The 56,318-nt window shown below is 70.2% G+C and carries 52 protein-coding genes and 4 tRNA genes (2 of these 56 only partly in view); 17 read left to right on the top strand and 39 right to left on the bottom strand.

The features are described from left to right. The 8 genes from aroC to M3667_RS08370 form a co-directional block, all read right to left on the bottom strand. A protein-coding gene (gene aroC / locus M3667_RS08405) for a chorismate synthase (RefSeq protein ID WP_251507265.1) crosses the window boundary here: on the bottom strand, positions 1–963 show its 5' portion. The gene continues 264 nt to the left of window position 1, outside the view; only the first 963 of its 1,227 coding nucleotides appear in the window; its start codon is at positions 961–963; its stop codon lies off the left edge, out of view. A gap of 4 nt (positions 964–967) precedes the next feature. Continuing rightward, positions 968–1,804 (bottom strand): shikimate dehydrogenase, encoded by an 837-nt coding sequence (locus M3667_RS08400; RefSeq protein ID WP_251507262.1) that lies wholly within the window; start codon positions 1,802–1,804, stop codon positions 968–970. Next, positions 1,798–3,618 (bottom strand): endolytic transglycosylase MltG, encoded by a 1,821-nt coding sequence (gene mltG, locus M3667_RS08395; RefSeq protein WP_251507259.1) that lies wholly within the window; start codon positions 3,616–3,618, stop codon positions 1,798–1,800. Before mltG ends, M3667_RS08400 begins: the two co-directional genes overlap by 7 nt. Before the next feature lie 2 nt (positions 3,619–3,620). Next, positions 3,621–4,094 (bottom strand): Holliday junction resolvase RuvX, encoded by a 474-nt coding sequence (gene ruvX, locus M3667_RS08390; RefSeq protein ID WP_251507254.1) that lies wholly within the window; start codon positions 4,092–4,094, stop codon positions 3,621–3,623. Further along, positions 4,091–6,760, bottom strand: coding sequence for an alanine--tRNA ligase (alaS, locus tag M3667_RS08385; RefSeq protein ID WP_251507251.1), 2,670 nt, complete (start codon positions 6,758–6,760; stop codon positions 4,091–4,093). The genes ruvX and alaS overlap by 4 nt, the downstream gene beginning before the upstream one ends. 63 nt (positions 6,761–6,823) lie before the next feature. Further along, on the bottom strand, positions 6,824–7,111 hold the full coding sequence (locus M3667_RS08380; RefSeq protein WP_230704630.1) for an ATPase: 288 nt from the start codon (positions 7,109–7,111) through the stop codon (positions 6,824–6,826). 749 nt (positions 7,112–7,860) lie between these two features. Next, positions 7,861–8,490, bottom strand: coding sequence for a 30S ribosomal protein S4 (gene rpsD, locus M3667_RS08375; RefSeq protein ID WP_144833486.1), 630 nt, complete (start codon positions 8,488–8,490; stop codon positions 7,861–7,863). A 188-nt stretch (positions 8,491–8,678) separates the two neighbouring features. Beyond that, the gene (locus tag M3667_RS08370) at positions 8,679–10,094 is read right to left on the bottom strand and encodes a replication-associated recombination protein A (RefSeq protein WP_251507248.1); all 1,416 of its coding nucleotides are present in this window, start codon (positions 10,092–10,094) and stop codon (positions 8,679–8,681) included. A gap of 129 nt (positions 10,095–10,223) precedes the next feature. Between M3667_RS08370 and M3667_RS08365 the strand changes: the two genes are divergently transcribed. The 3 genes from M3667_RS08365 (at position 10,224) to M3667_RS08355 (ending at position 12,941) form a co-directional block, all read left to right on the top strand. Beyond that, positions 10,224–10,514 carry a dioxygenase gene (locus M3667_RS08365; RefSeq protein ID WP_251507244.1) on the top strand — a complete coding sequence of 97 codons (291 nt, stop codon included), beginning with the start codon at positions 10,224–10,226 and terminating at the stop codon, positions 10,512–10,514. A 519-nt stretch (positions 10,515–11,033) separates the two neighbouring features. Beyond that, on the top strand, positions 11,034–12,299 hold the full coding sequence (locus M3667_RS08360; protein WP_251507525.1) for a DUF349 domain-containing protein: 1,266 nt from the start codon (positions 11,034–11,036) through the stop codon (positions 12,297–12,299). 78 nt (positions 12,300–12,377) lie between these two features. Continuing rightward, complete coding sequence (locus tag M3667_RS08355; protein ID WP_251507240.1) at positions 12,378–12,941, top strand: hypothetical protein; 564 nt, start codon at positions 12,378–12,380, stop codon at positions 12,939–12,941. A 96-nt stretch (positions 12,942–13,037) separates the two neighbouring features. On the opposite strand, the gene M3667_RS08350 is transcribed toward M3667_RS08355, so the two are convergent. The 10 genes from M3667_RS08350 to pdxS form a co-directional block, all read right to left on the bottom strand. Continuing rightward, entirely contained in the window at positions 13,038–15,287 is a 2,250-nt protein-coding gene (locus M3667_RS08350) for a bifunctional (p)ppGpp synthetase/guanosine-3',5'-bis(diphosphate) 3'-pyrophosphohydrolase (protein WP_251507237.1), read from the bottom strand. Between the two features lie 76 nt (positions 15,288–15,363). Further along, entirely contained in the window at positions 15,364–16,350 is a 987-nt protein-coding gene (secF, locus tag M3667_RS08345; RefSeq protein ID WP_144833497.1) for a protein translocase subunit SecF, read from the bottom strand. Beyond that, positions 16,350–18,059 (bottom strand): protein translocase subunit SecD, encoded by a 1,710-nt coding sequence (secD, locus tag M3667_RS08340; RefSeq protein ID WP_251507233.1) that lies wholly within the window; start codon positions 18,057–18,059, stop codon positions 16,350–16,352. Before secD ends, secF begins: the two co-directional genes overlap by 1 nt. A 47-nt stretch (positions 18,060–18,106) precedes the next feature. Continuing rightward, positions 18,107–18,562 (bottom strand): preprotein translocase subunit YajC, encoded by a 456-nt coding sequence (gene yajC / locus M3667_RS08335; protein WP_251507228.1) that lies wholly within the window; start codon positions 18,560–18,562, stop codon positions 18,107–18,109. 92 nt (positions 18,563–18,654) lie between these two features. Continuing rightward, positions 18,655–19,701 carry a Holliday junction branch migration DNA helicase RuvB gene (gene ruvB / locus M3667_RS08330; protein ID WP_144833502.1) on the bottom strand — a complete coding sequence of 349 codons (1,047 nt, stop codon included), beginning with the start codon at positions 19,699–19,701 and terminating at the stop codon, positions 18,655–18,657. Continuing rightward, entirely contained in the window at positions 19,694–20,314 is a 621-nt protein-coding gene (ruvA, locus tag M3667_RS08325) for a Holliday junction branch migration protein RuvA (protein ID WP_251507226.1), read from the bottom strand. The genes ruvB and ruvA overlap by 8 nt, the downstream gene beginning before the upstream one ends. Positions 20,315–20,323: 9 nt before the next feature. Next, positions 20,324–20,926, bottom strand: coding sequence for a crossover junction endodeoxyribonuclease RuvC (gene ruvC, locus M3667_RS08320; RefSeq protein ID WP_251507223.1), 603 nt, complete (start codon positions 20,924–20,926; stop codon positions 20,324–20,326). Between the two features lie 48 nt (positions 20,927–20,974). Beyond that, complete coding sequence (locus tag M3667_RS08315; RefSeq protein ID WP_144833508.1) at positions 20,975–21,733, bottom strand: YebC/PmpR family DNA-binding transcriptional regulator; 759 nt, start codon at positions 21,731–21,733, stop codon at positions 20,975–20,977. A gap of 10 nt (positions 21,734–21,743) precedes the next feature. After that, entirely contained in the window at positions 21,744–22,364 is a 621-nt protein-coding gene (gene pdxT, locus M3667_RS08310; protein ID WP_251507220.1) for a pyridoxal 5'-phosphate synthase glutaminase subunit PdxT, read from the bottom strand. Next, positions 22,354–23,238: a pyridoxal 5'-phosphate synthase lyase subunit PdxS gene (gene pdxS, locus M3667_RS08305; protein ID WP_251507217.1), complete on the bottom strand. Its 885-nt coding sequence runs from the start codon at positions 23,236–23,238 to the stop codon at positions 22,354–22,356. The genes pdxT and pdxS overlap by 11 nt, the downstream gene beginning before the upstream one ends. Positions 23,239–23,357: 119 nt before the next feature. Between pdxS and M3667_RS08300 the strand changes: the two genes are divergently transcribed. Both M3667_RS08300 and pdxY read left to right on the top strand, forming a co-directional pair. Next, complete coding sequence (locus tag M3667_RS08300; RefSeq protein WP_251507213.1) at positions 23,358–24,698, top strand: aminotransferase class I/II-fold pyridoxal phosphate-dependent enzyme; 1,341 nt, start codon at positions 23,358–23,360, stop codon at positions 24,696–24,698. Then, positions 24,695–25,546 carry a pyridoxal kinase PdxY gene (pdxY, locus tag M3667_RS08295; RefSeq protein ID WP_251507210.1) on the top strand — a complete coding sequence of 284 codons (852 nt, stop codon included), beginning with the start codon at positions 24,695–24,697 and terminating at the stop codon, positions 25,544–25,546. The genes M3667_RS08300 and pdxY overlap by 4 nt, the downstream gene beginning before the upstream one ends. Before the next feature lie 157 nt (positions 25,547–25,703). Here the strand turns inward: pdxY and M3667_RS08290 are convergent, their stop codons facing one another. Genes M3667_RS08290 through thrS form a run of 3 tightly spaced genes read right to left on the bottom strand, consistent with a single transcriptional unit; the run spans position 25,704 to position 28,963 of the window. After that, positions 25,704–26,300, bottom strand: coding sequence for a hypothetical protein (locus M3667_RS08290; protein WP_251507208.1), 597 nt, complete (start codon positions 26,298–26,300; stop codon positions 25,704–25,706). Between the two features lie 57 nt (positions 26,301–26,357). Beyond that, entirely contained in the window at positions 26,358–26,978 is a 621-nt protein-coding gene (locus M3667_RS08285) for an HIT domain-containing protein (RefSeq protein WP_251507205.1), read from the bottom strand. Beyond that, positions 26,978–28,963, bottom strand: coding sequence for a threonine--tRNA ligase (gene thrS / locus M3667_RS08280; protein ID WP_251507202.1), 1,986 nt, complete (start codon positions 28,961–28,963; stop codon positions 26,978–26,980). Before thrS ends, M3667_RS08285 begins: the two co-directional genes overlap by 1 nt. 82 nt (positions 28,964–29,045) lie before the next feature. Between thrS and M3667_RS08275 the strand changes: the two genes are divergently transcribed. Next, a complete protein-coding gene (locus tag M3667_RS08275; RefSeq protein ID WP_144833522.1) occupies positions 29,046–30,197 on the top strand; it encodes an SLC13 family permease in 1,152 nt (383 codons plus the stop codon). Between the two features lie 3 nt (positions 30,198–30,200). On the opposite strand, the gene M3667_RS08270 is transcribed toward M3667_RS08275, so the two are convergent. The 3 genes from M3667_RS08270 to M3667_RS08260 all read right to left on the bottom strand — a co-directional run bounded on the left by M3667_RS08270 (position 30,201) and on the right by M3667_RS08260 (position 31,586). Next, entirely contained in the window at positions 30,201–30,593 is a 393-nt protein-coding gene (locus M3667_RS08270) for a TIGR03618 family F420-dependent PPOX class oxidoreductase (RefSeq protein WP_251507198.1), read from the bottom strand. Between the two features lie 38 nt (positions 30,594–30,631). Next, positions 30,632–31,015, bottom strand: a complete 384-nt coding sequence (locus M3667_RS08265) for an ATP-dependent DNA ligase (RefSeq protein WP_251507195.1) — start codon at positions 31,013–31,015, stop codon at positions 30,632–30,634. A gap of 157 nt (positions 31,016–31,172) precedes the next feature. After that, a complete protein-coding gene (locus tag M3667_RS08260; protein WP_251507192.1) occupies positions 31,173–31,586 on the bottom strand; it encodes a PPOX class F420-dependent oxidoreductase in 414 nt (137 codons plus the stop codon). 139 nt (positions 31,587–31,725) lie between these two features. Between M3667_RS08260 and M3667_RS08255 the strand changes: the two genes are divergently transcribed. Next, positions 31,726–31,908 (top strand): hypothetical protein, encoded by a 183-nt coding sequence (locus tag M3667_RS08255; RefSeq protein ID WP_251507189.1) that lies wholly within the window; start codon positions 31,726–31,728, stop codon positions 31,906–31,908. A gap of 705 nt (positions 31,909–32,613) precedes the next feature. On the opposite strand, the gene M3667_RS08250 is transcribed toward M3667_RS08255, so the two are convergent. From M3667_RS08250 to M3667_RS08240, 3 genes are all read right to left on the bottom strand, one after another. After that, positions 32,614–32,688: transfer RNA gene (locus M3667_RS08250), tRNA-Val, on the bottom strand. A 27-nt stretch (positions 32,689–32,715) separates the two neighbouring features. Further along, a tRNA-Cys gene (locus M3667_RS08245) sits at positions 32,716–32,786 on the bottom strand. A 66-nt stretch (positions 32,787–32,852) separates the two neighbouring features. After that, positions 32,853–32,925 (bottom strand) — tRNA-Gly (locus M3667_RS08240). Positions 32,926–33,088: 163 nt separating this feature from the next. On the opposite strand from M3667_RS08240, the gene M3667_RS08235 reads away from it, so the two are divergent. Continuing rightward, positions 33,089–33,161, top strand: a tRNA-Val gene (locus M3667_RS08235). A gap of 57 nt (positions 33,162–33,218) precedes the next feature. On the opposite strand, the gene M3667_RS08230 is transcribed toward M3667_RS08235, so the two are convergent. The 4 genes from M3667_RS08230 to zapE all read right to left on the bottom strand — a co-directional run bounded on the left by M3667_RS08230 (position 33,219) and on the right by zapE (position 37,329). Continuing rightward, on the bottom strand, positions 33,219–34,247 hold the full coding sequence (locus M3667_RS08230) for a hypothetical protein (protein ID WP_251507186.1): 1,029 nt from the start codon (positions 34,245–34,247) through the stop codon (positions 33,219–33,221). Further along, positions 34,244–34,777, bottom strand: a complete 534-nt coding sequence (locus M3667_RS08225) for a type II toxin-antitoxin system PemK/MazF family toxin (protein WP_251507184.1) — start codon at positions 34,775–34,777, stop codon at positions 34,244–34,246. The genes M3667_RS08230 and M3667_RS08225 overlap by 4 nt, the downstream gene beginning before the upstream one ends. Before the next feature lie 73 nt (positions 34,778–34,850). After that, positions 34,851–36,125: an ammonium transporter gene (locus M3667_RS08220; RefSeq protein ID WP_251507182.1), complete on the bottom strand. Its 1,275-nt coding sequence runs from the start codon at positions 36,123–36,125 to the stop codon at positions 34,851–34,853. Between the two features lie 166 nt (positions 36,126–36,291). Further along, positions 36,292–37,329 (bottom strand): cell division protein ZapE, encoded by a 1,038-nt coding sequence (gene zapE, locus M3667_RS08215; RefSeq protein ID WP_251507180.1) that lies wholly within the window; start codon positions 37,327–37,329, stop codon positions 36,292–36,294. Positions 37,330–37,448: 119 nt separating this feature from the next. Here zapE and M3667_RS08210 point away from each other — a divergent pair, with 119 nt between their 5' ends. Together M3667_RS08210 and M3667_RS08205 are read left to right on the top strand one after the other, a co-directional pair. Beyond that, positions 37,449–38,351, top strand: a complete 903-nt coding sequence (locus tag M3667_RS08210; protein WP_251507178.1) for a sulfurtransferase — start codon at positions 37,449–37,451, stop codon at positions 38,349–38,351. A 34-nt stretch (positions 38,352–38,385) separates the two neighbouring features. After that, entirely contained in the window at positions 38,386–38,826 is a 441-nt protein-coding gene (locus M3667_RS08205) for a SufE family protein (RefSeq protein WP_251507176.1), read from the top strand. 25 nt (positions 38,827–38,851) lie between these two features. Here M3667_RS08205 and M3667_RS08200 read toward each other — a convergent pair whose 3' ends face one another. After that, on the bottom strand, positions 38,852–40,057 hold the full coding sequence (locus tag M3667_RS08200) for a S9 family peptidase (RefSeq protein ID WP_251507175.1): 1,206 nt from the start codon (positions 40,055–40,057) through the stop codon (positions 38,852–38,854). Between the two features lie 25 nt (positions 40,058–40,082). On the opposite strand from M3667_RS08200, the gene M3667_RS08195 reads away from it, so the two are divergent. From M3667_RS08195 to M3667_RS08180, 4 genes are all read left to right on the top strand, one after another. Then, positions 40,083–40,673, top strand: coding sequence for a DUF3000 domain-containing protein (locus M3667_RS08195; RefSeq protein ID WP_144833545.1), 591 nt, complete (start codon positions 40,083–40,085; stop codon positions 40,671–40,673). Next, positions 40,666–41,862 carry a ribonuclease D gene (locus M3667_RS08190; RefSeq protein WP_251507172.1) on the top strand — a complete coding sequence of 399 codons (1,197 nt, stop codon included), beginning with the start codon at positions 40,666–40,668 and terminating at the stop codon, positions 41,860–41,862. Before M3667_RS08195 ends, M3667_RS08190 begins: the two co-directional genes overlap by 8 nt. A gap of 71 nt (positions 41,863–41,933) precedes the next feature. Further along, the gene (locus M3667_RS08185; protein WP_251507170.1) at positions 41,934–43,139 is read left to right on the top strand and encodes a thiolase family protein; all 1,206 of its coding nucleotides are present in this window, start codon (positions 41,934–41,936) and stop codon (positions 43,137–43,139) included. Then, complete coding sequence (locus tag M3667_RS08180; RefSeq protein ID WP_251507168.1) at positions 43,136–45,274, top strand: 3-hydroxyacyl-CoA dehydrogenase NAD-binding domain-containing protein; 2,139 nt, start codon at positions 43,136–43,138, stop codon at positions 45,272–45,274. The genes M3667_RS08185 and M3667_RS08180 overlap by 4 nt, the downstream gene beginning before the upstream one ends. A 333-nt stretch (positions 45,275–45,607) precedes the next feature. Here M3667_RS08180 and dxs read toward each other — a convergent pair whose 3' ends face one another. From dxs to dut, 5 genes are all read right to left on the bottom strand, one after another. Continuing rightward, complete coding sequence (gene dxs / locus M3667_RS08175; protein ID WP_251507166.1) at positions 45,608–47,557, bottom strand: 1-deoxy-D-xylulose-5-phosphate synthase; 1,950 nt, start codon at positions 47,555–47,557, stop codon at positions 45,608–45,610. A 165-nt stretch (positions 47,558–47,722) separates the two neighbouring features. Then, on the bottom strand, positions 47,723–50,563 hold the full coding sequence (gene acnA, locus M3667_RS08170; RefSeq protein WP_308196442.1) for an aconitate hydratase AcnA: 2,841 nt from the start codon (positions 50,561–50,563) through the stop codon (positions 47,723–47,725). Between the two features lie 134 nt (positions 50,564–50,697). Beyond that, positions 50,698–51,453: a DUF3159 domain-containing protein gene (locus tag M3667_RS08165; protein WP_230704647.1), complete on the bottom strand. Its 756-nt coding sequence runs from the start codon at positions 51,451–51,453 to the stop codon at positions 50,698–50,700. Further along, positions 51,450–52,082, bottom strand: a complete 633-nt coding sequence (locus tag M3667_RS08160; protein WP_251507164.1) for a DUF3710 domain-containing protein — start codon at positions 52,080–52,082, stop codon at positions 51,450–51,452. The genes M3667_RS08165 and M3667_RS08160 overlap by 4 nt, the downstream gene beginning before the upstream one ends. Beyond that, a complete protein-coding gene (dut, locus tag M3667_RS08155) occupies positions 52,079–52,534 on the bottom strand; it encodes a dUTP diphosphatase (RefSeq protein WP_186325527.1) in 456 nt (151 codons plus the stop codon). Before dut ends, M3667_RS08160 begins: the two co-directional genes overlap by 4 nt. A 12-nt stretch (positions 52,535–52,546) precedes the next feature. Here dut and M3667_RS08150 point away from each other — a divergent pair, with 12 nt between their 5' ends. Then, entirely contained in the window at positions 52,547–53,038 is a 492-nt protein-coding gene (locus M3667_RS08150) for a DUF3093 domain-containing protein (RefSeq protein ID WP_251507163.1), read from the top strand. Here the strand turns inward: M3667_RS08150 and M3667_RS08145 are convergent. After that, positions 53,013–53,306 carry a DUF4193 domain-containing protein gene (locus tag M3667_RS08145; protein WP_056231545.1) on the bottom strand — a complete coding sequence of 98 codons (294 nt, stop codon included), beginning with the start codon at positions 53,304–53,306 and terminating at the stop codon, positions 53,013–53,015. The two genes, M3667_RS08150 and M3667_RS08145, sit on opposite strands and share 26 nt — an antisense overlap. A gap of 222 nt (positions 53,307–53,528) precedes the next feature. Between M3667_RS08145 and sepH the strand changes: the two genes are divergently transcribed. Next, the gene (sepH, locus tag M3667_RS08140; RefSeq protein WP_251507161.1) at positions 53,529–54,554 is read left to right on the top strand and encodes a septation protein SepH; all 1,026 of its coding nucleotides are present in this window, start codon (positions 53,529–53,531) and stop codon (positions 54,552–54,554) included. Between the two features lie 116 nt (positions 54,555–54,670). Here the strand turns inward: sepH and M3667_RS08135 are convergent, their stop codons facing one another. Continuing rightward, a complete protein-coding gene (locus M3667_RS08135) occupies positions 54,671–55,798 on the bottom strand; it encodes an alkaline phosphatase family protein (RefSeq protein ID WP_251507159.1) in 1,128 nt (375 codons plus the stop codon). Positions 55,799–55,869: 71 nt separating this feature from the next. Between M3667_RS08135 and M3667_RS08130 the strand changes: the two genes are divergently transcribed. Continuing rightward, positions 55,870–56,318: the 5' end (the start) of a DNA topoisomerase (ATP-hydrolyzing) subunit A gene (locus tag M3667_RS08130; protein ID WP_251507157.1), read on the top strand. The gene runs 2,020 nt beyond the window's last position; the window shows 449 of its 2,469 coding nt (coding positions 1–449); the start codon lies at positions 55,870–55,872; its stop codon lies beyond the right edge, outside the window.

The following is a 56,318-nucleotide window of genomic DNA, read 5'->3' as shown; positions in this document are numbered from 1 at the left end:
CTTGGGGATCGTGGCGATCGGCTTCATGCCCGCGCGCACTCGCAGCACGGTGCCGGTCGACATGCCGCCCTCGGTGCCGCCCGCGCGGTCGGAGGAGCGGGTGATGCCGCCGTCGGTGGCGAAGAGCTCGTCGTGGGCCTGCGAGCCGCGGCGGGTCGTGGTGAGGAAGCCGTCGCCGACCTCGACGCCCTTGATCGCCTGGATGCTCATGAGCGCCTGCGCGAGCCTCGCGTCGAGGCGGCGGTCCCACTGCACGTGCGAGCCGAGTCCGGGGGGCAGGCCGTACGCGAGCACCTCGACGACACCGCCGAGGGTGTCGCCCGACTTCTTCGCGTCGTCGACCTCGGCGACCATGGCGGCCGAGGTGTCGGCGTCGAAGCACCGCAGCGGATCGGCGTCGAGACGCTCGACGTCATCGGGGGTGGGGAGAGCTGCGTCTTCGGGCGAGCGGACCGGCCCGATCGACAGCGTGTGGCTGACGAGGCGGATGCCGAGCTCGCCCAGGAACGACCGGGCGATGGCACCGAGGGCCACGCGCGCGGCGGTCTCGCGGGCCGAGGCGCGCTCGAGGATCGGACGTGCCTCGTCGAAGCCGTACTTCTGCATGCCGACCAGGTCGGCGTGGCCGGGGCGCGGACGCGTGAGGGCGGCGCCGCGGCCGCGCGAGCGGTCGGAGAGCTCGACGGGCTCGGGGCTCATCACCTCGGTCCACTTGGGCCACTCGGTGTTGCCGATGCGCAGCGCGATGGGGCTGCCGATGGTGAAGCCGTGCACGATGCCGGTCGAGAGCGTGAGCTCGTCTTCTTCGAACTTCATGCGCGAGCCGCGGCCGTAACCCAGGCGCCGACGCGCCAGCTCGGCGCGGATCTGGGCCGACGAGATGGGAACGCCGGCCGGCATCCCCTCCATGAGGGCGATCAATTCGGGGCCGTGGGACTCGCCGGCGGTGAAGACGCGAAGCATGTCCCTAGTCTCCCATGAGCGCGATGCGCATTGCGGCCAGCACCTCGGGCTCGCGCGAGAGGGCTCGTGCCGGGTCCTCCCCCACGAACACCCGCACCTGCAGCAGGGCCTGGTGCAGCAGCATCCCGAGGCCGTCGTGCGCGGCGACGCCCGACCGCTCCCACGCGAGGGCGAGAGGCGTCGGCCACCCGCCGTAGACGACATCGATGAGGGGGCCGGAGCCGGATGCCAGGGCGTCGCCGACCGGGCCGAGGTCGATCCCGCCCGGGAGCGCCGCGATCGTGGCATCCGCCGACGCGAGATGCGGATCGTCCAGCGATCGGGCCCGCACCTCGACCTGCAGAGCGGACCCGAGGTCCGTGAGCCGCGCGGCCGCTTCGGGGCGACGGGCGCGCACCTCGACCGTCGAGGCTCCGGCGCGGGCCGCCGCCACCACCGCGGAGGTCGCCGTCGCCCCCGCGCCGAGCACCCGCACCAGCCGCGGCTCGCGCACGCCGTACTCGTCCAGGGCGCGCGCGAGGCCGCCGACGTCGGTGTTGAACCCGTGCGGTCCGTCGGCGGTCAGAAGGTACGTGTTGACGGCGCCGGTCAGGCGCGCGTCGTCGTCGAGGGTCGCCGCGCGGGCCGCAGCGACCTGCTTGAGCGGCATCGTGAGCGACAGCCCCCGCCACGTCGCGTCGAGGGCTGCGATCTCGCCGGCGAACGACGCATCGTCGACCTGGCGCCGGTCGTACTCCCAGTTGAGCCCGAGCACGCCGTAGGCCGCGGCGTGCAGCCGGGGCGACCGCGAATGCGCGATCGGGTCGCCCCAGACGGCCAGCCGGGTCGGGCCGCTCAGCATCCGCCGTCGGGGTTCTCGCGGCACCAGGCCTGGAACTGGTCGACGGCCTTCAACTGGTCGGCGTAGGTGGTCGAGAACACCGTCTCACCGGTGGCCAGGTTGACGGTCGTGAAGTAGTACCAGGTGCCGTCGACGGGGTGCATGGCCGCGTCGATGGCGAGGTCTCCGGCATTCGCGATCGGTCCGACGGGGAGCCCCGGGCGGATGTAGGTGTTCCACGGGTTGTCGCTCGTCAGCGCGTTCTCGCTCGACGACGACGAACCGGCGTCGAGTTCGTTCGCGCCGTACTGGGCCGTCGAGTCCATCTGCAGCAGGCCGTGCGTCTCTGTGTTGTCGGGCTGCAGGCGGTTCTCGATCACGCGCGAGACCTTGTAGAAGTCCTCGCTGCTGCGAGCCTCGCGCTCGATGATCGAGGCGATGATGAGGATCCGCTCGCGATCAGCCTCGGGCACTCCGGCCTTGTCGAGCGACTGCACGGTGCGCTGCACCATGGTCTGGATGACCTGCTGCGCGGTGACGCCCTCGTCGAAGTCGTAGGTGGCCGGGAAGATCCAGCCCTCGAGCGTCGAGGCCGGAACCCCGTACTGCGAGGGGTCGGCGGTCGCGGCATCGAGGTCGGCGCGCGGGATCTTGAGCTGTTCCGCGATGAGGTCGAGCGACTGGTTGAGGGTCAGGCCCTCGCGCAGCTGCACCGAGTAGTTCAGTCGGCTGGCCGGGTCTTTCAGCGCCGCGATGACCGCCTCGGAGGTCATCTTCTGCTGCAGCTTGTAGACGCCGGGCTGGAAGGTGAAGCCCACGGCGTTGTCGACCATGTACTTGTACAGCGAGTTCGACGCCTTGGTCACGCCGGCGTCGAAGAGCTTGGGAGAGACGGACTCACCCGTGTCACCCGCGACGATCGTCACGCGGGCTTCGCCGGTGGCCTCGCCGGGGGCGTACTCGACGGGCTCGCTCGTGCCGAGGAATTCGCGCACGCGATCGCCGTAGGTGTTCCAGACGTACATGCCGCCGGCGGCCACGCCACCGACGATCAGGACGACGATGGCGAGGGCGATCCACCCGGCGACCCGTCGGCGCTTCTTCGCTGCACGCGGGGCGTGCTCCCCGATGTCGTGGGTGGTCGTCTGGCCGGTGAAGAGGTCTTCGAGCGACCCCGCTGCGGCGGAGCGCGAACCGGATGCCGCAGACCCGGCGGCCGCGGCTCCGGCGCCGACGAGCACGGGTTCGCGCACCTCGTCACGCGCGGGGTCGACCGGGGTCGAAGCGGCAGCGGACGGGCCGGAGGGGGCTGCCGGGGCGGGTGCGGCGGCGGCGGCGCGGCGCGCGGCGTCCGACGAGAGAGCGGGGCCGTCCGTGCCCCGGCGGACCGGGCCGGGCTGGGCCAGGTCGTCTCCGCGGAGAGCGGGGGCGGATGCCGTGCGCCGGGGCGCGGCATCCGGAACCTCTGCGGCCGGGTCGGTCGTCGGCACGACGGTGGGGCCGACGTCGGCGGCGCGCGGGGCGGGCGCGGGGGCAGGGGTCTCCTGCGGGGCGGGGCGGGCGGCGTCGACGCGCGGAGCCGCGGGAGCCGCGGGGGTGTCCTCGGGGGCACGGCGGGCCGCATCGAAGCGCGGAGCGGCGTCGGGCGTCGGGGCGTCGGACGACTCGGGGGTGGGGGGCGGACCCGTCTGCGTGCGGCGGGCCTCGCGCGCGGCACGCCGCGACGGGGGTGCAGCGTCGTCTCCGGACGAAGACCGCGCGCCCCGGCGGGGGTCGGGCAGACGGCCGTACAGGTCGGCGAACGGGTCGTTCTCGGGGGGCTGGTTCTCGGGCATTGTCAGGCGGGCTCCTGTCCCGGTGTGACGGCGGGTCCGGCCGGCTCGCCGGACTGTCGCTCCACGTCGAGCGCCTGCTGCAGCAGCACCACAGCGGCGACTTGATCCACAATGCTACGAGAATCGCGCTGGGAACGTCCTGCTTCTCGCAGGACACCGTGTGCCGACACGGTGCTCAGGCGCTCGTCGACCAGGCGCACCGGCATCGGCAGAGCATCGGCGAGGGCGTGGGCGAACGCCCGCGCGTCGGTGGTCGAGGGCGTGTCGTCGCCGCGAAGGTTCAGCGGCAGACCGACGAGCACCTCGAACGCCTCGTACTCGGCCGCGAGGGCGACGATGCGTCGCACCGGCTCCTTCTTGCGCTGGACCGTCTCGACCGGAACGGCGAGCACACCGTCGGGGTCGGAGCGCGCCACGCCCACGCGGGCGCGCCCCACATCGATCCCGAGGCGGATGCCACGGCGGAACCCCGTCACGCGGTGGTCGCCCGCACGTCGGCGACAACCCCGTCGAGCGCCTGAGGCAGAGCCGCGGCATCCGTTCCGCCGCCCTGGGCGACATCGGGGCGTCCGCCGCCTCCGCCGCCGAGCACACCCGCGGCGTTCTTGGCCAGGGCACCCGCGGCGAGACCACGCTCGCGCGCGGCGTCGTTGGTGACGACGACGACGGTGGCGCGACCACCCGCGACGCTCGCAAGCGCCACCACGGCCGGGTCGGTGCCCAGACGGTCGCGCACCTGCAGGGCGAGCGAGCGCACGTCGTCGGCCGACGCGCCCTCCCCCAGGCTCTGCGCGACGACGCGCACCGTGCCGATCGCGACGGCCGACTCGACCAGCTGCGGCAGGCGACCGGTCAAGGCCTGCGCCTCGAAGGCCGCGATCTTCTTCTCGGCGGCCTTGAGGTTGGCGGCCAGCTCGGCGATGCGCGTGGGCAGCTGCTCGCGCGGCGTCTTCAGGCTCGAGCTGAGCTGCGAGACGATCGCGCGCTCGGCGGCGAGGTCGCGGAAGGCGTCGAGGCCGACGAGGGCCTCGACGCGGCGGTTGGAGGCACCGACCGACTGCTCGCCGACGAGGTTGACCAGGCCGATCTCGGCGCTGCGGGCAACGTGGGTGCCACCGCACAGCTCACGCGACCAGGGGCCGCCGATGTCGACCATGCGCACGGTGTCGCCGTACTTCTCGCCGAACAGCGCCATGGCGCCGGCGGCCTTCGCCTCATCGAGCGACATCACGCGCGTGGTGACCTCGAGGTTGTCGCGGACGGCGTTGTTGGCGATGTCCTCGATCTCGGTGCGGGTCTCGGGCGACAGCGCCGAGCCCCAGCTGAAGTCGAAGCGCATGTAGCCGGCGCGGTTGAGCGAACCGGTCTGCGTCGCGCTCTTGCCGAGCGTGTCGCGGATCGCCGCGTGCACGAGGTGCGTCGCGGTGTGCGCCTGCTGAGCCGCGTGGCGGTTGAGCGCGTCGACCACGGTCGTCGCGGGGGCGCCGACCGACACCTCTCCGGTGGTGACCTCGACGGTGTGGCTGACGAGGCCCGGAACGGGGCGCTGCACGTCGAGGACCTCGAGCTCGTAGCCCGGGCCGACGATGACGCCCTTGTCGGCGACCTGGCCGCCCGACTCGGCGTACAGGGCGGTCTCGGCGAGGATGACCTCGGCGATCTGGCCCTCCGACGCGCGGTCGGTGCCCTGACCCTGCACGAGGATGCCGAGGATCTTCGACTCGGTCTGCATCTCGGTGTACCCGGTGAACACGGTCTCACCCAGCGCGCGGAACTCGCGGTACGCGCTCTGGTCGGCGATCGCACCCTTGCGGGCACGGGCGTCGGCCTTGGCGCGCGTGCGCTGCTCGAGCATGAGGGTGTCGAAGGCGGCACGGTCGACCGAGAGGCCGGCCTCTTCGGCGATCTCGAGCGTGAGGTCGATCGGGAAGCCGTAGGTGTCGTGCAGGAGGAACGCCTCGGAGCCCGACAGGGTGGTGCCGCCGCCGTTCTTGGCCTCGACGACCGACTGGTCGAGGATCGCCGACCCGGCCGCGAGCGTGCGCAGGAAGGTCTGCTCCTCGGCGATCGCGTAGGCCGAGAGGCGCGCGTAGTCGGCCTCGACCTCGGGGTACGACTCCTTCATCGCGTCGCGCGAGGCGGCGAACAGCTCGGGGAAGGTCGCGCCCTCGACGCCCAGCAGGCGCATCGAGCGGATCGCGCGGCGCATGATGCGGCGCAGGATGTACCCGCGTCCCTCGTTCGAGGGGGTCACTCCGTCGGCGAGCAGCATGAGCGAGGACCGCACGTGATCGGCGACGATGCGCAGGCGCACGTCGTCTTCGTGCGACTCCTGGCCGTACGACTTGCCCGCGAGCTTCGCGGCCAGGTCGAGCACGGGGCGCACCTGGTCGGTCTCATACATGTTGTCGACGCCCTGCTTGATGAACGCGATGCGCTCGAGGCCCATGCCGGTGTCGATGTTCTTCGCGGGCAGTTCGCCGACGATGTCGAAGTCGTACTTCGAGCGCACGTTCGTGATCTCGTACTGCATGAACACGAGGTTCCAGATCTCGACGTAGCGGTCGTCGTCGGTCGCGGGACCGCCGTCGATGCCGTACGCGGGACCACGGTCGAAGAAGATCTCCGAGCAGGGGCCGGCGGGGCCCGGCAGGCCGGTCGACCAGTAGTTCGTGTCTTTGCCGAGGCGCTGGATGCGCTCGTCGGGCAGGGTGCTGAGCTTCAGCCAGAGGTCGCGGGCCTCGTCGTCCTCTTCGTAGACGGTGACCCAGAGGTCCTTCGGGTCGAAGGCGAGTCCGCCCTCCGACTCGGGCGCGGTGAGTAGCTCCCACGCGAAGCGGATCGCGTCTTCCTTGAAGTAGTCGCCGAACGACCAGTTGCCGAGCATCTGGAAGAAGGTGCCGTGACGCGGGGTCTTGCCGACCTCTTCGATGTCGTTGGTGCGGATGCATTTCTGCACGTCGGCCGCGCGGGGGTAGGGCGGCGGAACGACACCGCTGAGATACGGGATGAAGGGCACCATGCCCGCCACGGTGAACAGCAGGGCCGGGTCGTCGGTGACGAGCGAGGCCGAGGGGACGATCGTGTGGTTCTTCTTCTCGAAGAAGTCGAGGAAGCGCTGGGCGATCTCGGCGGTTTTCATGGCGGGTCTTTCCGTGCGCGTGCGGGTTCGCCCCGGTGTTCGGGGGCGGATGCCGCAGGGAGGTCAGTCGGAGGAGGAAACGGCCTTCGTGGCCGTGGCGGCGGCGTCGCCCACGGCATCCGCGGTCTTGTCGACAGCGGCGGCGGCGACGCCCTTGGCGTCGTCGATGATCTCGGAGAGGCGGGTCTCCTGCTGGTGGTAGGCGTCGCTCATGCGGTCGGTGAACTCGCCGATGCGCGAGTCGAGCTGGGCGAGCACCTCCTGCCCGCGCGGGTCCTTGTTGACCAGGTGGGCGGCGACGAAACCACCGGCGATACCCAACGCGAACCAGACGAGGCTTTTCACGATCACCACTTCTTCCTCGATACGACGCCGCGATCGCGGCATCCCTCATCGTAAGCGACGGCCCCCGCGGTGCGCACAAGGCAGACTTGTGGATGCCGCCTCTCCGGCCTCCATCCCGCCAACGGTCCCGACCGCGCACCCGCACCGGCACCGTGCGGGGCAGCCGCATCGACTCCTCCGCGTTCGATCGCCCCCATGGTCGGCGGCTCGGCGCAGCATGCGCCATCTCGGGCAAATGAATGCACGCCGCGCGCGTTCGATTGCCGCTTATGGTCGGCGGCTCGGCGCAGCGCGCGCCATCTCGGGCAAGCGAATCCACGGCGTGCGCGTTGAATTGCCCCATGTGGTCGGCGGCTCGGCGGAGCGCGCGCCATTTCGGGCAAGCGAATGCACGGCGTGCGCGTTCGATTGCCGCATATCGTCGGCGGCCCTACGGAGCGCGCGCCATCTCGAGAAAGTGAATCGACGCCGTGCGCGTTCGATTGCCGCGTATGGTCGGCGGCTCGGCGGAGCGCGCGCCATCTCGGGCAAGTGAATGCACGCCGTGCGCGTTCGATTGCCGCGTATGGTCGGCGGCTGGACGGAGCGCGCGCCATTTCGGGCAAACGAACCCAGAGCGAGCAGAGCGCGACCTGGGAACGACGCAGGGCCGCGCGAGAGCGCGACCCGGGAACGACGCAGGGCCGCGCGAGAGCGCGACCCGGGAACGACGAAGGGCGCCGGGAGAACCCGACGCCCTTCTCTGCTCGCTGGGATCAGCGGGCGGCGTAGTACTCGACGACGAGCTGAACTTCACACGTCACGGGAACCTCGGCGCGCTTGGGGCGACGCAGAAGCTTCGCCTGCAGCGTGGAGAGGTCGACCTCGAGGTAGCCCGGAACGGGGGGCAGCACTTCGGCGTGCCCACCGGCGGCGGCGACCTGGAAGGGCTCGAGGCCCTCGCTCTTGGTCTTGACGTGGATCAGCTGGCCCGGCTTGACGCGGAACGACGGGCGGTCCACGAGCTGGCCGTCGACCATGATGTGGCGGTGCACGACGAGCTGGCGAGCCTGCGCGGTGGTGCGGGCGAAGCCCGAACGCACGACGAGGGCGTCCAGACGCATCTCGAGCAGCTCGACCAGGTTCTCACCGGTCAGGCCGTCGGTGCGGCGGGCCTCGTTGAACGCGATGCGAAGCTGCTTCTCGCGGATGCCGTACTGCTCGCGCAGACGCTGCTTCTCACGGAGACGGACGGCGTAGTCGCTGTCGGCCTTGCGCTTGGTGCGGCCGTGCTCACCGGGAGCGTAGGGACGCTTCTCGAGGTAGCGGGCGGCCTTGGGGGTGAGTGCGACGCCGAGGGCGCGCGACAGACGCACCTTGCGGCGGTCCTGAGACTTCGTGGTCACGAAGTTCTCCTTCCGATGACGTGGCCGCGCCTTTCACGGCTCACGGGCGTATCGCCCCCTTCCGCCCGATCCGAAGCGCACGCCGGGGCGCACCGGAAGGTGATCACAGGAAGGAGGGGATGCCCGAAAACCCTGTTTCGAGCCGGTTCATGCTATCAGAGCGCGCCGGGAGCATTCCGGATGCCGCGTCAGCGCCCCTCGAGGATGCGACGGATCTTCTCGAGACGTGCCGACACGTCGCGTTCGGCGCCGTGACTGGTGGGCTCGTAGTAGCGCCGGCCGACGAGCTCGTCGGGGAGGTACTGCTGCGTGACGATGCCGATCTCGCTGTCGTGCGCGTACTTGTAGCCCTTGCCGTGCCCGAGCCGCTTGGCGCCGGGATAGTGGGCGTCGCGCAGGTGCATCGGCACCCGGCCGAAGCCGCCCGCTCGCACGTCGGCGATCGCGGCGTTGATGGCGTTGTAGGCGGCGTTCGATTTGGCGGTCGTGGCCAGGTACACGGTTGCCTCGGCCAGGGGGATGCGCCCTTCGGGCATGCCGATGAACGCGACCGCGTCGGCCGCGGCGACCGCGATCTGCAGGGCCTGCGGATCGGCCATGCCGATGTCTTCCGCAGCCGAGATGACGAGGCGCCGCGCGATGAAACGGGGGTCCTCGCCCGCCTCGATCATGCGCGCGAGGTAGTGGATCGCGGCATCCGGATCCGACCCCCGCACCGACTTGATGAAGGCGCTGATGACGTCATAGTGCTCGTCGCCCTGGCGGTCGTAGCGCAGCAGCGCGCGGTCGACGGCCTGGGCGATGTGGTCGGCGGTGATGACGGGGAGCTCGTCTCCCCCGCCGGTGAACGGACCGGGATCCTCGTCGTCGTCAGAGTCGTCTTCGTCCTCTGCGTCGCGGACGGCCGGGGCCGTCGCCCCCGCATCGTCGCCCGCGACGGAGGCCGCGGCCTCGAGGGCGGTGAGGGCGCGTCGGGCGTCGCCCGAGGCCAGGCGCACGAGGGCCGCCCGGGCGTCGTCGTCGAGCACCACGCGCCCGGCGAGGCCGCGGGGGTCGGTGACCGCGCGATCCACCAGGGCTCCGAGGTCGTCGTCGCCGAGGGGCCGCAGGGTCAGGAGGAGCGAGCGTGAGAGCAGAGGCGAGATCACCGAGAACGACGGGTTCTCGGTGGTCGCGGCGATGAGCACGACCCAGCCGTTCTCGACGCCGGGGAGCAGCGCGTCTTGCTGGGCCTTGGTGAAGCGGTGGATCTCGTCGAGGAACAGGATCGTCGACTGCCCATACAGATCGCGCTGGGTGAGGGCTTCTTGCATGACCTCGCGAACGTCTTTGACGCCCGCGGTAATCGCCGACAACTCGACGAAGCGTCGCCCCGACGATCGGGCGATGGCCTGGGCGAGCGTCGTCTTGCCGGTGCCGGGCGGGCCCCAGAGGATGACCGAGGCCGCCGACGCGGAGGACGAGGAGTCGGTCGTCGCGAGTGTGACCAACGGTGATCCCGGTCGCAGCAGGTGCCCTTGGCCGGCGACCTCGTCGAGGCTGGTCGGCCGCATGCGCACGGCGAGCGGCGTCTGGCCCTGGAAGAGGGCGGAGGAAGGGGTCACCCCTCCAGGCTAACGGCGGCCTCCGACATCGCGCCCGGGCGAACGGACCGCGCCGGGTGCGGGCGGGAGTCTCACCCGGGCGCCGCTTTGTAGGATCGAGGGGCCCGTGACGGGCGAGAGGAGTCGATGGTGGCGACGCGCGGAAAAGACCGGCAGACGCGGGAACAGCGCGAGCGCGCCCGCACCTACCAGGCGCGGCTCGAGCTGCACGAGCGGCAGGGACGCCGGCGTCGGCGCGACAACCTGCTCGCCGTCGTGGTCGGTCTCGTCGTGATCGCCGGAGCCATCGGCGTGCAGACCGCCTACTTCGTTGCCGGGCCCGGGGCTCCCGCGCCTTCGCCATCGGCACCCGCCTCGCCCGCGTCGACGCCCGACACCTCCCCCGCCACGCCTGCATCCACGCCGACGCCGACACCCTGATCCTGTCTCGCGGGGGCCGCGCGTACTAGGCTCGGAGGGTCCTTCTCCCCCAGGCGGTTCTGCCGCGATGAGGTGCTACCCGTGACTTCCGTCCCCACCCCCGAGTCCTCCGACCCGCGCGACGCCGCGAACGACGTCGAGGTCGACACCACCCAGGCCGACAGCGCCGAGACGGCCGAGGCCGTCGAGACTCCGGATGCCGCGGCCTCCGGCGACCTGACGGCTGCGGCTTCCGCCGATGAGACGTCGGACGCGCCCGCCGAGGGATCCCCCGTCGAAGACGCGGCTGGCGTCCCCGCCGCCGACGAGGCTGCCGCCGAAAACGCACCTGCGGAGGGCGCGCCCGCCGAGAGTGCTCCTGCGGACGAGGCTCCCGCCGCTGACGCCGTCGAGGACGCCCCCGCTGAGGACGCTGCTGCCGCTGAGGCTCCCGCCGAAGACGCCCCCGCCGAGGACGCATCCGCGACCGCGGAGACTCCGACCGCCCCGGTAGCCCCCGGCCCGCGTCCCGGTGCGCGCGTGCCCGGTCCCCCGCCCGGGAAGAAGGCCTCCACCTCGTCGACCGAGCCCTGGGGCCGCGTCGATGACGAAGGCACCGTGTCGGTCCGCGAGGGCGACGAGTGGCGCGTCGTCGGGCAGTACCCCGACGGCACCCCCGCCGAGGCCCTCGCCTACTTCCAGCGGAAGTTCGCCGACCTGGCCGGCGAGGTCACGCTGCTCGAGACCCGCCACCGTCGCGGTGGCGCCTCGGCATCCGACCTGCGTGCCGCAGCCAAGGCGCTGCACGGCAAGCTCGACGGTGCAGCGGCGGTCGGCGACCTCTCGGCTCTCATCGCCCGCGTCGACGCCCTCACCTCCGAACTCGCCGAGGCGAGTGAGACCGAGGCCGTCGCCGCCAAGCGGGCCACCGAAGAGGCCGTGCGCGAGCGCACCGCGATCGTCGAAGAGGCCGAGGCCCTCGCCGCCCGCGACCCGCAGACGGTGCAGTGGAAGCAGATGACGGCCGACATGACCGCGCTGTTCGACCGGTGGCAGGCCCACCAGCAGAACGGTCCGCGCCTGTCGAAGTCGACCGCTCAGCAGCTGTGGCGCCGCTTCCGCGACGCCCGCGCCACGGTCGACCGCCACCGCCGCGAGTTCTTCTCGTCGCTCGATGAGACCCACAAGGCCGCGCGCGAGGCGAAGACCCGCCTGGTGGAGCGCGCCGAGGCACTCGCCCCCCGCGGCGAGGACGGCATCGGCGCGTACCGCGATCTGCTCGACGCATGGAAGGCCACCGGCCGCGCCGGCCGCAAGGTCGACGACGCCCTCTGGGCCCGCTTCAAGGCCGCCGGCGACGCCCTCTACGGCGCGCGCATCGAGCGCGAGTCGGCCGACGCCGAGGCGTCGAAGGAGAAGATCGAGCAGAAGCGCGTGCTGCTGCAGGAGGCCGCTCCGATCGTCGATGAGAAGAACATCGCCACGGCGCGCCAGAAGCTCACCGCGATCCAGCGTCAGTGGGACGAGATCGGTCGCATCTTCCCCCGCGACAAGGAGCGCGCCCTCGATGACGAGCTCCGCAAGATCGAGCAAAGCGTGCGCACCCGCGAAGACGCCGACTGGAAGCGCAACGACCCCGAGCAGAAGGCGCGCGCCAACGACATGACGCGTCAGCTCACCGACGCCATCGACAAGCTCGAGGCCGAGCTGGCCGCCGCCGAGGCCAAGGGCGACAAGCGCGCCGTGGCGCAGGCGCAGGAAGCCCTCGAGGCGCGCCGCACCTGGCTGCGCGCTCTCGGCGGCTGAACAGGCCGACCCACCGGGTTATCCACAGGCTGACGGACTTCCGTCACGGGGCGACACCGTTCCCGCCACACTGGCGGAATGGTGTCGCCCTTTCTGTTCTTCCCCGGTGAGCGTCTGTCGATCGCCGAGCTCACCGCCGCGTGCCTTGACGGCATCCTGGTCCCGCTCGGCGCGGGCTACATCCCGGCCGACGCGGTCGAGACGCCGTGGATGCGCGCGCGCAGCATCGCTCCGCTCGTGGGTGAGCGGTGGGCGGCGATCCGCCTGAGCGCCGCGTGGATCCACGGCGGGGTGCTGACCGAGCCGTATCAGCACCACGTGCAGCGCGTCGCAGCCACCCGCGCCCGCGCGGCCCACGACGCGCGCGTCGTGTCTCACGAGGTGCGACTCGCGGCCGCCGACGTGCGGCAGGTGGCGGGGGTGTCCGTCACCTCACCCGTGCGCACCCTCGTCGACCTGGCACGCAGCGACGACGAGACCGAGCGTCGTGCCGCTCATGCCTGGGCCGCCGATGATTCCGGAGCTCGGGATGATGCGGTCGAGTGGCTCGCGCGGCATCCGCGATTCCCTTTCGCCCGTCGCGCCGCCGACGTGCTCGCGCAGTCGGCGGCGGGTCGGTCCGAGTCGCAGCGACCCACCTGACACGTCGGTTCCCCCGGGCCGCCATGACGATGAGAGGCTCGCGTCGAGCCGGACGCCGCGCCAAGCAGACCGGCTCGCGACCCCGGAACGTCGCCCTTACGACGAGGTGACGCGGTACACGTCGTACACGGCGTCGATGCGGCGCACGGCGTTGAGCACGCGGTCGAGGTGCACGGTGTCGCCCATCTCGAAGACGAACTTGCTCAGGGCGAGGCGGTCGTTGGTGGTCGACACGGTCGCCGAGAGGATGTTGACGTGATGCTCGCTGAGCACGCGCGTGACGTCGCTCAGCAGACCCGAGCGGTCGAGGGCCTCGACCTGGATCTGCACGAGGAAGACGCTCTTCGTGGTGGGTGCCCACTCGACCTCGATGAGACGGTCGGGTTCTTCCTTGAGCGAGCGCACGTTGGTGCAGTCGCCGCGGTGCACCGAGACTCCGCTGCCGCGCGTGACGAAGCCGACGATCTCGTCGCCCGGCACGGGCGTGCAGCACTTGGCGAGCTTGACGAGGATGTCGGGGGCTCCGCGCACGAGGACGCCGGAGTCGCCCCCGCGCGGGGCGCGACTGCGCCCGACGGGGATGTCGATGGGACCGGTGTTGGTCTCTTCGGCGCTGACGAGCGCGGTGACCTTCTCGATGACCGACTGGGTCGAGACATGACCTTCGCCGACGGCGGCGTACAGGGCGGAGACGTCTTCGTAGTGGAACTGCCGTGCCACCTCGGTGAACGAGTCCTGGTTCATCAGCCGCTGTAGCGGCAGGTTCTGCCGGCGCATGGCGCGGGCGATGGAGTCCTTGCCCTGCTCGATGGCCTCTTCGCGACGCTCCTTGGTGAACCACCCGCGGATCTTGTTGCGCGCGCGCGTGCTCTTGACGAAGCCGAGCCAGTCCTGACTGGGGCCGGCATCGGGGTTCTTCGAGGTGAAGACCTCGACGACGTCGCCGCTCTGCAGGGTCGACTCCAGCGGCACGAGACGACCGTTGACCTTGGCACCCATCGTGCGGTGGCCGATCTCGGTGTGCACGGCATAGGCGAAGTCGACGGGGGTGGCGCCGGTGGGAAGACCCACGACGCGCCCCTTGGGCGTGAAGACGTAGACCTCTTTGGCGCCGATCTCGAAGCGCAGCGAGTCGAGGAACTCCCCCGGGTCGGCGGTCTCGGCCTGCCAGTCGGAGATGTGCGCGATCCACGCCATGTCGGCGTCGACGGCTTTCGCGTCGGCCTTGCCGCCGGCCATGCGCTCTTTGTACTTCCAGTGCGCGGCCACGCCGAACTCGGCCTGCTGATGCATCTCGTTCGTGCGGATCTGGATCTCGACCGTGCGTCCGCCCGGGCCGATCACCGTCGTGTGCAGCGACTGGTACAGGTTGAACTTGGGCGTGGCGATGTAGTCCTTGAACCGCCCGGGCAGCGGCGTCCACCGCGCGTGGATCGCGCCGAGGACCGCGTAGCAGTCGCGCACGGTCCCCACGAGGATCCGGATGCCGATGAGGTCATAGATGTCGTCGAACTCGCGGCCCCGCACGACCATCTTCTGGTACACCGAGTACAGCTGCTTCGGGCGACCCATGACGCGCCCGCGCACGCGGAGCTCGCGCAGGTCGGCGTCGACGGCGTCGATCACGTTCTGCACGTACTGCTCGCGCTGCGGGGTGCGCTGTTTGACGAGGCTCTCGATCTCGGCGTAGAGCTTGGGGTGCATGACCGCGAACGAGAGGTCTTCGAGCTCGCTCTTGATCGCCTGGATGCCGAGGCGGTGAGCGAGGGGCGCGTAGATCTCGAGCGTCTCGGTGGCCTTCTTGGCCGCCTTGTGGGGCGGGACGAAGCCCCAGGTGCGTGCGTTGTGCAGGCGGTCGGCGAGCTTGATCAGCAGCACGCGGATGTCTTTCGACATCGCCACGATCATCTTGCGGACGGTCTCGGCCTGCGCGCTGTCGCCGTACTTGACCTTGTCGAGCTTGGTGACGCCGTCGACGAGCATCGCCACCTCGTCACCGAAGTCGGCGGCCAGCTCGTCGAGCGGGTAGTCGGTGTCTTCGACCGTGTCGTGCAGGAGGGCCGCGGCGATGGCCTTCGGCCCCAGCCCCAGCTCGGCGAGGATCTGTGCGACGGCGAGCGGGTGCGTGATGTACGGCTCGCCGCTCTGACGCTTCTGTCCGTCGTGCGCCTTGTCGGCGACGGCGTAGGCGCGCTCGATGATCGCGAGATCACCCTTGGGGTGATGCGTGCGCACCGTTCGCAGCAGCTTGTCGACGTCGTCGCGACGGGCGGCACGCGAGAAGATGCGCGGCACCAGGCGTCGCAGAGAAGACGGCGGCGGCGCAGAGGAAGCGGTCTCGGTCATCGCCACCCCTTCCTCACGGCCAGTCGATCAAGTCTACGCCCCGCGCGATGCCCCGAAGAGCGGCGGGGCCCCGGCCTCAGGCCGGGACGCCCGCCTTCTCACGTGCGGCGACGACGCGGGCGTCACGCTGCGCGATGGGCTTCTCCGACTCGCGCAGCAGCGCGTACATCGGCACGGCGACGAACAGGGTCGAGTACGCCGCGACGATCGTGCCGACGAAGATCGACAGCGAGATGTCGCTCAGCGTGCGTGCACCGAGCGGAACACCGATGAAGAGGATCGCTCCGACCGGGAGTACGGCCACGACCGTCGTGTTGATCGAGCGGATCAGCGTCTGGTTCGCCGCGAGGTTCACCGACTCGGCGAACGTGCGGCCGGAGATCTCGCCGTCTTCCCGGGTGTTCTCGCGCACCTTGTCGAAGACGACGGTGGTGTCGTACAGGGCGTAGGACAGGATCGTGAGGAAGCCGATCACCGCGGCGGGTGAGATCTCGAAGCCGAACACCGCGTACACGCCGATGGTGATGACGAGCACGTCGACGAGGCCGATGATCGCGGCGACCGACATCTTCCACGTGCGGAAGTACAGCGCGAGGATGAGGAAGGTCAGCGCGAGGAAGATCGCCAGACCCCACAGCGACTGTCGCGTGACGTCGGCGCCCCAGGTGGGACCGATGAACGAGTCGGTCACCTCGGCGGAGGGCACGTCGTAGGCGCTCGCGAGGGCGGCCGAGACGGCCTGCGTCTGGTCGCTGCCGAGCTGGTCGGTCTGCACGCGGACCGCCTGATCGCTGATCGTGGTGACGCGCGTCTGTGCGCCCGGCACGACCGAGGTCACCGCGTTCGTCGCGAGCGACTGGTCGAAGCTGGCGGGGTTCGACACGGTGAACTGCGACCCGCCCGTGAACTCGATCGAGAACTGCACGGGGCGGATGAACGGCACGAGGGCCGCGCCGATGACGAGCACCGCCGCGATGATGAACCACAAACGGCGACGCTGCACGAACGGGAACGAGGTCTTCCCGGAGTAGAGGTCGTTTCCGAGCTGAGACATGGAGCGCATCAGTCGTCTCCCTCCTTCGTGGAGCGGCTATCGCCGCGGGACGCGGCAGCGAGCTCCGCCTGTTTGCGTTCGGCGATCGTCTGCCGACGTGCGGCCTCGCCGCGCGAGCGCTTGGCGCGACCGCTGTCGACGACCGGGGCGCGGAACTCCGCACGACCGCGGTAGACGGCGCCGAGCGCGTTGGGGTCCATACCCGACAGCGGGTGGCCCGAGCCGAAGAAGCGCGTGCGCGCCAGCAGCTGCATGACCGGGTGGGTGAACAGGATGAAGATCAGGATGTCGATCGCCGTGGTCAGGCCGAGCGTGAACGCGAAGCCCTTCACCGTGGCATCCGCGAGGATGTACAGCACGACGGCGGCGAGGATGTTGATCGACTTCGAGATGTAGATCGTGCGCTTGGCGCGACCCCAGCCGTCCTCGACGGCCGCGGTGATCGACTTGCCGTCGCGCAACTCGTCGCGGATGCGTTCGAAGTAGACGATGAACGAGTCGGCGGTGAAGCCGATCGTGACGATCAGACCCGCGACACCCGCGAGCGACAGACGGAAGCCGGCGCGCCACGCGAGGATGCAGATCGCGGCGTAGGTCAGCACCGCCATCACGGCGAGAGACGCGATGATCACCGTGCCCAGGGCCCGGTAGACGATGAGCGAGTAGATCGCGACGAGCCCGAGGCCGATGAGGCCGGCGATGAGGCCGACCTGCAGCTGCTGCGAACCGAGCGTCGCCGACACGGTGTCGCTGCTGACGACGCTGAAGCTCAGCGGCAGGGCGCCGTACTTCAGCTGGTCGGCGAGGGCCTTCGACGACTCCTGCGTGAAGCTGCCCGTGATGCTGGGGCGGCCGTCGAGGATGATGCCGTTCATCGAGGGAGCCGACAGCACCTGACCGTCGAGCACGAACGCGAACTGGTTGAAGGGCGCCTGCTTGCCGTAGAGGCGCTGGCTGATCTCGCCGAACTTCTGGGTGCCCTGGTCGTTGAAGACGAGGTTGACGGCCCAGCGGCCCGTGTTCTGCTCCTGGCCGTTCGTGGCGTCGGAGATGTCGTTTCCGTCGAGCTCGACGGGGCCGAGGATGTACTTCGTGCCGTCTTCGAGCCCGCACGTGATCATCGGCTGGTCGGCCGGGGCCTGCGCCGGGTTGCTCGGCGGGTTCGCGCAGTCGTACGAGAGGAACTGCGCCTGCAGAGCCGGGGTGATGTACGCCGGGTCGCTCGCGTCGGTCGGTGACGCGGTGGGCGTGGCCGGCAGGCTCGGGTCGGGCGTCGGGTACGGCGTGGAGTTGCCGTCGGCACCGACGAACGTCGTGGCAGGCGAGCCCGTGAACAGCACGGGGCGCAGCTGGAGCTGCGCGGCGCTCTGGATCCGCTGGCGCGTGGCCTCGTCGGCCTGGCCGGGGATCTGCACGACGATGTTCTGTCCGCCCTCGGTGGCCACGTCGGCCTCGCCGACGCCCGAGGCGTCGACGCGCTGGCGGATGATCGACACGGCCTGCTGCAGCTGCTCGCTGTCGGGCGCGGCGCCGTCGGTGGTCTGGGCCTGCAGGATGATCTGCGTGCCGCCCTGGAGGTCGAGCGCGAGCTCGGGAGACCAGGAACTGGCGTTGAAGGTGTACACGCCGAGCGCGTTGATGCCGAACAGCACGCCGGTGATGGCGAGCAGTCCGGTCAACACGCGCCAGGCATGACGGACGGGAGTCGAGGGCGCCACGGAGTCGGCTTTCTGTGCGGCGGGCGAGTACGGCGGAGGAGCGGCGGTCAGGCCTGCGGGCGGTCCTTGTCGGTCTGCTCCGCCTCGGTGTGCTGACGGGCGGCGCGCTGGTCGTCGCTGATCGAGGTGATGTCGTGGTCGGCGACGCCCGCGATGTACTCGGCCTCGGACTCCTCGGCCTCGATGTACTCGTCTTCGGTGACGGCGCCCTGGGCGGCGTCGACGATGCGGAGCACGGCCTGGCTGTGCACCTTGATGACCACGCCGGGCGCGATCTCGACGAGCGCGGGCTTGTCGAGGTCTTCACCGTCGTACTCGACGATGGTGCCGTACAGGCCGCCCTGCAGCAGGACTTCGGCGCCGGCGACGGTCTCGCGGGCCTTCTTCTCCTGCTCGGCCTTCTGCTTCTGCATGCGGCGGCGCGAGCTCCAGAACATGAAGACCAGCAGGCCGATGAGCAGGATGATGAGGCCGTAATCGGAGAAGAACCGGGCGATATCCATCGAGGCGGTGCACCTTTCAAAGTCAGGCGCGCCGTGCGGCACTGCCTAGCGGGGGTAGAGCGGGGGTCGGGGAATCCCCCGCCGAGTATAGGTCATGACCCCTGGCTGAACCGGAGCAGGCCGTCGGGGTGAGGGGCGCCCAGGTGGTCGTACGCCTCCGGGGTGGCGACGCGGCCGCGGGGGGTGCGGCCCATGAATCCGATGCGCACGAGGTAGGGCTCGACGACCGACTCGATGGTCTCGGGCTCTTCGCCGACGGCCACTGCGAGCGTGCTGAGGCCGACCGGTCCCCCGCGGAAGCGCCGCACGAGCGCGTCGAGCACGGCGCGGTCGAGGCGGTCGAGCCCGATGGAGTCGACGTCGTAGAGGTCGAGGGCGGCACCGACCGTGCGTACGTCGGCGTCGCCGTGTTCGGCGCCCGCGGAGGGGCCGTGCACCACGAGGTAGTCGCGCACGCGGCGCAGCAGGCGGTTGGCGATGCGGGGGGTGCCGCGCGAGCGGCGCGCGATCTCGGAGCGCGCGGTACCCGGTAGACCGACATCGAGCATCGACGCCGAACGCGTGACGACCTGCTCGAGCTCTTCGGGCTCGTAGTACTCGAGGTGGGCGGTGAAGCCGAAGCGGTCGCGCAGCGGGTTCGGCAGCAGGCCCGATCGGGTGGTGGCGCCCACGAGGGTGAAGGGGGCGAGGTCGAGGGGGATGCTGGTCGCACCCGCGCCCTTGCCGACCATGATGTCGATGCGGAAGTCCTCCATCGCGAGGTACAGCATCTCTTCGGCCGAGCGCGCCATGCGGTGGATCTCGTCGATGAACAGCACTTCACCCGGCGTCAGGGAGGACAGCAGGGCCGCGAGGTCGCCCGCGTGCTGGATCGCCGGTCCGCTCGACAGGCGCAGGGGCCTGCCGCTCTCGTGCGCGACGATCATGGCGAGCGTGGTCTTGCCGAGCCCGGGCGGGCCCGAGAGCAGGATGTGGTCGGGCGAGCGCTGCTGGATGCGGGCGGCGTCGAGCAGCAGCTGCAACTGACCGCGCACCTTCTGCTGGCCGACGAACTCCGCGAGCGAGGTGGGGCGCAGGGCCCCCTCGATCGCGAGCTCGACCTCGTCGTCGGGGGTCCCCGCGTCGCGGACGTCAGCCACTCACGCTCTCCTTACGGGCGGGGCCGAGCAGCGCGAGCGTCAGTCGCAGCAGCGCCTGCACCGATGCGCGGTCGGCGTCGGAGGCGTTCTCGGCAACGGATGCCACGGCTTCGGCGGCCGTGCGTTCGGTCCATCCGAGGCCGATGAGCGCCTGCGTCACCTGCAGCGGCACCTGTCCGTGCGTCGACACGGCCGCGGGGGCGGTGGCGGGGACCACGGCGAGCTTGCCGGCCAGCTGCACGACGATGAGCTTCGCGGTCTTGGGGCCGATGCCCGACACGCGGCGGAAGGGGGCGTCGTCGTCGTCGGCGACGGCCTGGGCGATCTGCGGCACGGTGAGCGACGACAGCACGCCGAGGGCCGACTTCGGTCCCACGCCGGTCACGCTGATCAGCTGCGTGAACACCGTCAGCTCTTCGCGGGTCTCGAAGCCGTACAGCGACAGGGCGTCTTCGCGCACGATGAGGTTCGTGTGCAGGTGCACGTCATCGCCCACGTGGACGGTGCGGGCGAGTTGCGAGGTGACGGCGACGGAGAAACCGACGCCGCCCACCACGATCACGAGCGAGTCGTCGGCGACATGAGCCGCCGTCCCGTGCAGCGAAGAGATCATGTTCCGAGCCTAGACCTCGGTTCGTACATGTGTTCGAGCGACACGCGTCGTCGGCGTCCGGCGCTTCTCTGCGTCGCGCCAGGCGCGCTGCGCGGGGGTGAGCTCCGCGCCGCCGGGAGCTGCGGCTGCTCCCCCGCGCCACGCGTGGCAGAGCGCGATGGCCAGCGCGTCCGCGGCATCCGCCGGCTGGGGAAGAGCATCGAGGCGCAGCACGCGCGCGACCATCGTCTGCACCTGCAGCTTGTCGGCCGAGCCGTAGCCGGTGATCGCGGCCTTGACCTCGCTGGGGGTGTGCGTGGCGGCGGTCAGGCCGTGCTCGGCGGCGAGCAGCAGGGCGATGCCGCTGGCCTGGGCCGTGCCCATCACCGAATGGCGGTTGTTCTGCGCGAACACGCGCTCGACGGCGACGACGTGCGGCTGGTGGGCGAGCAGAACGTCGCGGATGCCGGCGGCGATGGCCGCGAGACGTTTCTCGATCGGGTCGGTCGGTGCCGAACGCGCGACCCCGACGTGCACGAGGGTGGCCGTGCGGTTGGGGGCGACGTCGACGATGCCGATGCCGCAGCGCGTGAGGCCGGGGTCGATGCCGAGGACGCGCAGGGAAGATGCCACGACCCCCACGCTAGGCGCAGGGGTCGTGGTGGAGCTCAGGGCGCGCCCTTACTCGTCGTTCTCGAGCTCGGCCTGCACCTCGGGCGTCATGTCGAAGTTGGTGTAGACGTTCTGCACGTCGTCACTGTCTTCGAGGGCGTCGATGAGGCGGAACACCTTGCGGGCCGTGTCGGCGTCGACCTCGACCTTGAGCGAGGGCACGAACTCGACGTCGGCGGAGTCGTACTCGATGCCGGCGTCCTGCAGGGCGGAGCGCACCGACACGAGGTCGCTCGCCTCGGTGATGACGCCGAAGCCCTCGCCGTGCGGCTCGACCTCTTCGGCACCGGCCTCGAGGACCGCGAGCATGACGTCGTCTTCGGTGGTGCCCTCGGAGGGGACCACGATGACGCCCTTGCGGCTGAAGTTGTAGGCGACACTGCCCGGGTCGGCGAGGGTTCCGCCGTTACGGCTGAGGGCGGTGCGCACCTCGGCCGCGGCGCGGTTCTTGTTGTCGGTCAGACATTCGATGAGGAACGCGACGCCGTTCGGGCCGTAGCCCTCGTACATGATCGAGGCGTACTCGACGGCCTCGCCGCCGATGCCCGCTCCGCGCTTGATCGCGCGGTCGATGTTGTCTTTGGGGACCGAGGTCTTCTTGGCCTTGAGCACGGCGTCGAAGAGGGTGGGGTTGCCCTGGAGGTCGGCTCCACCGAGCTTCGCCGCGACCTCGATGTTCTTGATGAGCTTGGCCCACGACTTGGCGCGACGGGAGTCGATGACCGCCTTCTTGTGCTTGGTCGTGGCCCATTTGGAGTGTCCGGACATAGCTTCCAGTCTAGAGCGCGGGGGCGTGGTTGCCGCGTCTGGCCGCGACGTGGTCGAGGAAGCGGCGGTGGAAACGCGTCTCCCCCGTCGATTCGGGGTGGAACGCGGTCCCCAGCAGGGCGCCCTGCTCGATCGCGACGACGCGTCCGTCGGCGAGGGTCGCCAGGGGCACGGCATCCGGACCCCACTCCACCACCGCGGGCGCACGGATGAAGACCGCGTGCACCGGCGGATCGCCCAGGACGGGCACCCCGAGCTCGGTCTCGAACGACGCGGTCTGGCTGCCGAAGACGTTGCGCGCCACGCGCGCGTCGATGCCGCCGAACGTCTGCTGGCCCGTGATCGCGCCGTCGATGCGGTCGGCGAGCAGGATGAGCCCCGCACAGGTGCCGTACATCGGCATCCCGGCGGCGATCGCGGCGCGGATCGGGTCGAACAGGCCGAAGGCGCGCGCGAGCTTGTCGATCACGCTCGACTCGCCGCCGGGGAGGACCAGGCCCTCCACGGCGGCGAGTTCTTCGGGTCGACGCACGGGCTGCGCGTCGGCGCCGAGCCCGCGCAGCACGGCGAGGTGCTCGCGCACGTCGCCCTGCAGCGCGAGCACTCCGACGCGGGGGCTGTTACCAGCCACGCTCGGCCAGGCGGTGCGGGGCGGGGAGGTCGGCGACGTTGATGCCCACCATCGCCTCGCCGAGTCCGCGCGACGCCTCGGCCACGATCTTGGGGTCGTCGTGGAAGGTCGTCGCCTTCACGATCGCCGCGGCGCGCTGAGCGGGGTTGCCCGACTTGAAGATGCCGGAACCCACGAACACGCCGTCGGCGCCGAGCTGCATCATCATCGCGGCGTCGGCCGGGGTGGCCACTCCCCCGGCGGTGAAGAGCACGACCGGCAGCTCGCCGGTCTCGGCGATCTCGGCGACGAGGTCGTAAGGCGCCTGCAGTTCCTTGGCCGCGACGTAGAGCTCGTCCTTCGTCTTGGCGCGCAGGGCGTTGATCTCGCTGCGGATCGTGCGGATGTGCTTGGTCGCCTCCGACACGTCGCCCGTGCCGGCCTCGCCCTTCGAGCGGATCATCGCCGCACCCTCGGTGATGCGGCGCAGGGCCTCGCCGAGGTTGGTCGCCCCGCAGACGAAGGGGACGGTGAAGTTCCACTTGTCGATGTGGTTGACGTAGTCGGCGGGCGAGAGCACCTCGGACTCGTCGATGTAGTCGACGCCGAGCTCCTGCAGGATCTGCGCCTCGACGAAGTGGCCGATGCGGGCCTTCGCCATGACGGGGATCGAGACCGTGGCGATGATGTCGTCGATGAGGTCGGGGTCGCTCATGCGAGCGACGCCGCCCTGGGCGCGGATGTCGGCGGGCACGCGCTCGAGCGCCATGACGGCGACGGCGCCGGCGTCTTCGGCGATGCGCGCCTGCTCGGCGGTGACGACGTCCATGATCACGCCGCCCTTGAGCATCTCGGCGAGACCGCGCTTGACGCGGGAGGTTCCGGTGTCGGTCATGTCCACTCCGTTCCGCGCCGATGCGACGCGTGGTTCCGCGCTTCGGGGCGCGATTCTTTGGCTTAGGCCAAACCGTAGCATGGCTCAGGACATAGGCTGGGCGAGACTCAGGGGGGCTCATGAGCATCGACATCACCGGCCGATCGGCATCCGAGATCGCCGCCGATCTGCGCACGCGCATCGAGCGCGCAGAACTGACCCCGGGAACCCTGCTGCCGTCGGTGCGCGCCGTCGCGGCCGACCTCGGCGTCAACCGCAACACCGTCGTCGCCGCGTACCGGCAGCTCGCGCAGGCGGGCCTCGTCGAAGCGCGCGGTCGCGGTGGCACACGCGTCGCCGATCGCGCCGCCGTCGCCCAGGAGGGCTACGCGCCCGACACCGTGCTGCGCGACGTGGGGTCGGGCAACCCCGATCCGGCGCTCATCCCCGACCCGACCGCGGCCCTCGCCCGGTCGGCGCGCCCCGTGCTCTACGGCGAGCCGGTGATCGACCCGGGCCTGGAGGAATGGGCGCGCGACTGGATGGCCGACGGACTCCCCCACGACGATCTGCGACTGACCGTCACGAGCGGTGCGAGCGACGCGATCGAGCGCCTCCTGGCTCAAGCGCTGCAGCGCGATGACGCAGTGGCCCTGGAAGACCCCTGCTTCCTCTCCGCTCTGCACACGGTGCGCACCGGGGGGTATCGGGCGGTGCCCGTGGCGGTGGATGCCGAGGGCATGACGGTCGATGGACTCCGCGCCGCGCTCGAGGCCGGCGTCCGCGCCGTCATCTGCACGCCCCGCGCGCACAATCCGACCGGCGCGAGCCTCACGGCGGATCGCGCGGCGGCCCTGCGCGAGGTCCTCGCGGATCACCCGTACGTGCTCGTCATCGAGGACGACCACTTCTCGCTGCTGTCCCGCGCTCCCCTGCACTCGGTCATCGGCGCGTCGCAGCGCCGCTGGGCGCGCATCCGCTCGATGTCGAAGTTCCTCGGACCCGACACGTGCCTGGCGGTCACGGCATCCGATCCCGACACCGCCGACGGTCTCGGGCAGCGCCTGACGCCCGGAACCACGTGGGTCAGCCACATCCTCCAGCGCCTCACCCTCGCCCTCGTGACCGATCAGGCGGTCCGCGAGGGCATCGAGAGCGCGGCCGTGCACTACGCCGCGCGCAACGCCGCGTTCTGCGCGCAGCTCACCGCACGTGGGTTGCCGGTCAGCCCGGGCGACGGCCTCAACCTCTGGGTGCCGCTGCCGGTGCCCGCGGCGGGCGTGCGCGAAGACCTCATGAGACGCGGATGGCTGGTGCGCGAGGGCGACCCCTTCTTCCTCGGCGACGGCGACCACGGCTCGTTCCTGCGCCTCACGGTGCACGACCTCGACGAGGCCTCGGCCACGACCCTCGCGGATGACCTGGCCGCGGCCGCGGGCGTGCTCCGCGGATCGGGACGAAGTGGGAGGATCGAGGCATGAAGGTCCTCTCGATCCAGTCCGCCGTCGCGTACGGGCACGTCGGAAACTCCGCCGCCGTCTTTCCCCTGCAGCGCATCGGCGTCGAGGTGCTGCCGGTGTACACGGTGAACTTCTCGAACCACACCGGCTACGGAGCGTGGCGCGGGCCGCTCATCGCCCCCGACGACGTCGCGGCCGTGATCCAGGGCATCGAAGACCGCGGCGTCTTCCCCGAGATCGACGTGGTCCTCTCGGGCTACCAGGGCGGCGAGGGCATCGCCGACGTCATCATCGACGCCGTCGCGCGGGTGAAGAAGGCGAATCCGGATGCCGTGTACGCCTGCGACCCGGTCATGGGCAACGCCAAATCGGGGTGCTTCGTGGCGCCCGCGATCCCGGTGCTGCTGCGCGAGCGCGTCGTCCCGGTCGCCGACATCCTGACCCCCAACCAGTTCGAGCTCGGCTTCCTCACCGACACCGAGCCCGGAAGCATCGACTCGACGCTCGAGTCGGCCGACATGCTGCGCTCCCGCGGCCCGCGCACGGTGCTCGTCACGAGCGTCGAGCGCCCCGACCGCGAGCCCGACACGATCGAGATGATGGTCGTCGACGACGCCGGCGCCTGGATCGTGCAGACCCCGCTCATCCCGATGAAGGCGAACGGCTCGGGCGACGTCACCGCGGCGCTGTTCACCGCGCACTACCGCCGCACCGGCGACGCCGCCGACGCGCTCGCCCGCACGGCCTCGAGCGTGTTCGACCTGCTGTCGAACACCTACGAGTCGGGGTCGCGAGAACTGCGTCTCATCGAGTCGCAGGAGGCCTACGCCCACCCGCGCCTGCAGTTCGGCGTGCGCCAGGTGCGCTGAGAACGCTGGGCGCAACCGAGGTCCCCGAGCTCGTCGAAGGGACCGGTGGCTCGCGCAGGTCTCGTGGGTCCGGTGGCTTCGACAGGCTCAGCCACCTTGCGAACGCCAGGTCCCTGAGAGTGACAAGCTCAGCCACCTCGCGTCGCGCAACGGGCCGTCAGCCGCCGTACACGTCCTGATACGCCGCGACCCACATGTCGCCGTCGTCGGGGCACATGAACGTCGTGCCGAACACCATGACGCTCGCGATCGGCGCCTCCGCCTGCAGGCGCGCATCGCCCTGGGCGTCGGCGGGCACCAATTGGGCGAACAGGGGCGAGGTCGCCACGTGCGCCTGCAGGGTCGACGCGTCGACCTCGTGCCGACTGAGGATCGCCGTCTCGCACGCGTCGCCGGCGAGGGCGAGCGACAGGCTCTCGTCAGCCGCGGTCCACGACAGGCCCTGCTGTTCGACGTAGGCGCGCTGCTGGGCGATGAATTCCTGCTGCGCGGGCGTCACCGCCACCAACGGTGACCCGTCCATCGGCAGCTGCTGCTCGCGGAAGTACTCCTCGCGCTCGGCGAAGACGTCTTCGACGCCGTCGGGGGCGACGGTGCCGCTGTACTCCGGAACCGGCGTGCCCGACTCCTCGGCCGCCGGCGACGCCTCCGCATCGGGCGGGAGCGGACTCGGCAACGGGATGCACGCGGTCGTCACCCCGAGCACCGCGACGAGGGCGAGACCGAGGGCGAGGGGGCGGAGGCGAGCGTCCATGGCCCCACGGTAGCCAGACCGACGCCGCCGCGAACCGGGCTTGTGGATAACCCTGTTCTACGCGTTCCAGGCCTCGGAGACGGTGCGGCGCACATCGCCCAGCAACTGCGGCAGTGCCTTGGTCTTCGCGATGATGGGGAAGAAGTTGGCATCCGACGCCCACCGGGGAACGATGTGCTGGTGCAGGTGCGCGTCGACGCCCGCCCCCGCGATCGCTCCTTGGTTCATGCCGAGGTTGAAGCCGTCGCAGTTCGACACCGCGCGCAGCACCCGCATGCCGCGCTGCGTGAGGGCGCCGATCTCGGCGACCTCTTCATCGGTGGCCTGGTCGTAGGTCGCGATGTGGCGGTACGGGCACACCAGGAGGTGGCCCGAGTTGTACGGGAACAGGTTGAGCAGCACGTATGCCGTCTTCCCGCGCGCGACGATCAGCCCGTCTTCATCGCTCTTGCCGGGCGCCGCGCAGAACGGACAGGTCTTCTCCATCGGCTCGCGCCCCGCCGAGATGTACGCCATGCGGTGCGGCGTCCACAGGCGCTGGAACTCGTCGGGCACGCCCGGAAGGGTCGCGGCGTCGACGAGCTCCGCATCGGTCGTGTGCGATCCGGAGCCGTCGACGGCAGGCGTCGAGCTGGAATCCGACGACGAGCCCGCCGCGACGGCATCCGGATCGCTCATCACGCCAGGTCCTCGGCGGTGTTCACCAGGGTGCGCTGGGCGATCGCGCCGGTGATGCGCGCGACGGCCTCTTCGACCGGGATGCCGTTGAGCTGCGTGCCATCGCGGAAGCGGAACGAGACCGTGCCGTTCGAGCGGTCCTGCTCGCCGGCGATCAGCATGAGCGGCACCTTCTGCGTCGTGTGCGTGCGGATCTTCTTCTGCATGCGATCGTCGCTGTGATCGGCCTCGGCGCGAACGCCCTTGGTCTTGAGGTCGGCGACGATGCCCTGCAGGTAGTCGCCGTACTCGGCAGCGACGGGAACGGCCACGACCTGCACGGGCGCGAGCCACACCGGGAAGGCTCCGGCGTAGTGCTCGAGCAGGATCGCGAAGAAGCGCTCGACCGAGCCGAACAGGGCGCGGTGGATCATGACCGGACGGTGCTTCTCGCCGTCGGGGCCGGTGTACTCGAGCTCGAAGCGCTCGGGCTGGTTGAAGTCGAGCTGGATGGTCGACATCTGCCAGGTGCGCCCGATCGCGTCGCGCGCCTGCACCGAGATCTTGGGGCCGTAGAACGCCGCTCCACCCGGGTCGGGCACGAGCTCGAGACCCGAGGCCTCGGCGACCTCGCGCAGCGTCTCGGTCGCCTCGGCCCAGAGGGTGTCGTCGCCGATGAACTTCGGGTTGCCCTCCTCCTTGGTCGACAGCTCGAGGTAGAAGTCGTTCAGGCCGTAGTCGCGGAGCGTCTGCAGCACGAAGTCGAGGCTGTGCGTCAGCTCGCCCTTCACCTGGTCGGCCGTGACGTAGATGTGCGTGTCGTCCTGGGTCATGCCGCGCACGCGCGTGAGGCCCGAGAGGGTTCCGCTCTTCTCGTAGCGGTAGACCGATCCGAACTCGCTCAGGCGCAGCGGCAGCTCGCGGTAACTGCGTCCGCGCGAGCGGAAGATCAGGTTGTGGAACGGGCAGTTCATGGGCTTCAGGTAGTACTCCTGGCCCTCGCGCGAGACGTGGCCATCGGCGTCCGTCACCTCGTCGAGCACCATCGGGGGGTACATCCCGTCGGCGTACCACTGCAGGTGGCCGCTCGTCATGAACAGGTCGCCCTTGGTGATGTGCGGGGTGTTGACGACCTCGTAACCGCTGGCGAGCAGGCGCTCGCGCATGTAGCGCTCGATCTCGTAGCGGATGATGCCACCCTTGGGGTGGAACACCGACAGCCCCGGACCGATCTCGTCGGGGAACGAGAAGAGGTCGAGCTCCTTGCCGAGCTTGCGGTGGTCACGCTTGGCCGCCTCTTCGAGCCGGTGCTGGTACGCGCGCAGCTCGTCTTTCGTGGGCCACGCAGTGCCGTAGATGCGCTGCAGCTGGGGGTTCTTCTCGCTGCCGCGCCAGTAGGCGCCGGCGATGCGGGTGAGGTCCCACCCGTTGCCGATGAGGCGCGTGCCGGGCACGTGGGGTCCGCGGCAGAGGTCTTTCCACGCGGTCTCGCCGTCGCGGGTGACGTTGTCGTAGATGGTGAGCTCGCCGGCCCCGACCTCGACGCTGGCGCCCTCGGCGGCTTCGGCCGACCCGCCCTTGAGTCCGATGAGCTCGAGCTTGAACGGCTCGTCGGCGAGCTCGGCGCGGGCCTCGTCGTCGGTGACGACGCGGCGCACGAAGCGCTGGTTCTCGCGGACGATGCGCTCCATCTCCTTCTTGATGACCTTGAGGTCTTCGGGGGTGAAGGGCTCGTCGACCTGGAAGTCGTAGTAGAAGCCGTCGGTGACGGGCGGGCCGATGCCGAGGTTGGCCTGGGGCTTGACACGCTGCACGGCCTGCGCGAGCACGTGCGCGGTCGAGTGGCGCAGGATCGACAGGCCGTCGGCGCTGTCGATCGTGACCGGCTCCACCTGGTCGTCGGCCGTCACGGTCGTGGCCAGGTCTTTCAACTCCCCGTTCACGCGCAGAGCGACGACCGAACGGTCGGGGAAGAGGGCGAAGCCATCGGCGGGGAAATCAGTCACAGAACATCTCCTGAAGGGGTCGTTTCCAGGCTACCGGGCGGGCGTGGTCTCGACGGCACCGGACGTGCCCCATAGTGGAGCGGTGACTCTGGCCATCATCGGCGGCGTGCTGTGGATCCTCGGGATCATCGCGCTGCTCACCGGCGCCCTGCCCGCCGACGACGCGATCGCCGTCGCCGACCGCGTGTGGCCGATCCTGCTCTTCGTCGTCGCGGTGACGATCGTCGCCGAGCTGGCGTCGAAGGCCGGACTGTTCGACGTGGTGGCCGCGCGTCTGGCGAAGCTCGCCCGCGGCCGCACGGCGCTGCTCTGGGTGCTGGTGGTGGCCCTCGCGACGGTGGCCACGGCGTTCCTCTCGCTCGACACCACGGCGGTGCTGCTGACGCCTGTCGTCGTGTCGATGGCGGTCGCCCGCAAGCTCGATCCCCTGCCGTTCGCGTTCGTGACGGTGGTGCTCGCGAACACCGCCTCTCTCGTGCTGCCGGTGTCGAACCTCACCAACCTGTTGGCGTCCGAGGCGCTCGGCGGCGGCCACGATCCTGTCGCGTTCCTCGCCCTGTTGGGTCCGTCGGCGCTCATCGCGATCGCGGTGTCGGTCGTCGTGCTCACGGTGGTGTTCCTGCGGCGTCTGCCGAAGACGTATCCGGATGCCGACTCCCCCCGCGTGTCCGACACGCTCCTGCTGCGCGTCTCCGGCGTCGTCACCCTGGCTCTTCTGCCCCTGCTCGTGGTGGGGCTCGAACCGTGGATCCCCGCGGTGGGGGCTGCGGTCGTGCTGATCGCGGCCTTCGCCTGGCGCGCGCCGCGGGCTCTCGGCATCCGCCTCGTGCCCTGGTCTCTGCTGGTGTTCGCGGGTGGCCTCTTCCTCGCGGTCGGGGCGCTCGAAGCCCTCGGCATCGGCCAGGTCACCACGGTTCTCGCCGGTACCGGTGACGACCTCGTCTCGCTCTGGCAGCTCGCGGGGGTCGGGGCCCTCGTGGCGAACGGCATCAACAACCTCCCGGCCTACCTCGCGCTCGAGTCGGTCGCGGGATCGCCCGTGCGCCTCGCGGCTCTGCTGATCGGCGTGAACGCGGGGCCGATCGTGACGCCGTGGGCGTCGCTGGCGACGCTGTTGTGGCACGACCGGCTCGTCGCGGCGGGCGTCGAGGTGCGCTGGAGCCGCTTCGTGCTGCTCGGCGCCGTGATCGCCCCGCTCATCCTGCTGCTGGGCGTGCTGCCGCTGGTGCGGTGAGCGTCAGTCTTCGTAGGCGCGGGCCCAGGCCTTCGTCGGCTCGATGAACCACACCGCGAGCCCTTCCCGCATGCCGTACGGCTCCCCGGTGTAGAGCCGCGAGATGCGGTCGACGTACGCGAGGGCGTCGTCACCGTCGAAGCGCTCCACCGCCGTGCCGCGGACGAACGCCATCGAGTACGGGTTGTCGGCGGCCACCACCGAGATCGCGACGCGCGGGTCACGGCGCAGGTTGCGGTCCTTCAGCGTGTCGACCTCGGTGAAGAGCACGAGCCGCTCCCCCTCGACGGCGACCCACAGCGGGATGGAGTGCGGAGATCCGTCCTTCATCAGCGTCGCGAGGTGGGCGACGACGTCGGTCTCGAAGTAGGGCTTGGCGGTGGTCCAGTCGGTCATGTCTTCTGCAACGCGCCGACCGCCGTCGGCCATTCCGCTCAGGTGCGAGCCGGCTCCGGCATCTGTTCGTTCGGAACCTCGCGGAACACCATCTCTTCGCGCCGGCTGCTCTCACGGGGCGCGGATTCGTCGGGCTCGGGCACGACGTACAGACCCCGACCGGAGTTGGCGTTGTAGGTCAGTGCGTGCAGCCACGCCGGGCTCAGCTGGGGAGAACGGCTGCCGTGGTACTTGAAGACGAGCGAGACGTTGGGGTGGATGTACACGGTCGTGCGTCCGCCACCCGTACTGATGTCGTCTTTCCACGAGAACGGAAAGCTCTCTCCGCGCCGCACCTTCGCCATCATCACAGCCTGCAGGTGAGCGAGGAGTCGGTCTTCGAAGTCGACCTTGATGTTGCCGTCGTAGATGAACTTGCCCATGCTGGCCCCCAGACTGGTCTGCCCGGTCCGCGCGCGTCTCCGGCGAGAACTCGAACGCGACGGCCGGCTCACGACCCGTGGGCTCAGACTGTCGCACGACGACGCGGCGGTCCAGCCCCTTGCGAGCGCTGCGGCCCCGGGATATCGGCGCGGTCGATCAGGCGGTGCGGCTGACGCGCAGGATGACGCGGTCGCCGGGCTTGCGCTGCACCTTGCGCACGATCGCCTCGAAGCCGATGATCGCGCGGTACTGCCAGCCGTACTTGCGCTTCAGGGCGGAGTCGGCGCGGCGGTCGTCTTGCGCCGGTCCCGCGATGCGCGCGTGCGCCACGACCGTGATGGCATCCGGCTCGACCTTGCCCATGCGGCTGCACGGACGCAGCACCACGCGGGAGTCGTTACGCAGGCGCTTGACCTTGCCGGTCGTGCGCTCGCTGGTGACGACGAGCTCGTCGCCGTCGCGAGCGGTCCACACGGGAACAGCGACGAGTTCGCCGTTGCGGCGGTACGTGCCGAAGGTGACGAAGTCGGATGCCGCGATCTCGCGCCAGAGGGTGTCGGGGACGGTCATGGTGTCACGCTAGCGATCCCGTCCTGTCGACGGCGGGGCTTGCACGACGACGGAGGGGATGCACGGTTCGCTGGCCGATGCGCGCAGACTGTGTGGGAACGCTTCCATGACAAGGTTGTCTCTGCCTACGGTGGCGATCGTGGGGAACTATGAGGTACCGATGGTGGGGGCAGTGGTGGTGTCGTTTCAGACGCTTCGGTTCGGTCTCTCGAACGAGACGATGATGCTGCTGACTTCGGTGCACACCCCCGAGGGGCGGTTGGTGAGTCCGATCGAGCATGAACGGGTCGCCCAGTATCTGGAGAGCATCGGGGTGCTCTGAGTCGAGGATTCGCGCCTCGCGAACCTCAAGGCCAGCGCAAGGAATCCTCAACGTCGGCTCAATTCATGCGAATAGGTGTCCCCCATTCGGTGGACATGATCTAGCGTCATGTGTGTTCCCGCCGCCAGGCACTCCGCAGCCCCCCTTACTGGCGGCGGGAACGACCTCTTCCCGCTCCGAGTCCGTGGCCGTCGATGTGGACGCCGCAGCGGGGCGTCATGGCCCCTCGCGGTCGCGCAACCGCGTCCTCCCCGGGCCGACCTCGCCGGCGGGCGTCACGCATAGAGCCTCTCGGGTTCGCGAGACTGCATCTCGCTGACAAGTGAGCTGCAGGCTGACGCGGGTTCGTCGGCTGGTTGCAGTCTCGATGCGTTGCGCCTCTCGTCGGCGTCCGTGCGCGCGACTCGCCGGACCCGGCGCCACATGTGCGGACTCGGACCGCGGGCTCGGGCCGCCGGCTCGGACCGCGGGCTCGGGCCGCGGGCTCGGGCCGCCGGCCGTGATCGAGCTCCGTAGCGCGAGACTGCATCTCGCTGACAAGTGAGCTGCAGCCTGACGCGGGTTCGTCAGCGAGATGCCGTCTCGGCGCTTTCTGGGCGGCCTCTCCGGGGCGGCCGCGGCCGGTCGAGTCCGTGCGTCGCACCGGCGCCGGGGCGCCGTCCCGTGAGCGCACGAAAAAACCCCCGGCGAACCGGGGGTTTTCGGTGGTGCGCGATACTGGGATCGAACCAGTGACCTCTTCCGTGTCAGGGAAGCGCGCTACCGCTGCGCCAATCGCGCCTGTACAGGCTGTTCTTTTGTGAGTTGAGGTGGCGACGGGATTCGAACCCGTGTAAACGGCTTTGCAGGCCGGTGCCTAGCCGCTCGGCCACGCCACCGTGATGTGGTTCGACCCACGTGTCGTGATTCTCCGTCGGTTTCCCAGACGGAGATCCCTCCACTCGAGCGGATGACGAGACTCGAACTCGCGACCCCAACCTTGGCAAGGTTGTGCGCTACCAACTGCGCTACATCCGCATTTCGTTCCCGGGGCTTGCCCCGAGCACTCGTAAGACATTACCCGATCTGGGCGGCTGCGCAAAACGAGGCGCGCCCCGCGCGTGTCATTTCCGACGACGGGCATCGTGGTCGAAAGCACGTCTCGGCATCCGGTACGATCGATGAGTCCCGTTCGGGATGCGGGCGATTGGCGCAGTTGGTAGCGCGCTTCCTTCACACGGAAGAGGTCATCAGTTCGAGTCTGGTATCGCCCACCGAAAAGGCCCCCGGTTCTCCGGGGGCCTTCGTCGTTTCCGCGTGGACGAGGCTCACTAGACCCTCGTCCACGCGGCGTCCGGATGCTCTCGCCTCCAGTCCTGGCGCGGCCCGCTCTCGGTCGCCGCGTCGGTCAGCCAGATGGTCGAGTCGGGCGCCCAGCCGGCGAGGACGCTCGCGTACTCGTCGTCGACCTCGATCGTTCGCGTCGCGCCGGTGAGGTAGCCGAGGGTGGTCAGGTGCACGGCGTCCCACTCGCGGGCGATACGCCGCCAGTCGGGCTGGAGCCAGCGCCCGTCGCGCCCCGTCGTGCGATACCAGTCGTGCCGGTGCGAGGCCGTGACCTCGAGCGGGTACCGCCGGCACAGGTCGGCCCAGTCGGCGGGTCCGCGGATCTCGAGCGTCCGACCCTCACCGGCGACCGGGATGACCGTCGCGACCTCGTCGCCGAAGGCGTCTTCGACGAGGTCGAGCGCGGCGGCGATGCTCCCCCGGGTCGACAGCATCCAGACGGGCACCGACCACCACTCGCCCGAGAAGCGCGCCGTCGGATCGGTCGGCCACTCCCGTCGCGCGCGCTCCTCGGCGGCGCGCAGGGCGGCGTCCCCGTTCTCGAGGGTTTCGGTCGCGTCGGGGGCCAACGGGCCGGCGCCGTCGCGAAGGCGCCACTGCACCGCCCACTGCTGGTCGGAACGCTCACGACTCCACGTCGACCCGGCGTGGGCGAGCAGGTCGCGTGCGAGGGGCCGCAGCGCGTCGATGATGCGCGGGTCGGCGGCGAGCCGGTCGAGCGTGTCGGGCTCCTGCCAGTACCGCGCGACGTCGACCGTCACGCGCAGCGCGGCGGCCAGCGCGTCGTCGTCGACGGGGGTTCCGGATGCCGAGGCGAGCGCCTGCGCGATGTCGCCCACGCTCGGGTCGGGGATCGGCGCGGGCTCCCCGTCGCCGAAGGCGATCACCGTCGCGCGCTCATCGACGTGATGGAAGGCGTAGAAGCCGACGAGCTCGGCGACGTGCGGGAGCCGCGACGCATAGTCGAGGCAGAGCCGCCTCCCCCGGGGCCCCTCGAGCAGCTGTTCGTTCACCCGCGGGTCCATCCGTAGCGCGCCCTCAGAGCTGCCGCGACGACGTCGAATCGTTTGCGGTCGAGGGCGGCCGCCTCGCGCCGCATTCCGGAGTCGTGCACGAGGTACACCTGCTCGATGTCGACCCACGACGGCCGCCGCTGCGGGTCCCACTCCCCCGTGCCGAGCGAGAGGTACTGCCGGTCGCCGTCGTGCGGCTTGCTCGTCAGGCGTATGGCGTACGAGCGGGTGGCATCCGCCCGCCCGATGACGAGCACGGGGCGGTCTTTGCCGCGACCGTCGCGCTCTTCGTACGGCACCCACGTCCAGACGATCTCGCCGCCGTCGGGGGCGTTGTCGCGCTCGGGGGCGTAGGTGAGTGTCAGGCGCCGTGGCGGGTCGATCTCGACCGTCTGGGCCCCCTCTGCGGCCGTCGCCGGGGCGCTGGGGCGACGTGACGGCGCCGACGGTCGCTCGGGGGCGGCCGTGCGCGTCGGCTTCGACGAGAACAGGCCCAGAACGGCCGACAGCAGACGAGACGTGGTTGACATACCGCCCACCCTAGACACGCGGAACGGGGCGCCACCGACGAATCGGCGACGCCCCGTTCGGGGGTGATGCGTGTCAGGCGCGAGCGTCCGAGAGCACGTAGCCCTCTTCGCCGTGCACGACGGTGTCGATGCCGGCGATCTCGTCTTCGTTCTTCACGCGGAAGCCGATCGTCTTCTCGATCGCGAAGCCGATGACGAACGCGAGCACGAAGGAGTAGACCAGCACCGCGATGGCTGCGATCGCCTGGACGATCAGCTGGTTGAACGAGCCGCTGTAGATCAGGCCGCTGGTGTTGGCGAAGATGCCGAGGTACAGCGTTCCGAGCAGACCACCGACGAGGTGGATGCCGACCACGTCGAGCGAGTCGTCGAAGCCGAGCTTGAACTTCAGCTCGATGGCCAGGGCGCAGACCGCACCGGCGAGCAGGCCGAGCACGATCGCCCAGAACGGCGTCAGAGCGGCGCAGGCCGGGGTGATGGCGACGAGACCGGCGACGGCCCCCGAGGCGGCGCCGACCGAGGTGGGCTTGCCGTCCTTGATCTTCTCGACGATCAGCCACGCGAGCAGAGCGGCGGCGGGGGCGGCGATCGTGTTGACGAACGCGAGGGCCGCGGTGCCGTCGGCGGCGAGCTCCGAACCGGCGTTGAAGCCGAACCAGCCGAACCACAGCAGGCCCGCACCGAGGAGCACGAACGGCGGGTTGTGGGGCACGTGGGCGCCCTTCTGGAAGCCGACGCGCTTGCCGAGCACCAGGGCGAGGGCGAGGGCCGCCGCACCGGCGTTGATGTGCACCGCGGTGCCACCGGCGAAGTCGATCGCGCCGACGCCGAAGACGTCCTGCATGCCGTGGGTGATCCAGCCGCCGTAGGCGAACGATGCATCGTCGGCAAGGCCGAAGTTGAAGACCCAGCTGGCGACCGGGAAGTACACGACCGTCGCCCAGATGCCGGCGAAGATCATCCACGCGCTGAACTTGGCCCGGTCGGCGATGGCGCCCGAGACGAGCGCGACGGTGATGATGGCGAACGTGGCCTGGAACGCGACGAAGGCCAGCGGCGGGTAAGCCGCACCCTCGGGCGTCTCGAGGACGCCGGCGAGGCTGAAGTTGGTCGGGTCGATCGCCCACGGGAACTGGGTCGTGCCCTCAGCGGTGGTCGGGAACGCGATCGAGTAGCCGTAGAGCACCCAGAGGACGCCCATGAGGCCCATCGCGCCGAAGCTCATCATCATCATGCTGATGACGCTCTTGGCCTTGACGAGGCCGCCGTAGAAGAACGCGAGTCCTGGCGTCATGAGCAGCACGAGTGCCGCTGCTATCAGGATGAATGCGGTGTTGCCTTGATCCATCTCGGAGGAAACCTCTCTGCGGGGACGCAGGTGTAGCGTCGGGTCCCCACAGTTTCGTCAGCCCCGGTTTCGGCGGGCGTTCGAGTCGTGTTTCGGGGGCGTTACAGCCCGGCCCCTCCGGTAAACATCGCGTTTCGCGTGGCCGCGAGCCGCTGATGAACGCCCTTTACGAATGCGTGAGCGCGACCAGACGCGACACCGCGCGCAGGTACTTCTTGCGGTATCCGCCGCCCAGCATCTCTTCGCTGAACACGCTGCTGAGGGGTTCTCCGGTCGCGCGGATCGGAATCTGCGCGTCGTAGGCGCGGTCGACGAACGCGACCAGACGCAGGGCGGCCGACTGGTCGTGCAGCACCTTCACGTCGCGCAGGCCGATGACGTCCACCCCGTCGATGAGGCGGATGAAGCGCGAGGGGTGCACGCGCGCGAGGTGGGTCACCAGATCGGCGAAGGAGTCGTCGGATGCCACTCCCCCCACAGCCGCGGCGTCGAGCGCCTCGCGGTACGCCTCGTCGGAGAGTGTCTTCGCCTCTCCGTCGATGGCGCGCTGGCGGAAGTCGGTGCCGTCGATGCGGATGGTGCGGAAGCTGTCGGACATCGACTGGATCTCGCGCAGGAAGTCCTGCGCGGCGAAGCGGCCCTCGCCCAGGGCGTTGGGCGGGGTGTTCGAGGTCGCCGCGAGGCGGGTTCCGGATGCCACGAGCTCGCCCAGCAGTCGCGTCATGACCATCGTGTCACCCGGGTCGTCGAGCTCGAACTCGTCGATGCAGAGCAGGTCGGAACCGCGGAACAGCTCGACCGCCTTGGCGTAGCCGAGCACGCCCACGAGCGCGGTGTATTCGATGAAGGAGCCGAAGTACTTCCGGCGGGCCGGCATCGCGTGGTAGATCGCAGCGAGCAGGTGGGTCTTTCCGACACCGAAGCCGCCGTCGAGGTAGACCCCCGGCTTGACCGGCGGTGTCTTCTCGGCGCGGCGGAAGAAGCCGCCCTTCTTCGCCGGGGCGGACTGTGCGCCGGCGAAGGTCTGCAGCAGCTGCTTCGCCTCTTGCTGCGACGGGTACGCGGCATCCGCCCGATACGACTCGAAGGTCGCGCCGTCGAACTGCGGGGGCGGAACCAGCGCGTTCACCATCTCGGCTCCCGACACCGCGGGCTGTCGATCGGTGAGGTGGATGAGGCCGGTCGTCGCGGGCGTAGAGGTCATGGCCGTCCTGTGTCGCAGTCTTACGAGGGGGTGCATGCCTCGACGCCGCGGATCTAGGGTCGAAGGTGCGGTGTCCACCCTATGCCGCCGCATCCGCCGCCTTGACCGAGGAGTTCTCCGTGACCGTCGAGTTCGACACCACGTCCCCCAAATTCGCCGACTACTCCGAGCCCGGCCGGCTCGTGACGGGCGACTGGCTGCAGGAACGACTTGGTCAGCCCGGCCTGGTCGTCGTCGAGTCCGACGAAGACGTGCTGCTGTACGAGACGGGCCACATCCCCGGCTCGGTCAAGGTCGACTGGCACACCGAGCTGAACGACCCCGTCGTGCGCGACTACGTCGACGGCGAGGGCTTCGCTAAGCTGCTCAGCCGCAAGGGCATCTCGCGCGACGACACCGTGGTGATCTACGGCGACAAGAACAACTGGTGGGCCGCCTACGCCCTGTGGGTGTTCTCGCTGTTCGGCCACGAAGACGTGCGCCTGCTCGACGGGGGCCGTGACCGCTGGATCTCCGAGGGTCGCCCGATCACGACCGACAAGACGGTCGTTGAGCCCACCGACTACCCCGTCGTCGAGCGCGACGACTCGGCGCTGCGCGCCTACAAGGACGACGTGCTCGCCCACCTCGGCAACCCGCTCATCGACGTGCGCTCGCCCGAGGAGTACTCCGGTGAGCGCACCACCGCCCCCGCGTACCCCGAAGAGGGCGCCCTGCGCGCGGGTCACATCCCGAGCGCGCAGAGCGTGCCGTGGGGCAAGGCCGTCGCCGAGGACGGCACGTTCAAGTCGCGCGCCGAGCTCGACGCCATCTACCGCGACGGCGCGGGCCTCTCCGACGGCGACAAGGTCGTGGCCTATTGCCGCATCGGCGAGCGGTCGAGCCACACGTGGTTCGTGCTGAAGCACCTGCTCGGCTTCGACGACGTGCGCAACTACGACGGGTCGTGGACCGAGTGGGGCAGCGCGGTGCGCGTGCCGATCGTCGCCGGCTCCGAACCCGGCGAGGTCCCTTCCCGCTGATCACGGATGCCGCGGGCGTGGGAGGATGACGGAGATGTCCGATACCGCCCTCCCCGCCCGCCTGGCCGAGATCCGCGACGAATTCCTCGAACTCGAGGAGCCCGACCGCCTCGAGCTGCTGTTGGAGTTCTCGCACGAGCTCCCCGAGGTGCCGGCCGAGTACGCCGACCACCCCGAGATGCGCGAGCGCGTCGTCGAGTGCCAGTCGCCGGTCTACATCATCGTGACCGTCGACGACGACGAGCGGGTGGCGATGCACGCCACGGCGCCGGCCGAGGCGCCCACGACCCGCGGGTTCGCGAGCATCCTGTCGCAGGGGCTCACGGGCCTGTCGGCCGACGAGGTGCTCGCGGTGCCCGACGACTTCCCGCAGAGCATCGGACTCACCCGTGCGGTGAGCCCTTTGCGCATCGCCGGGATGACCGGCATGCTCATGCGCGTCAAGCGCCAGGTGCGCGCCAAGCGCGAGGCCTAAAGACCCGGCATCCGCCGTCGCGCGCTCAGTCGCGGGCGAGATCCTGCGCGCGCACCCACTCGCGGATCGCCGTGGTCCAGCGCATCTCATCGTAGTTCCACAGCTTCGTGTGGCGGGCGACGGTGAACGTCTCCATCGTGACGAGGTCGGGGCGAGCCGCCGCGAGGGCGTGCGAGGCGTCGGAGGGCACGAAGCCGTCGTCGTCGCTGTGCAGGATGAGCGTCGGATGCCGCAGCTCCGCGGCCCGTGCGACGGCGTCGAGGCGGTCGAGCGGGATCGGTTCGCCGCTGCGCAGCACCGCGGCCCCCCAGTTCGAGGCGATCGTCGACTGCGCCAGCGTGATCACGGGCAGCGGCAGGCGCATCATGCGGCCCTGGAAGCTCAGCACCGTGCGCCAGTCGACGACGGGCGACTCGAGCACGAGACCGGCGATCACGTCGGCGTGCGGGGATTCCAGCGCCGCCTGGAGCGAGAGCGCGCCACCCATCGACCAGCCCATGAGGATGACGCGCTTCGCGCCGTGGCGGCGGGCGTAGCCGATCGCCGCGTCGAGGTCTCGCCATTCGGTCGCCCCGAGCGCGTAGGTGCCCGACGCGCTGTGCGGGGCGTCGCCGTCGTTGCGGTACGACACGACGAGCGAGGTGATCCCGAGGTCGTGGAACACCGGTACCGCGCGGAGGGCCTCGGCGCGGGTGGTCCCGCGACCGTGCACCTGCACGACCCAGACGTCGGTGGCGGATGCCGCGGGGAACAGCCACGCGGGGCACGCGCCGACCGGGGTGTCGATGTCGACCTCTTCGACGGGGAGGTGCAGCTGATCGGGCTTGTCGAAGTACCAGCCGCTGAACGCCGCCTCGGCCGCGAGGTCGCCGTCGGCGGGCACATGGGTGAGGAGCTTGCGCGTGACGGTGGCCTCGTCGCTGCCGACGATCGAGCCCAGGCGCAGGTAGTCGGCCGAGCCCACGGTGAACAGGCCGTAGCGACCGGGCAGAGCGGTGTCGGGGGTGCGCGCCAGCGTGATCGTCTGGGCGGCGGCGTCGAGACGCACGATGCGGGTGTCGGCGCGGCGTCCGGCGGGGCGCACGACCGTGCGCGCGACGCGCAAGGACACGGCGCCGAGAGCGGCGGCCGAGGCCGCCAGAGTGACGCTCAGAGCCGAGAGGGCGATGCCGAGGCCGGTGGTCGTGCGCCGCGATGCGCGGGAACCCGCGGCGCGCCTGGGAGCGTTCATCGTGGCCTCACTCTAGTCTGCTGCCGTGAGTGACCAGCGCCCGGCGGAGGCCGACAGCCCCTTCGCGCGAGCTGCAGCGGAGGTGCGCGACACCTCGTTCCGCGACGATCTCGTGGTCCGCGAGATCCCGTCCCCGACGGGTCTGGCCCCGTTCTCGCTCGCCCTCGCCGGCGATGTGCGGCCCGAGGAGCACGCCACCGACTCGCCGTTCGGCACGGGCCGGTTCATCCTGCTGCACGACCCCGACGAGCCCGAGCCGTGGGGCGGGGCGTGGCGCATCGTCTGCTTCGCCCAGGCTCCTCTCGAGCCCGAGATCGGGATCGACCCGCTGCTGGCCGAGGTCGCCTGGTCGTGGCTGATCGACGCCCTCGACTCCCGCGGCGCCGACCGGCATTCGGAGTCGGGCACCGCCACTAAGACGCTCTCCACCGGCTTCGGCGCGCTGGCCGCCCAGGGTGAGGGCTCGCAGATCGAACTTCGCGCGTCATGGTCGCCGCGCGGTCCCTTCCGCCCGCACCTCGAGGCGTGGGCGGAGCTCGTGTGCATGCTCGCCGGCCTCCCCCCGGGGTCGGAGGGCGTTGCCGTGTTCGGAGCCCGGAGGCCCACGCGTGGTTGAGTACAACGTCATCGAGGACGCCGAGCGCTTCCTCGCCGCCTGCGAGACCCTGGCCGGTGGCACCGGTCCGGTTGCCGTCGACGTCGAGCGCGCCTCGGGGTTCCGCTATTCGCAGCGCGCCTACCTGATCCAGGTCTTCCGCCGTGAGGCGGGCGTCTTCCTCTTCGACCCGTCGACGATCGAGGACTTCTCGCCCCTGCAGAAGGCCATCGGCGACGTCGAGTGGGTGTTCCACGCGGCGAGCCAAGACCTCCCGTCGCTGCGCGAGCGGGGTCTCGAGCCGCCGCGCATCTTCGACACCGAGCTCGGCGCGCGCCTGCTCGGTCACGAGCGCGTGGGCCTCGGGGCCGTCGTCGAGCAGACGCTGGGCATCACGCTGGCCAAGGCCCACTCGGCCGCGGACTGGTCGACGCGCCCGCTGCCGGCATCGTGGCTCGAGTACGCCGCCCTCGACGTCGAGCACCTGATCGATGTGCGTGACGTGCTCGATGCCGAACTCATCGAGCAGGGCAAGACCGAGATCGCGCGCCAGGAGTTCCAGGCCGTGCTCGATCGCGAACCCAAGCCGCCGCGCGACGACCCGTGGCGCCGCCTCAGCGGTCTGCACAGCGTGCGCGGTCGCCGGTCGCTCGCCGTCGCCCGTTCGCTCTGGCAGGCGCGCGAGGACTACGCCCGCGAGCAGGACGTCGCCCCCGGCCGCCTCGTGCCCGACCGCGCTCTGGTCGCCGCCGTGATGGCCGACCCCGCCACCAAGCAGGCCCTCGCCGGCGTCAAGGAATTCAACGGCCGCGCGAGCCGCACGCAGCTGGACCGCTGGTGGAACGCGATCGTGGCCGGTCGCGAGGCGACCGATCTGCCGCCCGACCGCGTGCCCAGCGACACGCTCCCCCCGCCCCGCGCCTGGGTCGATCGCAACCCCGATGCCGACCAGCGGTTGAAGGCGGCGCGACCGGCAGTGGAGGCGCGGGCGGAAGAGCTCCGGATGCCGACCGAGAACCTGCTCACCCCCGAGACGCTGCGCCGCGTGGCGTGGGCGCCGCCCGCGGAGTTGACGGTTGAGGCCGTCGGTGCGGCTCTCGCCGAGCTCGGTGCCCGCCCGTGGCAGATTGAGCAGACCGCACAGGTGATCGTCGATAGCTTTGTAGATTCCGTCAACGACGTCGACGAGCCCTCCGGCGCGGATTCGTAGGTTCGGACAACCGATTCCTCTCACCTGATCGGTCTTCCTAGGCTGGAGTCATCCCAAACTATGGAGGCAGAGTGGCCGAGATGACGGACGTCTTCTTCGTCGACGGAATGCGCACCCCCTTCGGGCGCGCCGGCGAAGGCATGTACTGGAACACCCGCGCCGACGACCTCGTGGTCAAGGCGATCATCGGGTTGATGGAACGCAACGGTGACGTGCCCAAGGACCGGATCGACGACGTGGCGATCGCCGCGACCTCGCAGACCGGTGACCAGGGACTGACCCTCGGGCGTACGGCGGCGATCCTCGCGGGTCTGCCGATGACCGTGCCGGGCCTGGCGATCGAGCGCATGTGCGCCGGCGCCATGACGAGCGTCACCACGATGGGCGCCTCGATCGGCGTCGGCATGTACGACCTCGCCCTCGCCGGCGGCGTCGAGCACATGGGCCGCCACCCCATCGGCGGCAACGTCGACCCCAACCCGCGCTTCGTGGCCGAGAAGCTCGTCGACCCGGGCGCGCTCAACATGGGCGTCACCGCCGAGCGCATCCACGACCGCTTCCCGCACCTCACGAAGGAGCGTGCCGACCGCTTCGGCGCCGCCAGCCAGCACAAGGTGCAGGCCGCCTACGAGGCGGGCAAGATCCAGCCCGACCTGGTCTCGGTCGCCGTCAAGGACGCCGAGGGCGCCTGGGGCCTCGCCACGGAGGACGAGGGTCGTCGACCCGAGACCACCGTCGAGGGCCTCGCGACGCTCAAGACGCCCTTCCGCCCGCACGGGCGGGTCACGGCCGGTACGTCGTCGCCCCTCACCGACGGCGCGACCATCAGCCTGCTCGCGGGCGCCGGCGCCGTGAAGGAGTTCGGCCTCGCGCCCAAGATGCGCATGGTCTCGTTCGCGTTCGCGGGCGTCGAGCCCGAGATCATGGGCATCGGACCGATCCCCTCGACCGAGAAGGCCCTTAAGAAGGCCGGGCTCACGATCGACGACATCGGCCTGTTCGAGCTCAACGAGGCCTTCGCCATCCAGGTGATCTCGCTGCTCGATCACTTCGGCATCGCCGACGACGACCCGCGCGTGAACCCGTGGGGCGGTGCCATCGCCCTGGGACACCCGCTCGCGGCATCCGGAGTGCGTCTCATGATCCAGCTGGCCGCGCAGTTCGCCGAACGACCCGACGTGCGCTACGGCCTCACCGCCATGTGCGTGGGCCTCGGCCAGGGCGGCTCGGTCATCTGGGAGAACCCGTTCTTCGACGGAAAGAAGAAGCGCAAGTGACCGACTACACCTCGATCGACTTCTCGCCCCTCGATGCCCTCACCGGCGACGAGGTGGTGACCCACTCCCCCGTCCGCGACGTGCGGCTCCCCTCGGGCAACGTGCTGGCGCTGATCACGCTCGACAACGGGCGCGACCACACCCGGCCCAACACGCTCGGACCCGCGACCCTCGCCGAGCTCGGGCAGACGCTCGAGACGCTCAAGGGGCGTGCCGTGAGGGGCGAGATCCACGCGGTCGCGATCACCGGCAAGCAGTACATCCTCGCGGCGGGTGCCGACCTGTCCGACGTGGCGAAGCTGCCCTCGAAAGAGGTCGCCCGCCTCATCGCGCAGCGCGGTCACCAGGTGATCGGGTCGCTGTCGGACCTCGGCGTGCCCTCGTTCGCGTTCGTGAACGGCCTCGCCCTCGGCGGCGGTCTCGAGATCGCGTTGAACTCGACCTACCGCACGGTCGACTCGTCGGCCGCGGCGGTCGCCCTGCCCGAGGTGTTCCTCGGCATCATCCCCGGCTGGGGCGGTGCCTACCTGCTGCCGAACCTCATCGGCATCGAGAACGCGCTCGAGGTCGTCATCTCGAACCCGCTCAAACAGAACCGCATGCTCAAGCCCCAGCAGGCCTTCGATCTCGGGATCATGGATGCCATCTTCCCGGCGGCCAGCTACCTCGAGGACTCGCTGCGGTGGGCCGACGGCGTGCTCACCGGGCGCGTTCGCGTGGAACGCAAGAACGAGCCGGGCAAGCTCGAGCGTCTGACGAAGTGGCCCATCGCGATCAAGATGGCCCGCGGCATGCTCGAGTCGAAGATCGGCACCGTGCCCCGCTCCCCCTACGTTGCGCTCGACCTGCTCGACAAGGCGAAGAGCGGCACGAAGGCCGAGGGCTTCGCGCGCGAAGACGAGGCGCTGGCCGAGCTCATCACGGGCGACCAGTTCGCGGCATCCATGTACGCCTTCGATCTCGTCCAGAAGCGCGCCAAGCGTCCGGTCGGGGCCCCCGACAAGGCGCTCGCGAAGAAGGTCACCAAGGTCGGCGTCATCGGCGCGGGCCTCATGGCCTCGCAGTTCGCGCTGCTGTTCGTGCGCAAGCTGCGGGTGCCCGTGATCATCACCGACCTCGATCAGGGTCGGGTCGACAAGGGCGTGGCATCCATTCGAGACGAGATCGGCAAGCTCGAGGCCAAGGGCCGCCTGGACGGCGACACGGCCAACCAGCTGCGTGCGCTCGTGCACGGCACGACCGACCGGTCGGAGTTCGCCGACTGCGACTTCGTCATCGAGGCCGTGTTCGAAGAGGTGGGCGTCAAGCAGGAGGTCTTCTCAGCCATCGAGAAGATCGTCGCCGACGACGCGATCCTCGCCACGAACACCTCGTCGCTCTCGGTCGCCGAGATCGGCTCGGTGCTGCAGAACCCGGAGCGCCTGGTCGGCTTCCACTTCTTCAACCCCGTCGCGGTCATGCCGCTCATCGAGGTCGTGAAGACGGACGCCACATCCGACGCCGCCCTCTCCACCGCCTTTGTCGTGGCGAAGGGACTCGGCAAGAATGCTGTGCTCACGGCGGACGCGCCCGGGTTCGTCGTGAACCGCCTGCTCGCCAAGGTCATGGGAGAGGCCGCTCGCGCGGTCTACGAGGGAACACCGATCACGGTGGTGGAGAAGGCGTTCGCGCCCCTCGGTCTGCCGATGGGGCCGTTCCAGCTCATCGACCTGGTCGGCTGGAAGGTCGCCGCCCACGTGCAGGACACGATGGCGCACGCGTTCCCCGACCGGTTCTTCTCGTCGGAGAACTTCCACGAGCTTGCGGCTCTGCCCGAGGTCGTCGAGAAGGACAAGGGGGGCCGGGTGACCGGCTGGACCAAGGCCGCGCAGAAGGTGCTCGCCACCGGCAAGACGCCCGTCGCACCCGAGACGATCCTCGCCCGCGTGCAGGACGGCCTCGCCCAGGAGATCAAGATCATGCTCGACGAGGGCGTGGTTCCCGAGGTGCAGGACATCGACCTGTGCCTCATCCTCGGTGCCGGCTGGCCCTTCATCGACGGTGGGGCCTCGCCCTACCTCGACCGCGAGGGGGCATCGGAGCGCGCCTTCGGCGACACGTTCCACCACCCGCCCATCCGCGGCATCGGGGCCTGACCCCGAAGACGACAGCGGCGCCGTCCCCGAGGGGGCGGCGCCGCCGTCGTTCGTGCGGGTCGTGCGGCGTCACCAGAACAGGCGGCGCGACGAGAACAGGGCGTTCGCCGCGGTTTCGTCCTGTTTTCGATGCATCGCCCTGTTCTCGTGAGGGCGGGGGCTCGCCCGCCGGCCGGTCATCGGAACAGGCGGCGCGACGAGAACAGGGCGTTTGCGGCGAGTACTGCCTGTTCCCGGTGCATCGCCTGTTCTCGTGACGCCGCGATGTGGGGCCCGAGACGTGAAACAGGCCGGGATGTCGGCATCCCGGCCCGTTCCGCGTCGATCGAGGGCCTACGGGCGCGACTTCTCCCACTGCTCGATCGTGGGGATCGAGCCGGTCGGGGTCTGACGCGCCATGGGGATGCGCGTGCCGAGCACCTGCGCGACCACGTCGTGGGCGATCTTCGATGCCGTCAGGCCTGCATCGTCGAGGATCTGCTCGCGCGTGGCGTGGTCGATGAACTCGTCGGGGATGCCGAGCTCGTCGACGGCCGTGTCGACGCCCGCCTCGCGCAGAACCTGCCGCACACGCGTGCCGACGCCGCCGACGCGGATGCCGTCTTCGATCGTGATCACCAGGCGGTGCTCGCGCGCCAGCTCGACGATCGAGGGCTGCACGGGGATCGCCCAGCGCGGGTCGATGACCGTGGCCCCGATCCCCTGCGCCTTCAGCCGTTCGGCGACCTCGAGGGCGAGGTGCACCATCGGGCCGATGCCGACCAGCAGCACGTCTTCGCCCGAGCCGCGGCTCAGCACGTCGACGCCGTCGTGGAGGCGTTCGACGGCCTCGACGTCGTCGTTGACCTTGCCCTTGGGGTAGCGCACCACGGTGGGCGCGTCTTCGACCGCGGTCGCCTCACGGAAGACCTCGCGCAGGCGCGCGGCGTCGCGCGGGGCGGCGATACGGATGCCGGGGACCAGCTGCAGCATCGCGAGGTCCCAAATGCCGTGGTGGCTCGGACCGTCGGGGCCGGTGACCCCGGCGCGGTCTAGCACGAACGTGACGCCGGCCTTGTGGAGGGCGACGTCCATCATGACCTGGTCGAACGCGCGGTTCATGAACGTCGCGTAGATCGCCACGACGGGATGCAGGCCGCCGAAGGCGAGACCGGCGGCGGATGCCACGGCGTGCTGCTCGGCGATGCCCACGTCGTACACGCGCTCGGGGAAGCGCTCGGCGAACTGCTGCAGACCGGTGGGGCGGAGCATCGCCGCGGTCATCGCGATGATCTCCTTGCGCTCGGAGCCGACCTTCACCAGCTCTTCGGCGAAGACGTCGGTCCACTGCAGACCGCCGCCCGAGCCGAGGGCCTCGCCCGTGATCGGGTCGATCTTGCCCACCGCGTGGAACTGGTCGGCCTCGTCGCTCATCGCCGGGGCGTAGCCGCTGCCCTTGTCGGTGATGGCGTGCACGATGACCGGGGCGCCGTACGACTTGGCCAACTCGAGCGTTTCGATGAGCGACTCGAAATCGTGACCGTCGATGGGTCCGAGGTACTTGATGTCGAGGTTGCTGTAGAGCGCCTCGTTGTTCGTGAAGCGCGACAGGAAGCCGTGCGTGCCGCCGCGGACGCCGCGGTACACGGCGCGGGCGGCGGGCCCGAGGCGACGGAACAGAGTGTCCGATCCGCGGTGCAGGGTGCGGTACGCCTCGTTGGTGCGCACGCGGTTGAGGTAGCGCGCCATGCCGCCGATCGTCGGGGCGTACGAGCGACCGTTGTCGTTGACGACGATGACGAGGTTGCGGTCGTTGTCGTCGCTGATGTTGTTCAGTGCTTCCCAGGTCATGCCGCCCGTCAGAGCGCCGTCACCGACGACGGCGACGACGTGACGGTCACGGCGACCGGTGCGGCTGAAGGCGCGCGAGACGCCGTCGGCCCAGCTGAGGGAGCTGGAGGCGTGCGACGACTCCACGACATCGTGCTCGCTCTCGGAGCGCTGCGGGTAGCCGGCGAGGCCGCCGCGCGAGCGCAGCAGCGAGAAGTCCTGGCGCCCGGTGAGCATCTTGTGCACGTACGACTGGTGTCCCGTGTCGAAGATGATCGGGTCGGAGGGCGAGTCGAAGACCTTGTGCAAGGCGATCGTCAACTCGACGACGCCCAGGTTCGGACCGAGGTGCCCGCCGGTGCGGGCGACGTTCTCGACGAGGAAGGACCGGACCTCGGCGGCCAACTCACGCAGCTGGTCGGGGTTCAGCGCGTCGAGGTCGCGCGGTCCATGGATACCGGGTAGGAGAGCCATACGACTCCTCTCGTGCGGTGCGCGCGGGGGCGCGCGTACGGGTCGATTCTAGTCTCCGGGGCTGCGGCGGGCCCGGCAACGGCTTGCGTTCGGACGCCGTGTACTCTCTGCGCGAATGACGGTGCCCCGGGAGCTCGAGGCTCCCGGGGCACCGTCGTGCGGGGATCAGACCAGCGAACGCAGCACGTACTGCAGGATGCCGCCGTTGCGGTAGTAGTCGGCCTCACCGGGGGTGTCGATGCGGACCACGGCGTCGAACGTGATGGTCTGCTTGCCCTCGGGCGAGAATTCGCTCGGCTCGGCGGTGACCTTCACGGTCTTCGGGGTCACTCCCTCGTTGAGCTGCTCGAGGCCCTCGATCGAGATGATCTCGGTGCCGTCGAGGCCCAGCGACTTCCAGCTCTCGCCGGCGGGGAACTGCAGCGGCACGACGCCCATGCCGATGAGGTTCGAGCGGTGGATGCGCTCGAAGCTCTCGGTGATGACCGCCTTCACGCCGAGGAGCTTGGTGCCCTTGGCCGCCCAGTCGCGCGACGAGCCTGAGCCGTACTCCTTGCCGCCGAAGATGACCAGCGGGGTCTCCTGCGCCTGGTAGTTCTGGCTCGCGTCGTAGATGTACGTCTGCGGGCCGCCCTCCTGCGTGAAGTCGCGGGTCCAGCTGCCCTCGATGACCTGACCGTCGTTGACGGCGGCGACCATCTCGTTCTTCAGGCGGATGTTGGCGAAGGTGCCGCGGATCATGACCTCGTGGTTTCCACGACGCGAGCCGTAGGAGTTGAAGTCCTTCTGCGCGACGCCGTGCTCCATCAGGTACTGCGCGGCGGGGGTGCCCGCCTTGATGTTGCCGGCCGGGCTGATGTGGTCGGTGGTGACCGAGTCGCCCAGGGTCGCCATGACGCGCGCACCGGTGATGTCGCGCACCGGGTCGGGCTGCATGGTCATGCCCTCGAAGTACGGAGCCTTGCGGACGTACGTGGAGTCGGCATCCCACTCGAAGATCGGGCCGGTCGGGGTGGGCAGGTTCTTCCAGCGCTCGTCGCCCTCGAAGACCGTGGCGTACTGCTGGATGAACTGCTCGCGCGAGATCGACGCGTCGATGATCGTCTGCACCTGGTCGGGAGCGGGCCAGATGTCCTTCAGGAAGACGTCGTTGCCGTTCTGGTCCTTGCCCAGGGCGTCGGTCTCGAAGTCGAAGTTCATCGAGCCGGCGAGGGCGTACGCGACCACGAGGGGCGGCGAGGCCAGGTAGTTCATCTTCACGTCGGGGCTGATGCGGCCCTCGAAGTTGCGGTTGCCCGAGAGGACGGCCGTGACGGCGAGGTCGTTCTCGTTGACGGCCTCGGAGACCTCTTCGATGAGGGGTCCCGAGTTGCCGATGCAGATCGTGCAGCCGTAGCCGACGGTGTAGAAGTCGAGACCCTCGAGCGCCTTGTCGAGGCCGGACTTCTCGTAGTAGTCGGTGACGACCTTCGAGCCCGGTCCGAGCGTCGTCTTGACCCACGGCTTGCGCTTGAGGCCCTTGTCGACGGCGTTCTTGGCGAGCAGGCCCGCCGCGATCATGACCGAGGGGTTCGAGGTGTTCGTGCACGAGGTGATGGCCGCGAGCGTGACAGCACCGTTGTCGAGGAGGTACGACTGTCCGTCGGGCGTGGTGACCTTGACGGGCTTCGAGGCGTTGACCGGGTGGCCCGACGAGATGAGCACGTCGCTGTCGGTGACGTCTTCGTGCTCTTCGCCCGGGACTGAACCCGGGTCGGATGCCGGGAACGTGCCGTCGACCTCGAGGTCGACGATCGAGTCGGAGATCGAGGTGTCGGCGTAGTTGAGGATGTCCTTCTCGAACTGCGACTTGGCGTCGGACAGCAGGATGCGGTCCTGGGGGCGCTTCGGGCCGGCGATCGAGGGGACGACCGTCGACAGGTCGAGCTCCATGAACTCGCTGAAGGCCAGCTCGCGGTCGGGGTCGTGCCAGAGCTTCTGCTCCTTGGCGTACGCCTCGACGAGCGCGATGGTCTGCTCGTCGCGGCCGGTCAGGCGCAGGTAGTCGATCGTGACGTCGTCGATGGGGAACATCGCGGCGGTCGAACCGAACTCGGGGCTCATGTTGCCGATGGTGGCGCGGTTGGCCAGCGGCACCGAGGCGACGCCCTCGCCGTAGAACTCGACGAACTTGCCGACCACGCCGTGCGTGCGGAGCATGTCGGTGATGGTGAGCACGACGTCGGTCGCGGTCACACCGGCGGGGATCTCGCCGCTGAGCTTGAAGCCGACGACGCGCGGGATGAGCATCGACACGGGCTGGCCGAGCATGGCCGCCTCGGCCTCGATGCCGCCGACGCCCCAGCCGAGCACGCCCAGGCCGTTGACCATCGTGGTGTGCGAGTCGGTGCCGACGCAGGTGTCGGGGTACGCGCGCAGGACGCCGTCGACGGTGCGGTCGTAGACGACCTTGGCCAGGTGCTCGATATTGACCTGGTGCACGATGCCGGTTCCCGGGGGGACGACCTTGAAGTCGTCGAACGCCGTCTGGCCCCAGCGCAGGAACTGGTACCGCTCGCCATTGCGCTCGTACTCGATCTCGACGTTGCGCTCGAGGGCGTTCTCGCTGCCGAACAGGTCGGCGATGACCGAGTGGTCGATGACCATCTCGGCGGGCGAGAGCGGGTTGATCTTGTTCGGGTCGCCGCCGAGGGCGGTGACGGCCTCGCGCATGGTGGCGAGGTCGACGATGCAGGGCACACCGGTGAAGTCCTGCATGACCACGCGGGCGGGCGTGAACTGGATCTCAGTGTCGGGCTCGGCCGTGGGGTCCCACGACCCGAGCGCCTGGATCTGCTCCTTGGTGACGTTGGCACCGTCTTCGGTGCGGAGCAGGTTCTCGAGCAGCACCTTCAGGCTGAAGGGGAGCTTCTCGTAACCGGCGACCGTGTCGACCCGGAAGATTTCGTAGTCGGTGCTGCCGACCGTCAGGGTGCTCTTTGCACCGAAGCTGTCAACCGTGGACACGATCGTCTCCTTCGTCGGCGAATGCGCAGGCTTCAGGCCCGCATTTCTCCATCTTCCCCGTGCCGCTCGGTCGAAACCAGGAAGGTCGACCTAACCGCGCGGGGCGTCGGATTTATCTTGATGTCAAGATATTATCAGGACTCGCGCCTGGGGTGCAGAGCACGCGCCACGAGCCACGTCACGGCGAGCATCGGCGCGAACAACGGCAGGCCCATCACGATCTTCAGGGTGCCCAGCGCGGTCACGTCGCCCGCGAAATACAGCGGGAGCTGAACCGCCAAGCGCGCGGCGAACAGCGCGGCCCAGGCGATCGACAGCCACGTGTACGCGCGGCGCTTGCGCTTGTCGGCGCGCCACCGCGTGCCCTCGCCCAGCAGGTACCCCGCGGCGAGACCGATCAACGGCCAGCCCACCAGGGCCGACACCAGGAAGGCGGTGCCGTACGCGCCGTTGGTGAAGAAACCGAGCACGAAGTTGTCCTGCCCGCGGCCGGTCACCAGCGACAGCACGGCGGCGCCGACCGTGGCCAGCAGGCCGCCGATCGCGGCGCTGGGCGGCGACTTCGCGATGAGGCGCGCGAGGGTGAACACCACCGCGAGGCCCACCGAGACACCCAGGCTGAGCCACAGGTTTCCCTGGCGCGTCTCGGGGTCGATGGTGACCGTGAAGAGCACGACGAACGCCAGCGACGGCAGAACGGATTCCAGGATGCCGCGCACCCCGCCCATCGCCGCCCAGACGGCCGCGCCGGTGCTGGAGTGTTTGGCGGGGTCGAGGCCCGCACGGCGCGCGGCGTTGCCGAGCGCCGCACTCACGCTGTCGGCCGCCGACGGCGGGTCGAGGGGGACGCGGTCGTCCTCGCGCCCGGGACGGACGGAGTCGTCGCTCATGCCGTGCCGGGGGTCGACGGCATCCGGAGAGGAATGAGATCGCGCGGGGGCATGGGCGACGAACCGCGCACCACGACGATCGAGCGGAAGAGGTCTTCGACGGCGGCCGCGGCCTCGACGTCGCTGGTCGCCGCTCCCCCGATGACGCCGCGGAGGAACCAGCGCGGTCCGTCCACACCGACGAAGCGCGCGAGGCGCTTGCCCGCGCCGTCGGCTCCTGCCACGGGGACCTCGGCGAGCAGCTCCGGCCCGAGCGGGCCCTCACGCTCTTCGACACGGCCGCCCTGCTGCTTCACCTGCTGGCGGATCTGCTCGCGCGTTTCCTCCCAGAGGCCGCTCGTGCGCGGCGCGGCGAACGGCTGCACCTGCAGCGTGGACTCGGTGTAGTCGAGACCGACGGCGACGATGCGCTTGGTCTGCTCCTCGACCTCGAGACGCAGGTTGAGTCCCTCTCGCGGCAGGATCTTGATGCCGCCCAGGTCGATGTAGGGGCGCACGGGGTTGGCCTCGGACTCGTCGAACGGGCCCGCGTTCTCGCGGTCGAGCGGCGCGCTCTTGGTCGCGGGGGCCAGGTCGCTGCCCGCCTCGTCTGCGGCGGTGGTGGTGGTCTGCGACTCGTCGTCGGTCATCGGGTGCTCCCTTGCAAGCTCTGGTATCCGCTCGATCCGAAACCGCCGTCGCCGCGCACGCTGTCGGGGAGTTCGTCGACGGGGACGAAGCGCACGGGCGGGACGGGCATCACGATGAGCTGGGCGATGCGGTCTCCGACCGCGATGTCATAGGCCTCGTCGAGGTCGGTGTTGAGCAGCGCGACCTTGATCTCGCCGCGGTATCCCGCGTCGATGGTGCCGGGCGAGTTCACGATGGTGATGCCGTGCTTGGCGGCCAGGCCGCTACGCGGAACCACGAACGCGGCGTATCCCTCGGGCAGGGCGATGCGCACGCCGGTCGACACGAGCGCGCGCCGGCCGGGCTCGAGACGGACGGCCTCGGCGGCGGTCAGGTCGGCTCCGGCGTCGCCGGGGTGGGCGAAGACCGGGGGCTCGGATGCGACAATTGGGACGTCCACCGTTTCGGTCACCCCCCGAGGGTAATGCAGAAGAGGAGGTGCGGCATCCGCACCGCAGCCGAGTACCGCGAGCGCCTGAGTCCGTCGTTGTGGGCGCTGGTGGCAGCCGCCGTCTGCGGCCCGATGGCCGCCGTCGTCTTCTCGCCGCTCGACACGACCCTCGCCCTGTTCATCGGGCTGGTGGTTTCGGTCGCGATCGTCGCCGCCCTGCTGGCGTTCTCACCCGTGGTGGAGGTGCGCGACGGAGAATTGCGAGCCGGTCGCGCGCACATTCCCGTCGATCTGCTGGGAGTTCCCGCCGGCGTCGTCGCGGAAGAGGCCCGCACTGCCCGTGGGAGTGGTCTCGACCATCGGGCGTGGCATGTGATCCGGGGCGGGATCGACGGCATCGTCACGGTTCCCGTGACCGATCCCGACGATCCGACCCCGATGTGGGTGGTGTCCACCCGCACGCCGGACCGCCTGGTGGCGGCGATCCAGCGCGCTCAGGTCAGGCTGCGCACTCCAGGCAGATGAAGCCGGGGCCGCTCTCTTCGGCGATCTGAGAGCGGTGCTTCACGAGGAAGCAGTTCATGCAGGTGAACTCGTCTTCCTGCGGGGGCAGGACGACGACATCGAGTTCGATGTCGGAAAGGTCGGCGCCGGGCAGTTCGAAGCCCGAGGGGTTGTCGGCATCCTCGTTGTCGATCGACCCCGACGCCTTGTCGGGCACGCGCTCCTTGAGGGCCTCGATCGACTCGCTGTCGTCCTCGGTCTTGCGCGGTGCGTCGTAATCGGTTGCCATGCGTGCAGGTCTCTACTTCCGGATTTCGTGGTGCTGTGCCCTATCGGGTGCCCGATCGGGCGGCCATAGTTTGCATGACCCGATCCCGATAAGCAAATGCTTGCCGGTGGGCGTGCGTGTCGTGGCGAGACGGGAAACTCGCGGCGCGCCCGCGATATTCCCGAAAGCACGGGGCGCGCATGTCAGCATGGGCCCTGACCGCAGATCGGAGGGGTGTTTCGTATGGAACAGCTCAAAGTCATCGGAACCGAAGATGACGTCCTCGTCGTGGCGACGCAGGCGGGCGAGCGATTCGCCCTCGCCATCGACGATGTGCTGCGCGCCGAGGCGCGCCGCGCACGCCGCGACCGCGCCGACGACGATCGTGCCCCCCGGCCGAGCCCCCGCGAGATCCAGGCGCACATCCGCTCCGGAATGTCGGCGCGCGAGGTGGCGACTCTGCTGAACGCCCGCGTCGAAGACGTCGAGCGCTTCGAGGGCCCGGTGCTGGCCGAGCGCGAGCACGTCGTCGCCCAGGCCCTCGCCGTGCCCGTGCTGCTGGGCGGCACCCTCGAGCACGACGCCCCCGTCACCTTCGGCGCCGCCGTGCGCGCCAAGCTCGCCGAGGCCGGCGCGTCGGCCGAGCGTTGGACGAGCTGGAAGGAGGGCACGGGCTGGATGGTCAAGCTCGAGTTCACCGCGAACGGCATCGATCACGACGCCCGCTGGAGCTTCGACCCGCGCCGCAGCAGCCTGTCTCCGCAGAACGCCGATGCGATCCAGCTGTCCCGCCAGGGCTCGCTGCCCGAGGGGCTCATCCCTCGACTGCGTGCCCTCGACAGCATGACCAAGGACGACTCGCGCTTCGACAGCGGAGCCTTCGGCCCGCGCCGCCTCGACATCGACGACGAGCCGGGCGTCGAGGCCACGGGCCCCGTCGCTCCGGCCGTACAGGCCGCGGCCATCAAGCGCTCCCCCGACGCCCCGGTCGCCTCGTCCGAGACGGCCGATCTGCTCGAGGCCCTGCGCCGCCGCCGTGGACAGCGGGAGCCGTTGCCCGGTGTGGCCGAGGTCGAGCCCGAGCCGCGTCCCTCGGCCCCGCCGGTGGCACTGTTCGACGCCGCGGAGTCGGGCTTCGTCGACGATGCCGACGAGAAGACGTCGGAGCCCGAGCGCCCGCAGGCGGATGGCGCCCGACGTACCAAGGGCCGTCCGTCGATGCCGTCGTGGGACGAGATCGTCTTCGGCGCCCGCTCCGACGAGAGCTGAGACCGCGCCGTCCTGCGGAGCGGCCGTCCGACCCGCGGGACGAGTCGTGCCCGCCGACGGTATGTCGCGCGTGACATCAGTTCGACGGCATCCGGATGCCGCGTCTCGGCCTCGCGTCAGGCGAAGGCGCCGAGGCGCAGGAGCGGCACCGTGCGCTCCTCGTCGGTGAGCGATCCGTGCTGGCCGACCATGCGCTGCGGTCGCTTGTCGGCCTCGCGGTCGTCGTAGTAGGCGAATCGGCCGCGCGCGGCCACGAGCACGTCTCCGATACGGGGGCGCACCTCGTCGTCGACCCGGCCGAAGAGCCCCGCGTCGATCGCCTCGTCGCGGGTCATGACCCAGGCCCGCGCGGCCTCGCTCTCGCGCCAGACCGCGGCCACGGCATCCGCCCGCCCCTCGGCCGTGTACAGGTGGAGCATGCGCGGCTCGCCGCCGACGATCTCGACACCGTCGAGCAGCGCGTCGCCCTCGCGCAGCAGCACGTGCTTGTGCGCGGGCACGTCGACCATGCCGTGATCGGCCGTGACCAGCACGCCCGTGTGCGCGTCGATGCCGTCGGCGAGGCGACGGGCAGCGGCATCCACCCGTTCGAGGGTGTCGGTCCAGCGGTCGGATTCCCACCCGTCGCGGTGACCGGCGGTGTCGAGTTCGGGGGCGTACAGATAGGTGATCGATCCCGGATGCCGCGCCGCCAGGTCGGCCGCGAGGCGCACGCGCTCGTCGAGGTCGTCGGAGGGGAGGAACTCCGCCCCGCGCAGCGTCGCCTCGGTGAAGCCGGTGCCGGTGTACGACGGGCGGGACACGACGAAGCTCGGTCGCCCCGCGGCGGCGTGGCGGGCGAACAGCGGCTCGCTGCGCTGCCAGGTGTGCGGGTCGAGGCCGTCGGTCTCCCACCCGTGCAACTGGTTCGGTGCCAGATCGGTGCCGGGGACGCGGGCGCGATAGCCGACGATGCCGTGCACGCCCGGATCGGTACCCGTCAGCAGGCTCGACAGGGCCGCGGCGGTGGTCGAGGGGAAGACGGTGCGCGCCACGTCGCGCCGACCCCCGACCGAGCCGAGGAAGCGCGCGTGGCCGCGACGGGCGGCGAGGTTGTGCGAGCCGAGGCCGTCGATGAGGAACACGATGGCACTGCGCGCGGGGGCGAACCACTCCGATTCGCCGGTCAGGGCGGCGATCGACTGCTCCACCACACCGGTGAGGCTCCGGGAGCGCGGCGGGTCCGCCGGTAGGCTGAGTGACATCTCGGCAAGTCTTCCACACGACTCCCGATCCCCGTCCTGACGCGACGCCCGCCCGACCCGAGGCCGCACCTATGCCCGATTCCCGTTCCTCCTCCTCCGCCACGTCGTCCGTCGTCGAGCGCATCGAAGACGTCGATGTCTTGACCGAGATGCAGGGGTCGTTCCTCGAGTACGCCTACTCGGTCATCTACTCGCGGGCCCTCCCCGACGCCCGCGACGGACTCAAGCCGGTGCAGCGCCGCATCCTGTACCAGATGGCCGAGATGGGGCTGCGGCCCGACCGCGGGCACGTCAAGAGCGCCCGCGTCGTCGGCGAGGTGATGGGAAAGCTCCACCCCCACGGCGACGCCCCCATCTACGACGCCCTCGTGCGCCTGGCCCAGTACTTCTCGCTGCGGGTGCCCCTCGTCGACGGCCACGGCAACTTCGGCTCGCTCGACGACGGTCCCGCTGCGCCCCGTTACACCGAGGCGCGCCTCGCTCCCCCGGCGATGGCGCTGACCGAGAACCTCGACGAAGA

The sequence above is a fragment of the Microbacterium sp. P26 genome (genome assembly GCF_023712585.1).
Classification (GTDB): domain Bacteria; phylum Actinomycetota; class Actinomycetes; order Actinomycetales; family Microbacteriaceae; genus Microbacterium; species Microbacterium algihabitans_A.
Note: the sequence above shows the minus strand (reverse complement) of the source record. Positions and strands in the feature narration are given on the sequence as shown.

Bases quoted from the DNA above. Each gene is read 5' to 3' on its own strand.
- M3667_RS08400 (WP_251507262.1), bottom strand. From the start codon at position 1,804: ATGCTGAGCGGCCCGACCCGGCTGGCCGTCTGGGGCGACCCGATCGCG.
- pdxS (WP_251507217.1), bottom strand. From the start codon at position 23,238: ATGACCGACACCGGAACCTCCCGCGTCAAGCGCGGTCTCGCCGAGATG.
- M3667_RS08260 (WP_251507192.1), bottom strand. From the start codon at position 31,586: ATGACCGTCCCCGACACCCTCTGGCGCGAGATCGCGGCATCCGACTTC.
- zapE (WP_251507180.1), bottom strand. From the start codon at position 37,329: ATGACCTCTACGCCCGCGACGACCGGCCTCATCCACCTCACCGATCGA.
- yajC (WP_251507228.1), bottom strand. From the start codon at position 18,562: ATGGATATCGCCCGGTTCTTCTCCGATTACGGCCTCATCATCCTGCTC.
- M3667_RS08165 (WP_230704647.1), bottom strand. From the start codon at position 51,453: ATGAGCGACGACTCCGTCCGTCCCGGGCGCGAGGACGACCGCGTCCCC.
- M3667_RS08220 (WP_251507182.1), bottom strand. From the start codon at position 36,125: ATGGATCAAGGCAACACCGCATTCATCCTGATAGCAGCGGCACTCGTG.
- M3667_RS08225 (WP_251507184.1), bottom strand. From the start codon at position 34,777: ATGTCAACCACGTCTCGTCTGCTGTCGGCCGTTCTGGGCCTGTTCTCG.
- pdxY (WP_251507210.1), top strand. From the start codon at position 24,695: ATGAAGGTCCTCTCGATCCAGTCCGCCGTCGCGTACGGGCACGTCGGA.
- M3667_RS08200 (WP_251507175.1), bottom strand. From the start codon at position 40,057: ATGAACGCTCCCAGGCGCGCCGCGGGTTCCCGCGCATCGCGGCGCACG.
- M3667_RS08285 (WP_251507205.1), bottom strand. From the start codon at position 26,978: ATGAGCGATCCGGATGCCGTCGCGGCGGGCTCGTCGTCGGATTCCAGC.
- sepH (WP_251507161.1), top strand. From the start codon at position 53,529: ATGGAACAGCTCAAAGTCATCGGAACCGAAGATGACGTCCTCGTCGTG.
- M3667_RS08300 (WP_251507213.1), top strand. From the start codon at position 23,358: ATGAGCATCGACATCACCGGCCGATCGGCATCCGAGATCGCCGCCGAT.
- secF (WP_144833497.1), bottom strand. From the start codon at position 16,350: ATGCGCTCCATGTCTCAGCTCGGAAACGACCTCTACTCCGGGAAGACC.
- alaS (WP_251507251.1), bottom strand. From the start codon at position 6,760: ATGAAAACCGCCGAGATCGCCCAGCGCTTCCTCGACTTCTTCGAGAAG.
- M3667_RS08355 (WP_251507240.1), top strand. From the start codon at position 12,378: ATGGTGTCGCCCTTTCTGTTCTTCCCCGGTGAGCGTCTGTCGATCGCC.
- M3667_RS08350 (WP_251507237.1), bottom strand. From the start codon at position 15,287: ATGACCGAGACCGCTTCCTCTGCGCCGCCGCCGTCTTCTCTGCGACGC.
- M3667_RS08150 (WP_251507163.1), top strand. From the start codon at position 52,547: ATGCAGAAGAGGAGGTGCGGCATCCGCACCGCAGCCGAGTACCGCGAG.
- M3667_RS08160 (WP_251507164.1), bottom strand. From the start codon at position 52,082: ATGACCGACGACGAGTCGCAGACCACCACCACCGCCGCAGACGAGGCG.
- M3667_RS08315 (WP_144833508.1), bottom strand. From the start codon at position 21,733: ATGTCCGGACACTCCAAATGGGCCACGACCAAGCACAAGAAGGCGGTC.
- M3667_RS08290 (WP_251507208.1), bottom strand. From the start codon at position 26,300: ATGGACGCTCGCCTCCGCCCCCTCGCCCTCGGTCTCGCCCTCGTCGCG.
- mltG (WP_251507259.1), bottom strand. From the start codon at position 3,618: ATGCCCGAGAACCAGCCCCCCGAGAACGACCCGTTCGCCGACCTGTAC.
- dxs (WP_251507166.1), bottom strand. From the start codon at position 47,557: ATGGCTCTCCTACCCGGTATCCATGGACCGCGCGACCTCGACGCGCTG.
- M3667_RS08135 (WP_251507159.1), bottom strand. From the start codon at position 55,798: ATGTCACTCAGCCTACCGGCGGACCCGCCGCGCTCCCGGAGCCTCACC.
- M3667_RS08145 (WP_056231545.1), bottom strand. From the start codon at position 53,306: ATGGCAACCGATTACGACGCACCGCGCAAGACCGAGGACGACAGCGAG.
- M3667_RS08205 (WP_251507176.1), top strand. From the start codon at position 38,386: ATGTCCGATACCGCCCTCCCCGCCCGCCTGGCCGAGATCCGCGACGAA.
- ruvA (WP_251507226.1), bottom strand. From the start codon at position 20,314: ATGATCTCTTCGCTGCACGGGACGGCGGCTCATGTCGCCGACGACTCG.
- M3667_RS08270 (WP_251507198.1), bottom strand. From the start codon at position 30,593: ATGACCGACTGGACCACCGCCAAGCCCTACTTCGAGACCGACGTCGTC.
- M3667_RS08265 (WP_251507195.1), bottom strand. From the start codon at position 31,015: ATGGGCAAGTTCATCTACGACGGCAACATCAAGGTCGACTTCGAAGAC.